This is a genomic window from Gordonia sp. ABSL11-1, assembly GCF_030315685.1.
Lineage (GTDB): Bacteria > Actinomycetota > Actinomycetes > Mycobacteriales > Mycobacteriaceae > Gordonia.
The window spans coordinates 57,672-115,342 of the sequence record NZ_JASXSI010000017.1 but is presented as its reverse complement, the minus strand read 5'-3'; the positions used below and the strand labels follow the sequence as shown (position 1 = coordinate 115,342).

Here is a 57,671-nt window from a genome sequence, read left to right as displayed (position 1 = left end):
TCCCGATATCCCGGCGGTCTTCCTGGTCGACCGGATCCGCGACGGCAGGTCCTTCACCACCCGTCGCGTCACCGGCATCCAGAAGGGCGAGGCGATCTTCACGATGTCCGCGTCGTTCCACGTGCGGACCGACCATGGCATCCAGCATCAGGACCGGATGCCCCCGGCTCCCGCGCCCGACGGCCTACCGGATCGGATGACCGATCTCCCCGAGGAGGCGAAGGCGGTGTTCAAGGAGTGGAAGAACTTCGACATCCGCGTCGTGCCACGGGAACTGCTCACCACGTCCGACTACTTCGCCGCCCAGCAGCGCGTCTGGTTCCGCTACCGACATCGCCTGCCCGACGATCAGGTCTTCCACGTCGGCACGCTGGCCTACATGAGTGACATGACGCTGCTCGGGTCGTCGAAGGTGCCGCACCCCGGTGTCGAGCCGCAGGCCGCGTCCCTCGACCACGCGATGTGGTTCATGCGTCCCTTCCGCGCCGACGAGTGGCTGCTTTACGACCAGACGTCGCCGTCGGCCGATGCGGGGCGCGCACTGACGCAGGGACGGATCTTCGACCGTGCGGGCCGGATGGTCGCGGCGGTCACGCAGGAGGGACTCAGCCGGACCGGGCGCGACCTGCCCGCCGATCAGCACGCGCGGCGGGACCGGTGAGCGCGCCGGCCCCGCGCGACGACACGGCCCCGCGCGACGACACAGCCCCGCGCGACGACACAGCTCCGCGCGACGACACAGCTCCGCTTGCCGGCCGCCGGCCGGTCGTCGGTGTCCTCGCCCTGCAGGGCGACGTCCGCGAGCACCTCGCCGCACTCACCGAGGCCGGGGCCCACGCGCGTCCTGTGCGTCGGCCCACCGAGCTCGACGACGTCGATGCGATCGTCATCCCGGGTGGGGAGTCGACCACGATGAGTCATCTGCTCACCGTGTTCGAGCTGTTCGACCCGTTGCGGGACCGACTCGCGGCCGGGATGCCTGCCTACGGTTCGTGCGCCGGGATGATCATGCTCGCCAGCACGATCCTCGATACCCGGCCGGATGCGCGGCATCTCGACGCCCTGGACATCACCGTGCGCCGCAACGCCTTCGGACGGCAGGTGGAGAGTTTCGAGACCGACCTGCGGTTCGACGGGATCACCGACGGTCACGAGGAGCCGTCGATGCGTGCCGTGTTCATCCGGGCTCCGTGGGTCGAGTCGATCGCGCCGGACGTCGAGGTCCTCGCCCGGGTACCCGACGGGCCGGCCAAGGACCGGATCGTCGCGGTCCGGCAGGGTCGGGTCCTCGCGACCTCCTTCCATCCCGAGGTCACCGGCGACCGGCGAGTCCACCGGTTCTTCGTGGACATGGTGCGGGCCGCGACCGGGTGATCGGATGCCCGGACCGGCGGGCGCGACGAGTCGGGACCGGCCCCTCGACGCGGACCGGTAAGATCTGGACGTTGGGCCTGCCGCCGCCGGGGCGTGCGCGCGCGGGCCACCATCGTTGTCGAGAAGGATGCGGGAGTCTCATGAGCGGCCATTCCAAATGGGCCACCACCAAGCACAAGAAGGCGGTCGTCGACGCCAAGCGCGGCAAGATGTTCGCCAAGCTGATCAAGAACATCGAGGTGGCGGCGCGTACCGGCGGTGGTGATCCGGCCGGCAACCCGACTCTGTACGACGCCATCCAGAAGGCCAAGAAGTCGTCGGTCCCCAACGACAACATCGAGCGGGCCCGCAAGCGCGGCGGTGGTGAAGAGGCGGGTGGCGCCGACTGGCAGACCATCATGTACGAGGGCTACGGCCCGAACGGTGTCGCCGTCCTGATCGAATGCCTCACCGACAACCGGAACCGTGCTGCGGGTGAGGTCCGTACGGCGATGACCCGCAACGGCGGCAACATGGCCGACCCGGGCTCGGTGTCCTACCTCTTCACCCGCAAGGGTGTGGTGACGCTGGACAAGAACGGGCAGTCCGAGGACGACGTCCTCCTCGCGGTTCTCGACGCCGGTGCCGAGGAGGTCAACGACCTCGGTGAGTCGTTCGAGGTCGTCAGCGAGCCCACCGATCTCGTCGCCGTGCGCACCGCGCTGCAGGACGCCGGGATCGACTACGACTCCGCGGAAGCGGACTTCCGTGCGTCCGTGGAGGTTCCGGTGGACGCCGACGGTGCGCGCAAGGTGTTCAAGCTGATCGACGCGCTGGAGGACTCCGACGACGTCCAGAACGTCTACAGCAACGTCGACGTGAGCGACGACGTCCTTGCCGAACTCGACGCCTGACGGGACGACCGCGCGGATCAGCTCAACCGGCGAGCCGCGGGCCGTTCGGGGTGGTCATAGCGCACCTCGATGTCCGGCGGCGGTGCGTCGCGGGCGTTCTCGAGCAGCGCCGGGATCGTCCACTGCTCGGTATCCGGGGTGCGTCGGCGCAGTGCGCCCTCGCTCATGACCAGCGCGACCGTCGCATCGACGGCCAGTCCGCTGCCGCGCAGCATCGGACCCGCGAGCACCAGGACCTGATCGGTGGCCGCGGCTCGCGGTGCGTCCCGGAACGACCGATCCCGGAGCGGATCCCACAGTCTCGGCAGCCACTGCCCGCTCGACCGCAGTGCGTCGACGACCTCGCGCCGCACCGCCGCGTGGTCGAACCAGATGGTCCGATAACTCTCGGTGTCGGCGTGACCGAACTCCAGTCGCAGTGACGCGGGACGGAGGAAATCGGCCATCGCGACGACCGATGCGGCTCGACCCGATGCCACCAGGCGGTCGGCGACCGCTGCGGCGAGGCTGACGGGTCTCGCGGCGTCGGCACCGTCGACCGCGACGATCCGTCGTCCCGGTCTGTCCGCGGCGAGGCCGGCGACGAGATCGACGAGGCCGTCGGGGGAGATGGGCTGCAGGTTCGGCATGGCACCCGCCATTGTCCCTGCCGCGGTCTGCCGGTCCGCGCGTGTTGCTCGCCTCGGTCGTCGGGGACAGCCGATAGAATCTCGAACAACTGTTCGGTTCGGCGAGACGGAGGATTGCGCGTGCGCGTGATGGGAGTGGACCCCGGACTGACGAGGTGCGGGATCGCGCTCGTCGAGTCTGGGAAAGGCCGAGCGGTCACCGCACTCGACGTCGACGTGGTGCGCACTCCCAGCGACATGGAACTCGCAGAACGGCTCCTGGCCATCCACAACGCCGCCGCCCACTGGCTCGACGTGCACCGACCCGACGTCGTCGCCATCGAGCGGGTCTTCGCCCAGAACCAGGTGTCGACGGCGATGGGCACCGCTCAGGCGGGCGGCGTCATCGCGCTCGCCGCCGGGCAGCGCGACATCCCCGTGCGATTCCACACGCCGTCCGAGGTCAAGGCCGCGGTGACCGGCAGTGGTCGCGCAGACAAGGCGCAGGTCACGATGATGGTGACGAAGATTCTCGGGATGCAGACGAAGCCGCGACCCGCCGACGCCGCCGACGCGCTCGCGCTGGCGATCTGTCACTGCTGGCGCGGCCCGATGACGGAGAAGATGATCGAGGCGCAGCGTACGGCCGAGGAACTCACGCGCCGTCACCGCGGGCGCGTCGCGCAGGCCGCGGCCGGCCGCACGACGCCGCGGCCACGAGCGAGCAAGGGGGGAGTGGCGTGATCGCATCCGTTCGAGGGCCGGTGATCGACATCGCGCTCGACCACGTCGTCGTCGACTGCGCGGGCGTCGGCTATCGCGTGCTCGTCACCCCCGCGACCGTGGCCTCCGTCCGACGCGGCGAGGAGGCGACCCTGCTCACCTCCATGATCGTGCGGGAGGACTCGATGACCCTCTACGGGTTCACCGAGCCGGATTCGCGGTCTCTGTTCACCCTGCTGCAGACCGTGACCGGAGTGGGCCCGCGCCTGGCCATGGCCACTCTCGCCGTCATCGAACCCGATGCATTGCGACGGGCGCTCGCCGATTCCGATGTGAAGGCCCTCACGGCGGTCCCGGGCGTCGGCAAGCGTGTCGCCGAGCGCCTCGTCGTCGAACTGCGGGACAAGGTCGACGCGCCCGCCACGCAGGGCGCGACCAGTCCGGTGTCCGGTGGGGGTGCGGTGCGCGATCAGGTGGCCGAGGCGCTCGTCGGGCTCGGGTTCACCACCGGTCCGGCGGACAAGGCGGTCGCCGCGGTGCTCGCCGATGTCCCTGACGCCGACGCGTCGACGGTCCTGCGCAAGTCGCTGGCGATGCTGGGGAAGAAGGCCTGATGAACGAACTCCCACCGGACCCCGACGAGCGCGACGTGAGTGCGGGAGAGTTGCACTCCGACGGCGACTTCGACGCCGGGCTGCGGCCACGGTCGCTGGCGGACTTCATCGGTCAGCCGCGGGTGTGCGAGCAGCTCGAGTTGGTCCTGCACGGTGCGAAGGGCCGTGGCGGCACACCCGACCACATCCTGCTGTCGGGGCCACCGGGACTCGGCAAGACATCGCTGGCGATGATCATCGCCGGCGAGATGGGTGCGGCGATCCGGGTCACCTCCGGCCCGGCGCTGGAACGGGCAGGCGATCTGGCCGCCATGCTGTCGAACCTCGTCGAGGGCGATGTGCTGTTCATCGACGAGATCCATCGCATCGCCCGCCCCGCAGAGGAGATGCTTTACCTCGCGATGGAGGACTTCCGCGTCGACGTCGTCGTCGGCAAGGGGCCGGGTGCGACGTCCATTCCGCTGGATGTCGCACCGTTCACACTCGTCGGCGCGACGACACGATCGGGTTCGCTCACCGGTCCGCTGCGCGACCGTTTCGGGTTCACCGCGCACATGGAGTTCTACGAGACCGACGAACTCATCCGGGTGCTGCGGCGGTCGGCGGGCATCCTCGGTATCCGGCTGCTCGACGACGCCTCGGCCGAGATCGCCCGCCGCTCGCGCGGAACGCCACGGATCGCGAATCGGCTCCTGCGCCGCGTCCGCGACTACGCAGAGGTCCGCGCCGACGGCATCATCACCGTCGAGATCGCCCGCGCCGCCCTGGCCGTCTACGACGTCGACGACCTGGGGTTCGACCGACTCGATCGGGCCGTGCTCAACGCCCTCGTCCGAGGCTTCGGCGGAGGCCCGGTCGGCGTGTCCACGCTGGCGGTCGCCGTCGGCGAGGAACCGACGACGGTCGAGGAGGTCTGCGAGCCGTTCCTGGTCCGGGCCGGGATGATGGCGCGCACGCCGCGTGGACGTGTCGCGACGGCCGCCGCCTGGCATCACCTCGGGTTGACGCCGCCGGCGGGCGCGATGAACGCGAGTTTCGGAGTGCGCTCCCGTGAGGACGCCACGGGGAGTCTCTTCGACGATCTGTAACCGCTCGGGTCACCCTCCTACGCGGGCATGGCACACTGGTGAGAGCCCGCCGGAGGAGTTGGTGCATCCGAGCGTGCCCTCGTGCGGCCGTCGGCTGACCCGCCGAATCCGACATACCACCCAGACACACCACGACCGAACCGACAAGGATTGTTGCTGTCACCATGGAGTCCCTCTTCTTCCCCCTCCTGCTCGCCCTGCTCGCGGGGTTCATGTTCCTGAGCATCCGCAAGCAGAAGAAGCGCATGTCCGAGATGCAGGAGATGCAGAACTCCGTCGCCACCGGCGCGCGGGTACAGCTCACCTCCGGGATGTTCGCGACCGTGGTGGACGACTCGGCGGCCGACTTCGTCGACCTGGAGATCTCCACCGGCGTCGTCAGCCGGTTCAACCGTCTCGCCGTGGTGCGGGTGGTGCCGACCGACGAGGCCGCGGCCACCTACCCGGGTGCGCTGACCGAGCGCCCCGAGCAGATCGAGCCCGAGTCGATCGATCACTCCCCGTCGACCGATCCGACCGACACCCCCGCCGACGACTCGATCATCGCGGACCGACCGGCGGACAAGCCGACCGACGACAAGTGATCGACACCGCGGACGGGTCACCCGTCCGCGGTGCACACCGCGCGGACACCGGGACCCGGGGGTTACCGCACAGTCAGTAGAGTGGGCGACCGACCGGATCGTCCGCGCGCATCGGGGGCCTGGCGCCTGAGCGTGCTTTCCTGAGGAGACCAGAGCAGCAGTGACCACACCTCGCCGGGCGTCGGCGAAGCGGTCGGGACTTCCCCGTGAGGTGCCGCCGTGGAGACCCCTGACCGCTTTCTTCGTGTTGTTGGCCGTCGTCTACGGACTGGTCTTCTTCACCGGTGGCGGATCGCCGACCCCGAAGCTGGGTATCGATCTGCAGGGCGGCACCCGTGTGACGCTGACCGCCCGCACACCTGACGGCAAGCCACCCTCACGGGAGCAGCTCGACCAGGCGAAGCAGATCATCGAGCAGCGTGTGAACGGTCTCGGTGTGTCCGGTTCGGAGGTCGTGGTCAACGGCAACAACCTGGTCATCACCGTTCCCGGCGACGACGGCAAGCAGGCCCGCACCCTCGGCCAGACCGCCCGCTTGTTCGTGCGGCCGGTGGAGAACGTGCAGCCGGCGACCCCACAGCCGAAGAAGGACGATCAGCCGGACGCCGAGGACGAGAACGGCGAGACGTCGGCGGCCGCGATCGACGAGCAGCGCAAGCTCCGGCAGGCACGGGCGGGGGCGAACCTCGATGCCCTCACCGCGCAGATGGCGAAGATGGACTGTTCGCCCGGCTCCAACGACCCGTTGCTCGGCAACGACCTGCCCGACCAGAACCTGGTCGCGTGTTCGCAGGACGGCACCGAGGTCTATCTGCTCGGACCCGAGATCATCGACGGCCGCGACATCAAGAACGCGACCGCAGGCACCACCCAGCAGGCCGGCTCATGGATCGTGCAGGTGGAGTTCAAGGGTGAGGCACAGAACTTCTGGCCGCAGTACACCGGGCAGAACGTCGGCAAGCAGACCGCGTTCACCTTGGACACCAAGGTCGTCTCCGCGCCCCAGATCCGCGGCGCGATCACCACGCCGCAGACCGAGATCAGCGGCAACTTCAGTCAGCAGGAGGCCAAGGACCTCGCCAACGTCCTGAAGTACGGTTCGTTGCCGCTCTCGTTCGAGGCTTCCGACGCCGAAACCGTCTCGGCGACACTGGGTCTCTCGTCGTTGAAGGCCGGTCTCATCGCCGGCGCGGTCGGCCTGATCGCGGTGTTGCTCTATGCACTGTTCTACTACCGCATGCTCGGCACCCTCACGGTGTTGTCGCTGCTGCTGTCGGGGCTGATGGTCTACGGCATCATCGTCCTGCTCGGCCGATGGATCGGCTTCACACTCGACCTCGCGGGAATCGCCGGTCTGATCATCGGTATCGGCATGACCGCGGACTCGTTCGTCGTCTACTTCGAACGAATCAAGGACGAGATGCGCGAGGGCCGAAGTTTCCGGTCCGCGGTCCCACGCGGCTGGGCGAGTGCGAGACGTACGATCTGGTCCGGCAATGCGGTCAGCTTCATCGCGGCGGCCGTCATCTACATCCTGGCCGTCGGCGAGGTCCGCGGGTTCGCGTTCACGCTTGGTTTGACCACTATCCTCGACGTCGTGGTGGTGTTCCTCGTGACGCACCCGTTGGTCGTCCTGGCCACCCGCTCGGAGTTCCTCTCCCAGCCGAACGTCAACGGCCTCGGCGCGGTCAGTGAGGTCGCTCGTCAGCGTCGCGTGGCGCAACGCTCGAAGGTCACCGCGTCGGAAGGATCGGCGAAATGAGCATGCAGACCCCCGGACCGCAGGGCCCGGCGCGACCGAACTCCGGACGCAGCGGCGGCGGCCGCACCGCCGCCAACCCGGATCTCGTCGTCGACGACAACGAGCCGGTGGAGACGTCCACAGCCGACGACGCGAACTTCGTCGCCGAGACGAACCGATCGTTCCTCTCCCGGCTCTACACCGGTACCGGCGCCTTCGACATCATCGCCGCCCGCCGCACCTGGTACATCGTCACCGCCGTCATCCTCGCGATCTGCATCGGATCGATCGCGATCCGTGGTTTCACCCTGGGGATCGAATTCGAGGGCGGTACCCAGGTGTCGGTGCCGGTGTCGGCCGGCGTCACCACGGACGCGGTCGAGGAGGTGTTCTCGCAGACGCTGGGGGATGCACCCGAGTCCGTGCAGACCGCAGGATCCGGATCCAGCGCGACGATCCAGGTGCGCACCGAGACGCTGAGCATCCAGCAGACCGAGCAGGTCACCCGGGCGCTCGCCGACAAGTTCTCCCCGGAACTGACTGCCGCAGAAGTCAGTTCGTCGGATGTCAGTTCCACTTGGGGTGGCGAGATCACCCAGAAGATGTTGATCGCGCTCGCGGTGTTCCTGGTGATCGTGTTCGTCTACATCGCGGTGCGGTTCGACCGCGAGATGTCCACGGCATCCCTCGCGTCGTTGTTCTTCGACATCATCGTGACCGCTGGCGTCTACTCGCTGGTGGGCTGGGAGGTCACGCCCGCCACGGTCATCGGTCTGCTGACCATTCTCGGTTTCTCCATCTACGACACCGTCGTGGTGTTCGACAAGGTCGCCGAGAACACGAGATCGGTGTTGCAGACGACGCGCCGCACCTACGGTGAGCAGGCCAACCTCGCGGTCAACCAGACCCTCATGCGTTCGATCAACACCACCGTCATCTCGGTGCTGCCGATCATCGCGCTGATGGTCATCGCGGTCTGGCTCCTCGGAGTCGGCACGCTGAAGGATCTCGCGCTGATCCAGCTTGTCGGTGTGGTGGTCGGCGCGTACTCGTCGATCTTCCTGGCGGCGCCCCTGCTGGTGACGCTGAAGGAGCGGCGCACGGACATCGCGCGCCACACGAAGCGAGTCCTCGATCGTCGTGCGCGCGTGGCGGCAGGCGACGACCTGTCCGATGCGCCGCGTCCGGTGCGGGGCCGGTCGTCGAGTGGTCGTGCGGCACGCCGCGACGACGCCGACGCACCGCAGAGCCCCACCGGGAAACGTCGTCGGTCGCGCTAACGTACGGGGCGTGAGGGAGCAGACGGGGCGCCGGGCCCGCCGACGACCCGGCCTGCCCGTGACGGTGACGGTGCTGGGAGCGGTGATCGTGACGCTCACGGGTCTGCTGACCGCGTGCGGCGACGACGGCCCGCCGACGATCGATTACGTGGTCGACGGACGCATCAGCAGCTATAACGCGAACACCGTCGACGGCAACGCAGACGGTGTGCTGATGGCCACGACCCGGTTGCTGCCCGGATTCAGCTATCTGGGAGCTCAGGGGCAGGTGGCGCCCGACCGTGACATCGGCACGGTCACAGCGGTTCCCGGGACGGGTCTGACGCTGCGGTACGACTTCGACCCGCAGGCCCGCTTCTCCGACGGGCAGGCGCTCGACTGTGACGACCTGGTTCTGGCCTGGGCGGCGATGAGCGGTCGGTTCCCCGGTTTTCGACCCGCGACCACCGCGGGATACCGCGACATCGATCGGGTCGACTGCGCGGCGGGCGATCGCTCGGCGACAGTCACCTTCGCCCAGGGACGCGATTACCGAGACTGGCTCTCGCTGTTCGGGGCCGGCACTCTGCTCCCAGCCCATGTCGTCGCGCGCGAAGCCGGTGTCGCCGGGGTGCTCGATCCGGTGCGGGCCGGAAATCGCGCGGTGACCGCGACGATCGCGAAGGCCTGGAACTCCGGCTTCGCGCTGACACCCGGATCAGTGGACGAGACCCGGTTCCCGTCCTCGGGTCCGTACCGGATCGACGGGTACTCGGAGTCGGGCGGACTGGTGCTGGTCCCCAATGACAAATGGTGGGGTGACGCCCCCCGGACACAGCGGATCGCCATCTGGGGCAGGGGCACCGACGGTGCCGGCAAGCTCTCCGACGGTTCGTTCGACATCGCCGACGTCACCGGTGGACTCATCGGCGAGGACGACATCCGTCCGTCCGGAGACGCTGCGGTGCAACCACTTCCGCAGCCGAATCGGGCACTCGCCGTCGAAGAGGTCATCCTCGCCCAGCGGGGCGTGCTCGGTTCGCTGCGGGCACGCCAGGCGCTGGCGTCCTGCATCCCGCGAGACGCCCTGGCGCGGCGGTTCGGGCAGGGTGCGCAGGTCTGGAACCTCCGAGTCCTGCCGCCGTCGGACAATCTCGCCGGACAACTGAACGGTTCGTTCGGCCGCGCGTACGCTCGCCCCGATCTGCAGCGGGCACGCGCGCTCGGCGGAGGTGGACAGTCGGAGGCGGGGTCCGCCCCGATGAGGGTCCGGGTCGGGTACCTCGCACCGACGACGCGGCGCCAACAGATGGTCGCCGCCATGGCCGAGTCCTGCCGGCCGGTGGGCATCGACGTGGTGGACGCCGGTGCGCCCGACATCACTCCCGGAGCCCTCGGTCGCAGCGTCGACGCTCTGATCGTCGCGAACGGGGCGGGTTTCGCCGCGGCCGGCGCCGCCAACCCGTCCCGTGACGCCTATCAGCTCCGCGGTGGCGATCCCCTGAACCTCGGCGGGTTCCGCAGTCCCGAGGTCACCGGCGCCGTCGACGCGCTCGTCACGTCCGACCTGGCTGCCGACCGGCTACAGCTGGTCCGGGCGATCGAGAACGCCGCGTGGTCGGCGCTCCCATCGATCCCGATGTTCGCGGCGCCACGGGTGCAGCGCTGGAATGGGCTGGTCGATAATGTGGTGGCCGGTCTGGGCCGCAACGGGACCGGATGGAACATGGATCGGTGGACGGTACGTGAGTGACGACGCAGGGATCGAGACCTCGACGACGCAGGAGCCGGGACTCGACGAGGTGACGACGCGGGCGCTCGACGACGCCCGTACCGCCGTCGACGAGCACGCCCGTACGGTTCCGGATTTCCCGGCGCCCGGCATCACCTTCAAGGACCTCACGCCGGTGCTGGCGGATCCGGCCGGACTCGCCGCGATCGTGACCGCCCTGACCCACCGCTGCCGCGACATCGACCTCGTCGCGGGGATCGACGCACGAGGATTCCTCCTCGGCGGTGCCGTGGCCCGTCAACTGCAGGTCGGTGTGCTCGCGGTGCGCAAGGGCGGCAAGCTGCCACCACCGGTCCACCGCATCGGCTACGCGCTCGAATACGGTTCGTCCAGCTTGGAGATACCCGCCAGCGGCATCGACATCACCGGTCAGCGGGTGCTGCTCGTCGACGACGTCCTCGCGACCGGCGGCACCGTCGTCGCGGCCGGTGACCTGCTGCGCAGGGCGGGTGCCGAGGTGGTCGGTGTCGCGGTGATCATGGAGCTCGACGGTCTCGGTGGACGTGCGACGATCGCCGACGGGCTCGGTGCGGACCTGTCGGTTCACGCGGTCACCACCGACTGAGACCGGCTCGCTCGGCGGACCCGGGCGACTCGGCGCCGCCGGTCGACGGCTCCGCGCGATACGGCCGGACTAGACTCGCCTCATCCGGCGTTCGGCAGGATGGCGGTGCACGATGTCGTCGGGTTCCGGATGGACACGACAGCTGACGATGCGCCCCGATGTTGCCGACGCGTACCGGCCGGAGAGGAGGTCCCGATGCACGACGACACCGACACCGACGCCCGTCACGGCGTCGGCGACGCGGCAGGTGCACCCGCCGCCGATGTGAAGCCCGCAAGTGATCGTCCCGCCGTCGACGCCGGCGGCCCATCGCGGCCGTCGACGCCCACCAACGGCGATTCCCTGGCCACGCCGTCGTCGTCGGCGTCCCGGAGGGTCCGTGCCCGACTCGCTCGCCGGATGACTGCCACCCGCAGCCCCGTCCGGCCGGTGCTGGAACCGCTCGTCACCCTGCATCGCGAGATCTACCCGAAGGCCGACGTCGCGCTGCTGCAGCACGCCTACGACGTCGCCGACGAGCGCCACGAGGGTCAGACGCGCAAGTCGGGTGACCCGTACATCACGCATCCGCTCGCGGTCGCCACCATCCTCGCCGACCTCGGCATGGACACGACGACGCTGGTGGCCGCGTTGTTGCACGACACGGTCGAGGACACCGGCTACTCCCTCGAACAGCTCGAGAAGGACTTCGGCGCAGAGGTCGCCCACCTCGTCGACGGTGTGACCAAGCTCGACAAGGTCGCCCTGGGCAGTGCAGCCGAGGCCGAGACCATCCGCAAGATGATCATCGCGATGGCCCGCGATCCGCGGGTCCTGGTGATCAAGGTCGCCGACCGGCTGCACAACATGCGCACCATGCGTTTCCTGCCGCCGGAGAAGCAGGCGCGCAAGGCGCGGGAGACGCTCGAGGTCATCGCCCCCTTGGCTCATCGTCTCGGTATGGCGACGGTCAAGTGGGAGCTCGAAGACCTCTCGTTCGCGATCCTGCACCCCAAGCGGTACGAGGAGATCGTCCGGTTGGTCGCCGATCGTGCGCCGTCGCGGGACACCTACCTGGCCCGGGTGCGCGCGGATGTGAACAATGCGCTGGGCGCGGCGCGGATCTCGGCGACCGTCGAGGGCCGGCCCAAGCACTATTGGTCGATCTATCAGAAGATGATCGTCAAGGGCCGCGACTTCGACGACATCCACGACCTGGTCGGGATCCGCATCCTGTGCGACGAGGTCCGGGACTGCTATGCCGCTGTCGGCGTGGTGCATTCGCTGTGGCAGCCGATGGCCGGACGGTTCAAGGACTACATCGCGCAGCCCCGGTTCGGGGTGTATCAGTCGTTGCACACGACGGTGATCGGTCCCGAGGGCAAACCCCTCGAGGTGCAGATCCGCACCGACGAGATGCACCGCACCGCGGAGTTCGGTATCGCCGCGCACTGGCGCTACAAGGAGAGCGGCTACCGCAAGGGCAAGAACCCGAAGCGGTCCGACGCCGCCGAGATCGACGACATGGCGTGGATGCGTCAACTCCTCGACTGGCAGCGTGAGGCCGCCGACCCCGGTGAGTTCCTGGAATCGCTGCGCTACGACCTCGCCGTACAGGAGATCTTCGTCTTCACGCCGAAGGGGGACGTGATCACGCTCCCGGCCGGATCGACCCCCGTCGATTTCGCCTACGCGGTGCACACCGAGGTCGGCCATCGATGTATCGGCGCCCGGGTCAACGGCCGCCTGGTCGCCCTCGAACGGACCCTCGAGAACGGTGAGGTCGTCGAGGTGTTCACCTCGAAGGCCCCCAACGCCGGCCCGTCGAAGGACTGGCAGAACTTCGTCGTGTCACCGCGCGCCAAGGCCAAGATCCGGCAGTGGTTCGCCAAGGAACGTCGCGAGGAAGCACTCGAGACCGGCAAGGAAGCCATCGCCAAGGAGGTTCGTCGGGGAGGACTTCCGTTGCAGCGCTTGATGAGTGCCGAGTCGTTGGCCTCGATCGCGAAAGAACTGCGCTATGCCGACGTGACCGCGCTCTACACCGCGGTGGGGGAGAACCACGTCTCCGCCCGGCACGTGGTCAGCCGTCTGGTCGCGTCCCTCGGCGGACTCGACGACGCCGTCGACGAGATCGCCGAACGCTCGACGCCGTCGACCCTGCCGACCCGCACCCGACAGGGCGGGGACGCCGGTGTCGTCGTCGAGGGCCTCGACAACGTGATGGCCAAACTGGCCAAGTGCTGCACGCCGGTTCCCGGCGACGAGATCATGGGCTTCGTCACCCGCGGCGGCGGTATCAGCGTGCACCGCACCGACTGCACGAACGCACAGTCGCTGCGGGAGCAGTCGGAACGGATCATCGAGGTCTCGTGGGCGCCGTCGCCCTCGTCGATCTTCCTGGTCGCCATCCAGGTCGAGGCGCTGGATCGCCATCGCCTGCTGTCGGATGTGACGAAGGTGCTCGCCGACGAGCGGGTCAACATCCTCTCGGCGTCGGTGACCACCAGCCGTGACCGGGTCGCGATCAGCAAGTTCACCTTCGAGATGGGTGACCCGAAGCATCTCGGCCACGTGCTCAACGTCGTCCGGAACGTCGAGGGCGTCTACGACGTGTACCGGGTGACCTCGGCGGCCTGAGGCCGCCGAGGCCGTTGGGTTCTCAGTCCTGCGAGGCGCCGCTCACGGTTGCGGTGGTGATGTCCACCGGCTGCTTGGGACGACCGTCCTGCGCGTTGCCGTTGGGTCCCGGCACCAGACCGTTGGCCGCGATCTTGTCGAGTACCGTCAGGCCGGCCGGATCGACCGTGCCGACCACCGAGTAGTTCGGCGCCAACTGGCTGTCCTGCATCACCAGGAAGAACTGGCTCGAGCCGGTGTTCGACTGTCCGGTCTGCGGATTGTTGCTGTTGGCGATGGCGACGGTGCCCCGCGGGTAGATGACCGGCGCGGTACCGGACATGGGGTCCGGCTGACCGGCGGGCTTGAGGTCCGTCGGCAGTTCGTCGGGACTCGACCATCCCGGCCCACCGGCGCCGGTTCCGGTCGGATCGCCGCACTGCAGGACCTTGAGTGTGTCGCTGGCGGTGAGTCGGTGACAGGGCGAATTGTCGTAGAACTTGTTCTCCGCCAGCGAGATCATCGCGGCGGTGTTGCAGGGTGCGCCGGTGCGTTCGAGTGTGATCGGCACCGCGCCCTGGTTGGTGTTCAGCGTGAGGTCGGCAGTGCCTTCCTTCAGTTCCTTCTCCGCGGGCTTCGGCGACGTGCGCTGCTTGGACTCACCGGCCTTCATCTCGTCGAGATAGGCCTGCGCCTGGGCGCGCTGATCGGCAGGCACCTCGGCGGGCACCTCCTTGGGGAGCTGATCGAACCGACTCGGCTGATCCTCGAACGCACAGGAGGTCCAGCGCGCCGCCTCACGATCGTCGAGGACCTTCTTGACGATCAGCGTGGTCGCCGTCGCCACGATCGCGACCACCACCACCGTCGACACGGAGGCGATGATGATCTTGCGTCGGCGCTTCTCCTGCCGCTCCCGCTCGAGACGTTCCTCGAGCTTGCGCTTGGCTGCTTCGCGACGCTCCTCGTTCGTGGACACGCGGTTGGACCCTCCTGAACTGGTGTGCCGTAGCTGGTTCCCCCGGGGGATGGCATGCCGCCGGCCACGGCCGGGCATGCGATCGGCGCTGATGCTACATCGAGTGGCCAGTGTGCCAGTCGAACCTGAGAGTTCGATGGCCGGGTGAGTCATACGTCACGACGTGCACCGACATCTGCACCATGATCTCCACCGCGTCCGATCGCCCAGGCCGGGCTGTCGGTACGGGGTGCGGACGGCGTTTGCCACAATGGACGGATGCTGATCACCGGATTCGCGGCTGGGATGTTCCAGACGAACTGCTACATCCTCGCCGCCGAGGCAGGGGCGGAGGCGGTCATCGTCGACCCGGGGCAGGACGCGGCGCCGCGGGTCCGGGAGTTGCTGGCCGAGCACGACCTGACGCCGGTGGCCGTGCTGCTGACCCACGGTCACCTCGACCACACCTGGAATGCGGCCGAACTCTGTGACGAGTTCTCCATCCCCGCCTACATCCATCCGGACGACCGCCCGATGCTCGCCGACCCCGGGATGGGGCTCGGCCGTGCGCTGGGCGACATGATCGGCTCGCTCGAGTTCCGGGAGCCGGAGAAGGTGATCGACTTCGTCGACGGCGAGGACCTCGATGTCGCCGGCATCCGGATCTCGGTGGATCTCGCGCCTGGTCACACACAGGGTTCGGTCCTCCTCGGCATCGAGGTGCCCGTCGGGGTCGACCCCGCCGAGGTGGATCCGGCCGGTCGGAACCCGGAGGTCCCGACCGTCGTACCCGTCTGCTTCTCCGGTGACGTGTTGTTCGCCGGGTCGATCGGCCGTACCGACCTCCCTGGCGGCAACCATCAGCAGCTGCTCGACTCGATCGCGGTGAAGTTGTTACCGCTTCCCGATCACACCCAGGTCCTGCCCGGGCACGGACCACAGACATCCATCGGTGCCGAGCGTGCGGGCAACCCGTTCCTGGCCGATCTCTCGGCCTCCGGCACCGTCAAGAAGGGACGATACGGACTGTGAGCGCCGAGTTCGCCGCGCCGCGAGGCATTCCCGACTACTTCCCGCCGACATCGGCGGACTTCCGCCGGGTCCGCGACACCCTGACGGAGGCCGCCCGCCTCGCCGGCTACGGACACATCGAACTGCCGATCTTCGAGGACACCGGGCTGTTCGCCCGTGGCGTCGGCGAGTCGACCGATGTCGTGAGCAAGGAGATGTACACCTTCGCCGACCGGGGGGATCGGTCGGTGACGCTCCGTCCCGAAGGAACAGCGGGGGTGATGCGCGCGGTCATTCAGCACGGCCTCGATCGTGGGCAACTCCCCGTCAAGCTCTGCTACGCGGGACCGTTCTTCCGGTACGAGAAGCCCCAGACCGGACGTTATCGACAGCTCCAGCAGGTCGGTGTCGAGGCGATCGGCGCCGACGACCCGGCTCTCGACGCCGAGGTCATCGCGATCGCCGACGAGGGCTACCGTCGCCTCGGTCTCTCCGGCTTCCGACTCGAGATCACCTCACTCGGTGATGCCGAGAGCCGGGGCCCGTATCGAGAGGCGTTGCAGCAGTTCCTCTTCGGACTCGACCTGGATGAGCCGACCCGCCGGCGCGCCGATATCAACCCGCTGCGCGTGCTCGACGACAAGCGGCCGGAGGTGAAGGCTGCCACCGCGGACGCACCCCTGCTCGTCGACTATCTGAGCGACGATGCCCGCACCCATTTCGATCTCGTGCTGACACACCTCAAGCGCCTGGGCGTGCCGTACGAACTGAACCCGCGACTGGTGCGTGGCCTCGACTATTACACCAAGACCACCTTCGAGTTCGTCCACGACGGACTCGGCGCACAATCGGGCATCGGTGGCGGAGGCCGCTACGACGGACTGATGCGCCAGATCGGCGGGAAGCAGGACCTCTCCGGCATCGGATTCGGACTCGGCGTCGATCGGACGATGCTGGCGATGGAGGCGGAGGGTGTCGCGCACGCCGACGTTGCGCGCTGTCAGGTGTTCGGGGTGCCGCTGGGGTCCGACGCGAAAGCCGAGTTGGTCGGTGTCGCAGGGCGGCTCCGGGCGGTCGGGGTCAGCGTCGACCTGGCCTACGGGGACCGTGGGCTGAAGGGCGCGATGAAGGCGGCCGACCGTTCGGGTGCACGACTGGCGCTGGTGCTGGGTGACCGCGAGCTCGAGGAGCGTCGGATCGAGGTGAAAGACCTCGCGAACGGGGAGCAGCACCAGGTGGCGCTCGACGACATCCTGGTCGAGGTGCGACGACTGCTCGGCTGACCGCGCTGACCTAACCGGCCGTCAGCTCGTCGGCCAGCACATCCAGCGACACCCCTCCGAACGCCAGGGCTCGGGTGTGGAAGTCGCGCAGGGACCAGTCAGGGTGTGAACGCAGCGCCGCCGCGCGGGTCTGTTCCCAGACCCGTTGTCCCAGTGCGTACGACGGTGCCTGACCGGGCCATCCCAGGTAGCGATGGAGTTCGAAGCGCAGCACGGCGTGATCCATCGCGACCGATCCCGTGAGGAAGCGCCACGCCTTGTCGGCGTCCCAGATCCCGCCGCCGAGCGCGGCGGGTACGGGCAGGCGACAGTGCACACCGATGTCGACGACGACCCGCGCCGCCCGCAGTCGCTGCGAGTCGAGCATGCCCATCCGGTCGCCGGGATCGTCGAGCCAGCCCAGCTCGCCCATCAGTCTCTCCGCATACAGGGCCCAGCCCTCGCCGTGCCCGGATGTGAACGACGCGAGCTTGCGCCACGCGTTGAGGTCGTCGGAGACGATAGCCGAGCCGAGCTGCAGATGATGGCCCGGCACGCCCTCGTGGAAGACCGTGGTGGTCTCCTGCCACGTGTGGAACACGGTCTGCGCGGGTGGGACCGACCACCACATGCGGCCGGGTCGGGTCAGGTCCGCGCTCGGCTGGGTGTAGTAGATGATCCCCGTCTGCGACGGGGCGAGCCGACATTCGAGTCTCGTCAGTCGGGGCGGCAGATCGACCTGAATCCCGGCCAGACCGTCCACGGCGCGGTCGGACAGGTCCTGCATCCACTCGATGAACGCATGTCGATCATGAATTGCATACTGCGGCAACGTGTTCAGATGTGATATCGCTTCGCGCACCCCGCCGCCGGGGACGATCTCGGCGGCCAGCACGGACTGTTCGTCGACGATGGCGGCGAGGTGATCCAGGCCCCACGCGTAGGCCTCGTCCGGGTCGACGTCGGCGCCGAGGTACGCGGGCAGAAACCGGAGATAACGCTCGCGTCCCACCGCGTCGTCGGTGATCGCGGCCGGCGCGACCTCGTTCCGCAGCACCGCCGCCAGCGTGGCGAATGCCGATCCCGCACGGTCGAGCGCCCGGGTCGTCGCGTCGGCGAGGCGGGCGTCGGCGGCGAGTGCTCCGGTGCCGGCGGCGATCCCAGCGACCGCCGCGTCGGACTGCTCGGCGACGAGTGCGGCCTGCCGCCGAGATTGCGGCGGTCCGTGCGCGATCCGATACCGGAGCCCGTCGATGATGCCGTCGACGCACGCGGGAATGCCGGACAGGCGGGCCAGGAAGACCTCCCGGGCCTCCGCGGTGCCGGTGGGCATCAGGTCGAACACGTCGCGCAGAGCTTGCAGCGGTGAGGCGATGACGTTGCAGTCGCCGACCCGCTCGCCCGCATCGGCCAGCGCGATCTCGCGGTGCAGCGACGCGGTCATCGTCGCCACGGTGACCCGGTCGACGTCGTCGGCGACCGGCGCCGACGCGAGCGATCCGACGGCGGCCCGAGCAGCAGCGGCACGTGCGGTGCAGGCGCCGGGGGAGAAGTCGGTGAGGCGGTCGTCGTGGCCGGGCACACCGATCTCGGTCGCGAAGAACGGGTCCAGCCGCGCCTGATCGGCGAGATGACGCTCCGCGAGCCGATCGACGGTGGACGGGGCACGGGGTGTGCCCGGCGACGCTGAGGTCACAGATCGTTGGTGGCGAAGGTGTCGCACTGGCGCGGATCGCCGGACTTGTACCCGATACCGAACCACCGGACACGCTGCTGTGCCGAACCGTGCGTCCAGCCCTCCGGGTTCGAGTTGGCGCCCTGGATCGTGTCGTCCCCGATCGCCTTCGCGGTCTGCACGACGGTGGCGATCTGGTCCTGGGTCAGCGGTTCGAGCATCGCATCGGGGCCCTTGTCCGCGTGATACGCCCAGACGCCGGCGAGACAGTCGGCCTGGAGTTCTACACGAACCGAACCGGACAGCGGGCCCTGTGAACCCATCCGGTTGCCCTTCTGGAGGGCGCCGGTCAGGTTCTGCACGTGATGGCCGTACTCGTGGGCGACGACGTACTCCTGGGCGAGCGGACCATCGCTGCCGCCCATTTGTTTCAGCTGGGCGAAGAACGTCGGATCGAAGTACGCCGTGCTGTCGGCCGGGCAGTAGAACGGCCCGGTCGCCGACGTCGCCGCACCGCACCCCGTGTTCACCGACCCGGAGAAGATCTTCGTGTCCGGCGGGGTGTACCCGCGCATCTGCTCCGACCAGACCTGGTCGAGGCTGTTCGTGGTCGCGACGATCCGGCAGATGTCGTCGGTGTTGGCCTTCTCGATGGTGCACGAGCGGATCTGCGCATCGATTTCCGACGAGTTCTGGCTGTTCGGCGACGTCCCGGTACCCGCGCCACCGGTGATCGATCCGGGGTCGATACCGAAGAACAATGCGATGAGCGTGATCACGAGTCCGGCGCCGCCGCCGAGCGCGATCCGTCCCACGCCACCGCCACCACCGCCGCCCGACACGTTGCCGGTGTCGAGTGGGCCACCACCCTGAAATGTCATGTGAGCTCCTCGGTCCGGCGGGCACCGCGTCCGGCTCCCGGGCGGGAGACGTCCGGGACGGCAGGATCGAGCATATTCGCCGCCGGTGTCGTGGTGAGGTGATCGATGGCACACCAGGGCGTGTCGGAACCCGCCGCGCGTCGCGCAGGACCGTGGGACGGCCGGGTGCGGGCAGGTCAACGGTGCGAAAGTAGGATGACCCGAGATCCATCTCGTACCCCCTTGGAAGGACTTTGAGTGCTCCGCACGCATCTGGCCGGCTCGCTTCGCAGCGCCGACGCTTCGCAGACCGTCACCGTCGCCGGCTGGGTTGCCCGTCGTCGTGATCACGGGGGCGTGGTCTTCATCGATCTGCGGGACAGCTCGGGCCTGGTCCAGGTCGTCTTCCGTGACGAGTCGGTCGCCGAGGCCGCCCATCGCCTGCGCGCCGAGTTCTGCGTGGCGGTGACCGGTGTCGTCGAGGTGCGTCCAGAGGGCAGCGAGAACCCGAACCTCCCGTCCGGGGCCATCGAGATCAACGCCACGTCACTCGAGGTGCTGAACGCGTCGGCACCGCTTCCGTTCCAGCTGGACGACGCGCCGGGTGAGGAGGCGCGCCTGCGCCATCGCTACCTCGACCTGCGTCGCGACAAGCCCGCGCACGCACTCCGCCTGCGGTCGAAGGTGAACGCGGCAGCCCGCGGTGTGCTCGCCGATCACGACTTCGTCGAGATCGAGACCCCGACGCTAACCCGCTCGACCCCGGAAGGCGCTCGCGACTTCCTGGTGCCGGCGCGTCTGCAGCCGGGCACCTTCTATGCGTTGCCGCAGAGCCCGCAGCTGTTCAAACAGCTGCTCATGGTGGCCGGGATGGAACGGTACTACCAGATCGCCCGGTGCTATCGCGACGAGGACTTCCGCGCGGACCGCCAGCCTGAGTTCACCCAGCTGGACCTCGAGATGAGCTTCGTCGACCAGGACGACGTCATCGCGCTCGCCGAGGAGATCCTGGTCGCACTGTGGAAGCTGATCGGGGTCGAGATCACGACACCGATCCCGCGCATCACCTACGCCGACGCGATGCGGCGCTTCGGCAGCGACAAACCGGATCTGCGTTTCGGTCTCGAGCTCGTGGAGTGCACCGACTTCTTCGCCGACACCCCCTTCCGGGTCTTCCAGGCGCCGTACGTGGGCGCCGTCGTCATGCCGGGCGGGGCCTCTCAGCCCCGACGCCAGCTCGATGCCTGGCAGGAGTGGGCCAAGCAGCGTGGCGCCAAGGGGCTCGCCTATGTCCTCGTCGGCGAGGACGGGGAACTCGGCGGTCCCGTCGCCAAGAACCTGTCCGACGCGGAGCGCGCCGGACTGGTCGCACACGTGGATGCCGCACCCGGCGACTGTGTCTTCTTCGCGGCCGGACCGGTCAAGGCGCAGCGCGCACTGCTCGGCGCCGCCCGGGGCGAGATCGCGTCTCGCCTCGGTCTGATCAACGACGACGCCTGGGCATTCACCTGGGTCGTGGACGCGCCCCTGTTCGAGCCGGCCGACGACGCCACGGCCTCCGGCGACATCGCCGTCGGGTCCGGGGCCTGGACCGCGGTGCACCATGCGTTCACCGCTCCGAAGCCGGAATCGCTGGCCACCCTCGACACCGATCCCGGTGCCGCACTCGCCTATGCCTACGACATCGTGTGCAACGGCAACGAGATCGGCGGCGGCTCGATCCGTATCCACCAGCGCGATGTGCAGGAGCGGGTCTTCGAGATCATGGGCATCGGCCACGACGAGGCCCAGGAGAAGTTCGGCTTCCTGCTCGACGCCTTCGCCTACGGAGCGCCCCCGCACGGCGGTATCGCGTTCGGGTGGGATCGGATCACCGCACTGCTGGCCGGGGAGAGCTCGATCCGCGAGGTGATCGCGTTCCCGAAGTCGGGTGGCGGTGTCGACCCGTTGACCGACGCTCCCGCGCCGATCACCCCGCAACAGCGCGCGGAGTCCGGGATCGACGCGAAGCCGGTGCCGCGCCACCGTCCGGGCGCCGGCGATGCCGAGCCGGCCGATGCCGAGGCCTGACCCACGTCAGCGTGACGCCGGTGTGCGGGTCGGTGATCCGGCCCGCATATCCGGCACCGGGTCGGCATCTGTGATGTGATTTCTGACCATGACGATCAAGGTGGCCCTCGAGCATCGCACGAGCTACGCATTCGATCGCCCGGTCAAGATCTTCCCGCACGTGGTGCGGCTGCGCCCGGCGCCGCACTCACGGACACCGATCGAGGCGTATTCGCTGAAAGTCGAACCGGCGGACCACTTCCTGAACTGGCAACAGGACGCCTTCAGCAACTACATGGCGCGTCTGGTCTTCGGAGAACCGTCGTCGACCCTGTCGGTCACCGTCAGCCTCATCGCCGACCTCACCGCGATCAACCCGTTCGATTTCTTCATCGAGGACTGGGCCGAGGACTACGGCTTCGACTATCCCGAGGAGCTGTCCGACGACCTCGAGATCTTCCTGCGCCCGGTCGGGGTCACCGAGGGTGAGTTCGCGGGCGCACCGGTACACCCCGCGATCGCCGAGTTCGCCGCCGAGCACCGGCCCACCGGACATGTGCGGATCATCGATTTCCTGGTCGCGCTGAACCGTGCCGTGCAGCAGGCCGTCGGCTACACCGTGCGTCTCGAGGCCGGAGTGCAGACCCCCGAGCACACCCTTGCCAGCGGGATCGGATCCTGTCGCGACTCCGCCTGGCTGCTCGTCGCCATCCTGCGGGAGCTCGGCCTTGCCGCGCGGTTCGTCTCCGGCTACCTGGTCCAGCTGACCTCCGACGTCAAGTCGATCGACGGCCCGTCCGGCCCCGACGCCGATTTCACCGACCTGCACGCGTGGACCGAGGTGTACCTGCCCGGTGCAGGGTGGGTCGGTATGGATCCGACCTCCGGCCTGTTCGCCGGCGAGGGACACATCCCGCTGGCCGCGACCCCCAATCCCGGTGGTGCCGCACCGATCACCGGAGCGACCGGACCGTGTCACGCCACACTCGACTTCTCCAACACGGTGACCCGGTTCCACGAGGACCCGCGGGTGACGCTGCCGTACACCCCGTCACAGTGGGAGCGCGTGCAGGAACTTGGTGCCGACCTCGACGCGACGATGGAACGCAATGACGTCCGGCTGACGATGGGTGGCGAACCGACATTCGTCTCGATCGACAACCAGACCGATCCCGAATGGACCACCGCCGCCGACGGCGCGCACAAGCGGCAATTGGCCTCCGACCTCGCGGGCCGCCTGCAGGCGGCGTACGCGCCGGCCGGGCTCGTGCAACGCAGCCAGGGCAAGTGGTATCCCGGGGAACCGTTGCCGCGCTGGCAGATCGCGCTGATGTGGCGTGCGGACGGCCTGGCGATCTGGCGCCGGCCGGAATTGCTCGCCGATCCCTGGTCGGATCGTGCGGCCGCCGAGGCGAGCATCCAGACCGAGACGCACGGCGGGGCGTCCGACGCATCGGTGTCCTCCGGCGTCGCGGAGAAACTGCTGATCGCGTTCGCGTCCCGCCTCGGACTCCCGCTGTCGCAGGTGATGCCCGCGTTCGAGGACCCGTTGGTACGGATGCGCGAGCTGTCCACCCTGCCGCCGGGGGATCCGGCCGACGACCCCACCCTACGCACGATGCGCGCGACGCAACTGGCCGAGGCGGCCGCTGAGGCCGAAGAACTCGAGGAGGACCTCGAACCCGCCGACGACTCCACCGCTGCCCGCCAGGCACTGTTGCGGCGACTCGACGGCTCGGTGGCCGGGCCGACCGCCTTCGTCCTGCCGCTCAGCCGCAGCGACGACGATTCGGCGTGGCAGTCCGCACGCTGGACGACCCGCCGCGGCCGGCTCGTGCTGACCCCGGGCACCTCGCCGGCGGGACTCCGACTGCCGCTGAACTCGCTGTCCTGGGGGCAGGCGCCGACCGTCTTCGAGGTCGACCCGTCCGTGCGCCCCGACGCCCTGCCCGACGATCCGGCGGAGGCGCTCGGGTGGACGGTGACAGAGGTGGACCCGTCCGCGTTCGTGCCGCGGACCGCCATCGTCGCCGAGGTGCGCAACGATGTCCTGCACGCGTTCCTCCCGCCGACCGCCGCGCTGGAGGAGTTCCTCGCGATCGTCGAGATGCTGGAGGAGGCGGCCGCGGCGATCGACACGCCGATCGTCGTCGAGGGCTACGGACCACCCGCGGACGGACGCCTCACCACACTCACTGTGACACCGGATCCCGGTGTGATCGAGGTGAACATCCAGCCGACGCACAGTTTCGGTGAGCAGTCCGACCTTCTCGAATCGCTCTACGAGCACGCCCGTCGTGCACGGCTCGGCACGGAGACGTTCGACCTGGACGGAAGCCATGGCGGCACCGGTGGCGGCAACCACATCACCCTCGGCGGACGTACTCCGGCCGACTCGCCGATGCTGCGTCGGCCGGACCTGCTCGTGTCGATGCTGACCTACTGGCAGCGCCACCCATCGCTGTCCTATCTGTTCTCCGGCCGTTTCGTCGGGACGACCTCGCAGGCCCCCCGCGTGGACGAGGGCCGCGAGTCGTCGTTGTACGAGCTGGAGATCGCCTTCGCCGAGATCGACCGCCTCGCGGTCAAGGCGGCCGGCGGTGTGACGGCCGACGCTCCACCGAACCCGTGGGTGACCGACCGGGCGCTGCGACACCTGCTGACCGACATCACCGGGAACACCCACCGCGCCGAGTTCTGCATCGACAAGCTCTACAGTCCGGACTCGTCGCGAGGCCGCCTCGGCCTGTTGGAGCTGCGGGCGTTCGAGATGCCGCCGCACCACCAGATGGCCATGGTGCAGTCGTTGCTGGTGCGGTCGCTCGTTTCCTGGTTCTGGGAGCAGCCTTACCGTGGCCGGTTGATCCGGCACGGCGCCGACCTGCACGGCAAGTACTTGCTGCCGCATCACCTCATCGCCGACATAGCACTCGTCGCCGAAGAACTGCGCGAGGCGGGTTACCCGTTCGACACAGCATGGCTGGACCCGTTCACCGAATTCCGCTTTCCTCGGCTCGGTACGGTCCAGATCCGCGATCACGAGGTCGAACTGCGGGGTGCGATCGAGCCGTGGAACACCCTCGGGGAGGAGTCGACCGGGACCGGCACGGCCCGGTACGTGGATTCGTCCGTCGAGCGGGTGCAGGTGCGCGTTCTCGGCGGTGAGGATGATCGATTCCTGTTGACCTGCAACGGTTTCCCGATCCCGTTACGGCCGACGGGCCGTACCGGGGAGCGAGTCGCGGGCATCCGCTTCCGGGCGTGGCAGCCGCCGAGCGCCCTGCACCCGACGATCACCATCGACACGCCGCTCACGTTCGACCTCATCGACACCGTCAGCGAACGGTCCGTCGGCGGAGCGACGTATCACGTCGTGCACCCGGGCGGACGGGCCTACGATCGCCCGCCGGTCAACGCGGTCGAGGCGGAGTCCCGGCGCAACGGACGATTCGAGTCGACCGGGCACACCACCGGTGCCGTCGACGTCGGCCTCCTGCGTGAACGTCACGCCCGGCTGGCCACCGATTCCGGGGTCCCGGCCATCCTCGACCTGCGTCGGGCACGTACAGTTCTCCGGTGACTGTTTCGTCGGGCAGCCCGATCGGCGGTGTTCTGCCCGAGGTCTTCGACCGGTATCGGCCGGATGGCTCCGCACTCTTCGAGATCGACCGCCTGGCCCCCGTCGCGGGGTCGTCGTCGGCGGCCCCCTTCGACGAGATGCTCGACAGTGCAGGCCGCACGCGGACCGCGTGGACCGATCTCGTCGACGGATACGCCGCCCGGGGCGAGGTTCGCCTGCGTGCGGCCGCCGCGCGGCTGGCCGGCGCCGTCAGCGACGAGGGGGTCGTCTACAACCAGTTCGACGGCGTCGCCACCGTCGCCCGGGACTGGCAGATCGACCCGGTCCCGCTGATCATCGACGGCAGCGAGTGGTCGGAGCTGGAGAAGGCCATCACCCAACGGTCGATGCTGCTCGATCTGCTGTTGCGCGACCTCTACCGCGACCAGAAGACCATCACCTCCGGACTGATCCCGCCCGAGATGGTGTTCGGCCACCCGGGATACATCCGCAAGGCGGCGCGGCTCGAGGTGCCCGGCCCGCACGGCCTGTTCCTGCATGCGCTCGATCTCGTCCGATCACCGGACGGCCGGTTCGAGGTCTACGCGGACCGGACCCAGGCGCCGTCGGGCATCGGCTTCGCGATCGTCGACCGTCGCCTGCTGTCCCGAACGTTCCCGCAACTGTTCCAACGGTGTGCGCCGCGGGCGATGACGAGCTTCGCCGGCACGCTGCGCCTGGCACTGTTCGACTACGCGCCGCCGGGGGTCGACGATCCGACGGTGGCGGTCCTGAGTCCCGGCAGCATGTCCGAGACCGCGTTCGACCAGGCCTACCTCGCCTCGGTGCTCGGCCTCCCGCTGGTCGAGGGCACCGATCTCACCGTGCGCGACGGCGTCGTCTACATGCGGTCGCTCGGCAAGTTCAAACGGGTCGACGTGCTGCTGCGTCGGATCGACGCCGACTACGCGGACCCGCTCGACCTGCGCACCGACTCCCGGCTCGGCGTGGCCGGTCTCGTCGAGGCGATCTCGCGCGGGACCGTGACCGTGGTCAACACGCTGGGCAGCGGCGTGCTGGAGAACCCGGCGCTGCACACCGTCCTCGAGCTGCTCGCGCCGGTCCTGCTCGACGAGGAGTTGACGCTGCCGTCGGTGCCGACGCTGTGGGCGGGTGACGATCTGCAGCGTGGCAAGATCCTCGCCGATCTGGACGATCTGGTCATCACCGACATCCGGAGCGGTGACGAGTATGTGATGCCGCTGACCGATTCCGCCACCCGCGCCCGCCTGCGTGATCGCATCGTGTCGCAGACATGGCCGTGGGTCGCACGCACGCTGCAGCCCCCGTCCATGGCGCCGTCGATGATCCCGGGGCGCGACGGGACCGGCGGCGTCGGCACCGCCACCGTGGTGCGTGCGGCCCCCGTCGGCGTGCGCGCCTTCAGCGTCGCGCAGGGACCGACCTACGCCGTCCTGCCGGGTGGGCTCGGATCGGTCCTCGCCGACGGCCCGGCCGGATCGGCGCAGCATGTCGTGGCGGCCAAGGACGTGTGGGTGACCAGCGCCGACGTCGGCGGGCATGTCTCGCGCAAGTCGACGACACGCGCCGCTCCCGACGACGACGTCCTCGCGGTACCCGCACCCGGGCGTCCGGCACGGACCGGGTACTCCGACATCGCCGCGGCGGCCAGTCCGCGCGTTCTGTCGGACCTGTTCTGGTTCGGACGTTACGGGGAGCGCGTCGAGTCGACGACGCGGCTGGCCAAGGTCGCCCGCGAGCGCTATCAGGAGGTCCAGTACCGACCGTGGATGAGCGGCCCCGCCGCCGTGCCGATGATCCTGCACGCGACCGCGACCATCACCGGGACCGCCCGCTATCTCGACAGTGCTGCCCTGCTTGCGGACGGCGCCGAGGCGGCACCGACCCCGGACCGGGTCGACGAGGCGATCGCCACGATCACCGATCTGACCGTGGCGCGGTCGGTCCCCGGCACCATCGCGCATTCCGTCGAGCGGCTCGTGTCGTCGGCGCGGGCGGTCCGAGACCAGATGTCGACGAGCACATGGATGGTGCTCACCCCCGTCGAGCGGGCCATCGACCGCCTCGGCGCCCAGGTGCGTGCCGACCGTCTCGCCGCCGGTGACGACACGACCGACGAGCGCGCCTCCGACGACCGGTCCACCGACACCGGCCTCGATCCCGGATCGGAACTGCGGCTCGCCCATGACGAGGTGTTGCACGGCGTGCTTGCCCTCGCCGGTCTGCAGGCGGAGTCGATGGTCCACGACGCCGGGTGGTTGTTCATGGACATCGGGCGCCGTATCGAACGGGCCCTGACGCTCGCCGACCTCACGAGGGCCTTGTTCGTCGCCCCTCACGACCGTGAGGTCGAGCAGGCGCTGCTGGAGTCCTACCTCGTCGCGAACGAGTCGTCGGTCATCTACCGCAGGCGCAATCGAGGGCTCTACCAGTTCGGGACCGTTGCCGGCCTGCTGTTCTTCGACGAGTCCAACCCGCGGTCGTTGATCTACCAGCTGACCCTGACGAGAGCAGACCTCGCCGCGCTGCCCGACGAACTGCGTTCGGCGGCGGCCGAACGCATCGTCGAGGATCTCATCGCCGAACTCCGACGATCCGATCCCGATGATCTCGCCACCGCGGACACGGACGGTCGTCGCAGCGACCTCGCCGACCTGATGTCGACCATCGGCACCGGACTGCGCGACTTGTCCGACGTCCTGGGTCGGACGAAGTTCGCGCCACCGCGCCAGGCCCAGCCGATCTGGGGCGGCGGAGGCGAGGACACGCCGTGACCACTCCCGACGCCTCCTCGACGACCGGGTCCTCCGGTCCGGACACCGACGTGACCGATCGTCCCGGCGCCACCGACGTTCCGGTTCACACCCGCCGCTATCGGGTGATGCACCGGACCCGCTACACCTATGACGACGTCGTGTCGTCGTCGTACGGGCGGTGCTATCTGACCCCTCGTGAGCTCCCGCAGCAGCGTGTCCGGTCGGCCGAGGTGGTCATCGAACCCGAGCCCGACGACGTGTCGACCGGTGTCGACGTCTACGGGAACAGCGACTCCTACTTCCACGTGCGCACCAACCACGACTCGCTCGTGGTGACGGCCACCTCGATCGTGGAGGTCGATCCGCCCGACGCAGGACTGCGGCTGTCACCCGCCGCGCTCGGACCATGGGAGCAGGCGCGTCCGGCCGCGGCGGGGACCGCGGGTGCCGGCGCCACGGAGTTCGTGCTCGATCTCCACCCGCCGGAGATCACCCCGGCGGTCGCCGACTACGCGAACCAGGTCTTCACCCCCGGTCGGCCGCTCATCGAGGCGGTGACCGATCTCACCTCACGAATCTTCCGGGACTTCACCTACAAGTCGGGCTCCACGGCGATCAGTACCCGCGTGGACACGGTGATGGAGCGCCGGATGGGCGTGTGCCAGGACTTCGCCCGCGTCGCCATCGCCTGCCTCCGGTCGGTCGGCCTCGCCGCCCGCTACGAGTCCGGATACCTGGCCACCGACCCGCCGCCGGGCACCATGCGGATCTTCGGCGCCGACGCCAGCCACGCGTGGGCCGCCGTCTGGCTGCCGGGGGACCGGTGGCTCGCGTTCGACCCGACCAACGACAAACTGGTCGACGAACGGCACGTCACCGTGGCCTGGGGTCGCGACTACGACGACGTGCCCCCGCTGCGAGGCGTGATCTACACCGAGTCGAAGAAGAGCCGGATCGACGTCTCCGTCGACGTCAGCCCGCTGGGGCCGGACGAGGGGGAGCGCCCGCCGGCTGCGACGGAGACCTCCGGCTGAGGACGGGGCTTCCGCCCCATCGCGTCCGTGTCGCTTGATCGACCGACACCACCGCCGCCCGGTTCGGGTCACGTGTGCTCTGAGCGATCACTGTTGTGCGAGTTCAGATCTGAGGTTTGTCGGTGTTTGCCAGTAGTAAGTGGGTTGCAGATGAGTGAAGAGTCGTGACGGTCTGTCGGACGATTGGGTAGGTTGGTTGATGACATGACGGTAATCACTGAGAGTCGCATCGCTGGTGTGGTGCGCGCGGCCGAGGCGGTTCTCTCGCATCGAGCCGGTTCCCCCGTCACCCTCGCCGACCCGGAAGACCTCGGTGGCAGTGGCCGCACCGTGGTGGTGCGGGCGCGGGTGATGGCCAATCCGCTGTCGATGGATCGCACCCTGGTCATCAAGGCGCTGCCCGACGACGAGGACCCGCGAGCGTTCCACCGGGAGTTGGCGTCCTACAAGTACGCGACCGCACTCCCCACCGAGTCGCGGCCTGGTCCTCAGCTGATCGCGTCCGATCCCGACGTGCGGGTGCTGGTGCTCACCGATCTGGGGCACGGACGGTCGATGTCGTCCCTGCTGTCGGGCACCGATCCCGTCGAGACCTCGCACGCGGTGAGCGCGTGGGGTCAGGCGCTCGGCCGCATGCACGCCGCCACCGCCGGTGGTGAGATCGACTTTCGGGCGATCCTTCGCCGCGGCGCCCCCGGGGCCGAGGACGAGGACGTCCTGGGCGACTCCGCGGTTCGAGCCGCTGCCGACGCGCCCGCACTCCTCGCACGACTCGATGTCGACTTCCCCGACGAGGTCCGCGATCGCCTGACCGGCGCCTGCAGCCTGTTCGCCGACGGCGATCACCGCGCCTTCAGCCCCTCCGACGTCGGACCCGAGAACATCCTGCTGAACGATGAGGGTGTCCAGTTCATGGACTACGAGTGGGGCGGTTTCCGCGACGCGACCCTCGACATCGCCTACGCGGTGGTGACCTGCGGCGCGCAGCTGTCACCGTCGAACGTCGGCAAACGCACCGACCTCGAGATCTCGATGGTCGACGCGTGGCGCTCGGAGGTGTACTCGATCTGGCCATCGCTCGGCCACGACGGCGAATGCTCGCGCAAGATCACCACCGCGCGGCTGCTGTGGACGTGGCTGTCGACGATGTGGATGCTGCCGCCCGAGGACGGCCTCGCAGGCGTCGAGGCGACGCACATCAGCCCATCCGGCTACTCGCACGACTGGGCTCTGCACAGCAACGACCCCCGCATCGTGGTGGCGCGCTGGGCAGATCTGTCGGCCGCTGCCGCGCGTGCAGGCGAGTCGACGATCGCCGAGTTCGCCGCGCATCTCGGAACCGCGCTGCAGCGGACCTGGCTCACCTGACCGCGCCGGGCATGGACGGGCTCTTCGACCCACCGTCAGCCGGCCCGGTCGCCGGACCCGGTGCCGGGGCACTGACCTCACCTCCGCAGGCGAACGCGCCGCTGGCGGTGCGGATGCGACCGCAATCGCTCGACGAGATCGTCGGACAGCAACACCTGCTCGGCCAGGGTTCGCCCCTGCGGCGCCTGATCAACGGCTCGGGCGCCGCCTCGGTGATGTTGTACGGTCCGCCCGGGACCGGCAAGACGACGATGGCGGCGCTGATCTCGCGCGCCACCGGCGGTCGCTTCGAAGCGCTCTCGGCGCTGTCGGCCGGCGTCAAGGAGGTGCGCGCCGTCATCGACGTCGCGCGCCGTCGACTGATCGACGGCCAGCAGACCGTCCTGTTCATCGACGAGGTGCATCGCTTCTCGAAGACCCAGCAGGACGCGCTGCTGGACGCCGTCGAGAACCGGATCGTACTGCTGGTCGCGGCCACCACGGAGAACCCGTCCTTCTCGGTGGTCTCGCCGCTGCTGTCCCGCTCGCTGGTCCTGCAGCTGCGCTCGCTGTCCGACGACGACATCCGCGAGGTGCTGCGGCGGGCGGTCACCGACCCCCGTGGTCTCGACGGGAGGGTGGCGATCAGCGAGGACGCGCTCGGTCACCTCGTCGCCGTCGCCGGGGGCGACGCACGTCGAGCGCTGACCGCGCTGGAGGCCAGCGCCGACGCAGCCGTGCAGGTCGAGGACGAGGGCGAGGCCACACCCGTCCTGGAGGTCGCCGACGTGGAGGCGGCGATCGATCGCGCGGCGGTCCGCTACGACCGGGACGGCGATCAGCACTATGACGTCACCAGCGCGTTCATCAAGTCCATCCGTGGTTCCGACGTCGACGCCGCGCTGCACTACCTGGCACGGATGATCGCCGCAGGGGAGGATCCCCGGTTCATCGCGCGCCGACTGATGATCCATGCCAGCGAGGACATCGGGATGGCCGATCCGATGGCCCTGCAGACCGCGGTCGCCGCCGCACAGGTCGTCGCCCTCGTCGGCATGCCGGAGGCGAGACTCGCGCTGACGCAGGCCACCATCCACCTCGCGACAGCACCGAAGTCGGCGGGGGTCGTGTCCGCGATCGGCGCCGCCCTCGCCGATGTGGAGGCGGGAAAATCGGGTGCGGTTCCGTCCCACCTGCGGGACAGCCACTATGCGGGGGCCAAGGGACTCGGCAGCGGGATCGGGTACCGCTACCCCCACGACGACCCGGACGGTGTCGTCGCCCAGCAGTACGCACCGGACGAACTCGTGGGTGTCGACTACTACCACCCGACCGATCACGGGAACGAACGCGAGATCGGTGCCCGCCTCGGGCGGTTGCGATCCATCGTGCGTGGTGTCACCGGGCGGGGCCGCCGACGGTAGTCTGGTAGGTCGACCAGCCCGGACGGCCCCGACCTCCGCCCGCCGACCACGACCCCCGAGGACGAACTCAGTGCAGACGCATGACATCCGGCAGCGCTTCCTGGATCACTTCATCAAGGCGGGCCACACCGAGGTCCCCAGCGCCTCGCTGATCCTCGACGATCCGAACCTGCTGTTCGTCAACGCCGGGATGGTGCCGTTCAAGCCGTACTTCCTCGGCGAGCAGACCCCGCCGTTCGACCGCGCCACGAGCGTGCAGAAGTGCGTGCGCACCCTCGACATCGACGAGGTCGGCATCACCACCCGGCACAACACCTTCTTCCAGATGGCCGGCAACTTCTCGTTCGGTGACTACTTCAAACGTGAGGCCATCAACTTCGCGTGGACCCTGCTCACCAACAGCGTCGACGACGGCGGATACGGCATCGCCCCCGACAAACTCTGGCCGACGGTCTACCTCGACGACGACGAGGCCGAGGCCATCTGGCGCGACGAGATCGGGGTCCCCGCCGAACGCATCCAACGGCGCGGGCTCAAGGACAACTACTGGTCGATGGGCGTGCCAGGCCCGTGCGGCCCGTGCTCGGAGATCTTCTACGACCGCGGACCGGCCTACGGGGTCGAGGGTGGCCCCGAGACCGACGAGGACCGCTACATCGAGATCTGGAACCTCGTGTTCATGCAGAACGTGCGTGGCCCCGGTGGCGGCAAGGACGGGTACGAGATCCTGGGTCCGCTGCCGAAGAAGAACATCGACACCGGCATGGGCATCGAACGAGTCGCCTGCATCCTGCAAGGCGTCGACAACGTCTACGAGACGGACCTCTGCAAGCCCATCATCGATCTCGCCGCCCGCCTGACCGGACGGGCCTACGGCGCCGGCAACCACGACGACGACGTCCGGTTCCGGGTGATCGCCGACCACGCCCGAACTGCCACGCTGCTGATCGGTGACGGTGTGCTCCCGGGCAACGACGGCCGCGGGTATGTGTTGCGGCGGCTGCTCCGGCGGGTCGTGCGGTCGGTCCGTCTGCTGACCGCCGGGAGTGAAGCGGGCGCGGTTGGTTCCGTCGGTGCGGATCAGCCGACGATGGGCGACTTCATCGATCTGGTCGTCGATACCATGTCCCCGTCGTATCCGAATCTGGCGGAGCAGCGCACCCACATCGTGGATGTCGCGGTCGGCGAGGAGGCCTCGTTCAGCAAGACCCTGGCCGCGGGATCGACCCTGTTCGCCGATGCCGCCGCGGCGACGAAGGCCGCGCAGCGCACGACGATCAGCGGGGACGCGGCGTTCACCCTGCACGACACCTACGGTTTCCCCATCGACCTCACCCTCGAGATGGCCGCCGAGGCCGGTCTCTCGGTCGATCAGCAGGGCTTCACCGCCCTCATGGCCGAGCAGAAGCAACGCGCGAAGGCTGATGCGACGGCGCGCAAAACCGGTCACGCCGACCTGTCGGTGTACCGCGAGTTCCTCGATCGGGGACCGACCACGTTCACCGGATTCGACGAACTCGTCTCCGAGGCGAGGGTCCTCGGTCTGGTGTCCGACGGGTCGCGGGTGCGCACCGCGGCGCCCGGCCAGGAGCTCGTCGTGGTGCTCGACCGCAGCCCCCTCTACGCCGAATCCGGCGGCCAGATGGCCGACGTCGGGACCATCACCACCGGTGACGGGGTACGTCTGCGGGTCACCGACGTGCAGAAGGCGGGCAAGTCGGTCTGGCTGCACAAGGTGACCGTCGACGAGGGGGAGATCGCCGAGGGCGACGAGGTCATCGCAGCCGTCGACCAGGCGTGGCGACACGGTGCCACACAAGGACATTCGGGAACCCACATGGTTCACGCCGCGCTGCGTCAGGTACTCGGCCCGACCGCCACCCAAGCCGGCTCACTCAACCGTCCCGGCTATCTCCGGTTCGACTTCCATTCCGGAAAACCGTTGTCGGAGAGCCAACGTCGCGAGATCGAGGAGATCAGCAACGCGGCTGTCGAGGCCAACTATCCGGTCAACACCTTCGAGACCGGGCTGACCGAGGCGAAGCAGATGGGCGCGGTCGCCCTGTTCGGCGAGAACTACGGCGACGTCGTCCGCGTCGTCGAGATCGGCGGCCCGTTCTCCATGGAGCTCTGCGGCGGCACCCATGTCGCGGCATCCGCGCAGATCGGCCCGGTCACCGTGATCGGCGAGTCGTCGGTCGGGTCCGGGGTCCGACGGGTGGAGGCCTACGTCGGCATGGACTCGTTCCGCTACCTGTCGAAGGAGCGGGCGCTCATCGCCGGTCTCGCGTCGTCGTTGAAGGTGCCGTCCGAGGAGGTGCCCGGCCGGGTCGAGCAACTCGTCACCCGTCTGCGTGACGCCGAGAAGGAGATCGAACGGATGCGGGCCGAGTCGGCGCGCTCGGCCGCCGGGGGACTGATCGACGCCGCGACAACCTCCGGGGACACCCTGGTCGTGGGTGGCCGGCTGCCCGACGGACTCGACGGCAACGGCCTGCGCGGCCTCGCGACCGATCTGCGCGGCAAGGTGGCCGATCGCCAGGCCGTGATCGCGTTGTTCTCCGCCGACGGTGACGGCACGAAGGTGCCGTTCGTGATCGCCACCACCGATGCGGCTCGCTCGCACGGGGTGAAGGCCGGCGACATCGTCAAGGAGATCGCGCCCCTGGTCGGTGGACGCGGCGGCGGCAAGCCCGACCTCGCCCAGGGATCGGGATCCGATCCCGACGGCATCGAGTCCGCCATGACCCGTGTCCGCGACCTCGTCCGGGATCGATGACCTGGACGCGGGGACGGCGCCTCGGCATCGACGTCGGTTCGGTGCGCATCGGCGTCGCGGTCTGTGATCCCGACGGCATCCTCGCCACCCCGGTGGAGACCGTACAGCGCACACCCAACGGTGACGGCGACATCCGGCGAATCGCCGCGCTCGTCGACGAGTACGACGTGACCGAGGTGATCGTCGGATTGCCCAAGACCCTGCGCAACGAGACCGGTACCGCCGCCGGACTCGCCCGTGAGTTCGGCGACCGCCTCGGCGCCCGGATCGCGCCCGTGGGCGTCGAGTATCACGACGAGCGTCTGACCACCGTCACAGCCACCCACGCGCTGCGGGCGAGCGGCGTGAAGGCGAAGTCGTCGCGCGCCGTGATTGATCAGGCGGCCGCGGTCGCTATTCTGCAGGGGTGGCTGGACACCCGACGATGAACTCTGCTCGCGTCCGGCCCCACATCACAACGCAATTCGTGATCGCGAACCACGTCTGTCGCGCCCTCGAATCTCGCGGGAACCTGAGAGGAACCACTCGGTGACCGACGAACGCCATCGACCTCGGCGGCACGATCTCTCCGAACAGCCCACCGAACAGCTCGATCTCGAACGGCTGCGCTACTTCACCCAGCCTGCGGAGGGGAAGCCGTCCACCCGTCATCGTCGGCGCCGTGAAGGAGCCGACGGGTCGCAGCCCACCCGCCGTGCCGCGCGCACCCCGGTTCCTCCGCCGCCGCCGACGACGGGACCCCAGCCGAGGGCTCCCCGCCCGATGACGCCTCCGGACACCGTGCCCCCGTCTGGCGCACAGCCCGCTGTTGCACAACCCGCTGATGCACAACCCGACGCCCGCGGTCGCGTTCCTGAGCCGCCCCGCCCGACCCAGCGACGTCCCGACGCGGACCCGACCGAGACCGTCCCGCACACCCGACCGAAGCCGGAACGTGCTGTCCCCAAACGCATCCCGCCCGGCGGCGTCGACGGCGATCGTCCGCTGGCGGTCTCGTCCGGCGAATACGCCGATCCGTTGCGCAGCGCCGTCCCGCATCGTGCGCGCCGGCGCCCCGTGCAGACCCCCGCGCACAGCCCCGTGCCGACGGAGCAGGTCGTCGCGACCGAGCGGTCCTCAGTGCTCGACGAACTTGAGTTCGACGATCACCGCGATCTCGATCACCGCGAGCTCGAACTCGGCGATCGGGGAGTCCTCGACAGCGCCGACGACGCCGCCGACGGCACGCGACGCCGCCGACGACAACGCACAGGGCGCGACAGACGCCGCGGCGCCGTACGCCCCCGCGGAGGGGACACCGGGGCGGCACCCGGGCGCACCAGGCGCCGGGTGGTGCTCGGGGTGGTCCTGGTCTGCATGCTCGCGCTCGTCGTCGGCGTCGGCTTCGTCGGACTACGGTCGTTCGGGGTGTTCGAGAACCGCAAGGACTACACCAACACCGCCGGCACTTCCGACGTCATCGTCGACATCCCGCAGAACTCCACGCTGATGGATTTCGGCCGCATCCTCGAGGACAACGACGTGGTCGGCAGCGTCCGTGCGTTCGTCAACGCCGCCGACGGACAGGCGATGTCGGGTGGATATTACAAACTCCGCACCCAGATCCCGGCGGCCACCGCGGTCCAGATGATGACCGACGGCAACGAGTACCGGGTCGGACGCATGGTGGTGCCCGAGGGGTTGCAGCTCGACAACAAGGAGGGCGTCGACGGGAAGACGACGCCCGGCATCTTCCAGATGATCTCGAACGCGACCGCGGTGACGGTCAACGGACAACGCGTCGGCGCCGACGTCGGCCAACTCGAGAAGGCGGCCGCCGACGCCACCCCCGACCAACTCGGTGTCCCGGAATGGGCCCGGCCGACGGTCGAGCAGCTCGCGGGGGACCATCGACGCATCGATGGTCTCATCGCTCCCGGGACATGGGAGACGATCGACCCCGATCACTCACCGACGCAGATCCTGCACGACCTCATCGTCGCCAGCGCGCTGCGGTTCGAGCAGTGGGGTCTGCTCGAGACCCATGACTCCGGACTCTCGCCGTATCAGACCCTCGTCGCCGCATCGGTCGTGGAGCGGGAGGTGGCCAGCCCCGAGGACTTCCCCAAGGTGGCCAGGGTGATCCTCAACCGGCTGCGGGACGGCCAGCGGCTCGAGATGGACTCCACCGCCAACTACACCGCGACCGTCACGAACATCGATGTCTACGGCGACGCCTACAAGGCCGACAACAAGTGGAACACCTACCGGATCACCGGGCTGCCGGTGACGCCCATCGGTGCGGTCGGGGAGCGGGCCCTCACCGCGGTCGAACATCCGACCCCCGGCCGCTGGCTCTACTTCGTCACCATCGACCGCAACGGCACGACATTGTTCGCGAACACTTTCGACGAGCACAAGCAGAATCGCGAGAAGGCTTGCCAGAACAAGCTTCTGACCACCGGGTGTAGCTGACACCATGTCGTCGTCGTCGCCGCGTCGCGCGGCCGTGCTCGGATCACCCGTCGGCCACTCCCGATCACCCGATCTGCACCGCGCCGCCTATCAGGCCCTCGGTCTCACCGGCTGGACCTACGACCGCATCGAATGCACGGCGGAGCAACTGCCCGATCTCGTGTCCGGGCTGGGACCCGAGTACGTCGGACTGTCGGTGACGATGCCGGCCAAACTGGCGGCCCTGGCCTTCGCCGACGTGCGCACCGACCGCGCCGAGCTCGTCGGGTCGGCCAACACCCTCGTCCGTACCGACGACGGGTGGCGCGCCGACTGCACCGACATCGACGGGATGGCGGGCGCATTGCGTGAGGTCGGCGCGGACGCCGCCGACAATCCGTCCGCCGTCGTCGTCGGCGCGGGGGGCACCGCTCTGCCCACGGTCGCGGCGCTCGCCGACGCCGGCATCACGGAGCTGACCGTTGTGGCCCGCGACGCCGGTCGCGCGGTGCCCGTCGTCGAGGTGGCCCGCCGCCTCGGCATGTCCTCGATCGTCCTGCCGTTCGAGGACGGCACCGAGCTTGCCCACCGGTGCCGCGTCAGCGCCGTCGCGGTGTCGACGGTCCCGGCCGACGCGGTGACGCCGATCGTCGGGTCGGTGGCGCAGGCACCGGCGGTGGTCGACGTGATCTATCACCCGTGGCCGACCCCACTGGCCGCCGCGGTGGACGCCGCGGGCGGCCGGATCGTCGGCGGTCTGGTCATGCTCCTCAACCAGGCGTTCAGCCAGGTGGAGCAATTCACCGGCCGCCCCGCCCCGCGCGAGGCGATGGCGGCGGCACTGCAGCACCACGCCTGACCCCCGACGCCCCCGGGGACCTGGTCGTCCACAGGACCCGATTGATCCACAGATCGACCCACGGCCGGTGGCATCGGGGCCGGCGCCCGGCAGGCTCGACGGATGGCATGGTGGCTCGTCCTGGTCTGGTCCGGTGTGATCGCGCTCGGCGACGCGCGAACGGGACGCATCCCGAACCCGATCGTGTGGCCGGGGGTGGTGGCGCCGGTCGCCATCGGCCTCGATCACCCGGTGGTCCTGATCTCCGCCCTCGTGACGGTGCTGCCCTATCTCGTCGCCTCGATGGCCGGTCGATGCGGTGGTGGCGATGTGAAACTCGCGTTCGCCGTCGGTGCACTGGTGGCGGACCCCGCGATCGGGCCGGCGGTGGTCCTGGTGGCCGCGGTGGTCGGACTCGCCGGACATCTGCGTGCCGGTGTGCCCGGTCCCCGGCCCCACGGACCCGCGCTGGTCGGTGCGACGGTCGGTGCACTGCTGCTGACATGAGCGCCGCGACCAGGTGGGGTGGTCGGGATGGTGAGGCGCCATGGAACAATCGGGAACTGTGTTGCGCTGGATAACTGCCGGAGAATCCCATGGCCCGGCCCTGGTCGCCATCGTCGAGGGGATGGTGGCCGGAGTGGAGATCACCTCGTCCGACATCGCCGAGCAGCTCGCCCGCCGCCGGCTCGGCTACGGGCGTGGCGCGCGGATGAAGTTCGAGGCCGACAAGATCACCCTCGTCGGTGGCCTTCGGCACGGCCGGACGATGGGTGGCCCCGTCGCGGTCGAGATCGGGAACACCGAATGGCCGAAGTGGGAGACGGTGATGTCGGCGGACCCCGTGGACGCCGCCGAGCTGGAGGGCAGCGCACGCAACGCGCCGCTGACCCGCCCGCGCCCGGGCCACGCCGACTACTCCGGGATGCTCAAGTACGGCTTCGACGACGCCCGCCCGATCCTCGAGCGTGCCAGTGCCCGCGAGACCGCCGCACGGGTCGCGGCCGCGACGGTCGCGCGTAACTTCCTGCGCCAGGTCTTCGGGATCGAGGTGCTCTCGCACGTCATCTCGATCGGTGCCAGCGAACCGTACGACGGTCCCGCACCGCGTGTCACCGATCTCGGGGCGATCGACGAGAGTCCCGTGCGCGCGTTCGACGCCGACGCCGAGAAGTCGATGATCGCCGAGATCGAGGCGGCCAAGAAGGACGGCGACACCCTCGGTGGTGTCGTCGAGGTGGTCGCGACCGGTGTGCCCGTTGGACTCGGATCGCACGTCAGCGGCGAGACCCGTCTGGACGCGAGACTGGCCGGTGCCTTGATGGGCATCCAGGCGATCAAGGGCGTCGAGGTCGGCGACGGCTTCACCACCGCCCGCCGCCGCGGCAGCCAGGCGCACGACGAGATGATCCCCGGGCCTGACGGGGTGCTCCGGTCGACGAACCGGGCCGGAGGGCTCGAGGGCGGCATGACCAACGGCGAGGACGTCCGGGTTCGGGTCGCGATGAAACCGATCTCGACGGTGCCGCGTGCGTTGTCGACCGTGGACATGTCGACCGGTGACGAGGCCGTCGCCATCCACCAGCGTTCCGACGTGTGTGCGGTGCCCGCAGCCGGCGTCGTCGCCGAGGCGATGGTCGCGCTGGTCCTGGCGCAGGCGGCCCTGGAGAAGTTCGGCGGCGACTCGGTGGCCGAGACCGCGGAGAATCTCGCCGGCTACCTGAAGCTCATCGACTCCCGTCCGCCGCGCTCATGAGCCCGGCGGCTCCGCAGCGTCGGCCGGTGGCGGTCCTGATCGGGTTCATGGGGGCGGGCAAGTCGACAGTCGGTCGCATTCTCGCCGACCGTCTCGGCGTCGACTTCGTCGACACCGACGCCGAGATCGTGCGGATCAGTGGGCGGGAGATCCCCGAGATCTTCACCGCCGAGGGCCCGGCGCGATTCCGCGAGATCGAACGCGACGTCGTGCTGGATGTGTTGCGGTCGCACGGTGGGGTGGTCGCGCTCGGCGGCGGCGCCGTCATGACCCCCGCTGTCGCCGACGGACTGCAGGGTCATCGCGTCGTCTATCTTCGGGTGACCGCCGACGACGGCTTCGCCCGGGTCCGCGACAGCGATCGACCGCTCATCGCCGGCGACGACCCGCAGCGGCGCTATCGCGAACTGCTCGACGGGCGTCACGAGACCTACACCCGCACCGGCACATTCGCCGTCGATGCCGCAGCCGGCGCACCGGGCGACGTCGCCGACGCCATCCTCGCCGAGTTGGCGCGAACACTGGTACCAGAAAGGGCTTCGACCACATGACCGAGCCAGTGGCCATCGCGGTCAACGCCGGGGCACCCTACGACGTCATCATCGGGCGCGGACTGCTCGACGACGTCGCGGTGGCCGCGACCGGTGCCGACCGCATCGCGATCCTGTACCAGCCGACGTTGGCCCAGACCGCCGAACAGATCCGGGAGTATCTGGTGGGCAGGGGATTCGACGCGCATCGCGTGGAGATCCCGGATGCCGAGGCGGGTAAGGACCTGTCGGTGGCGGCGTTCTGCTGGGACGTCTTCGGGCGGATAGGGCTCAAGCGCAACGACAAGGTGATCAGTCTCGGCGGGGGGGCGGCGACCGATCTGGCGGGCTTCGTCGCGGCGACCTGGATGCGCGGCATCGGCGTGATCCACATCCCGACGACATTGCTGGCGATGGTCGACGCCGCGGTCGGCGGCAAGACCGGGATCAACACCGACGCGGGCAAGAACCTGGTCGGGTCCTTCCATGAGCCCGACGCCGTCCTGATCGACACCGCCACCTTGGAGACCGTCCCGCGCAACGAGGTCGTCGCGGGTCTGGCCGAGGTCATCAAGACCGGGTTCATCGCCGACCCGGTCATCCTCGACATCATCGAGGCCGATCCCGACGCCGCGATCGATCCGGCGGGATCGGTTCTGCCCGAACTGATCCGACGTTCAGTCCAGGTGAAGGCCGATGTCGTGTCCGCGGACCTGAAGGAGTCGTCGCTGCGCGAGATCCTCAATTACGGTCACACGCTCGGGCACGCGATCGAACGGCGTGAGCGGTACCGCTGGCGTCACGGAGCGGCGGTGTCGGTGGGTCTGGTGTTCGCCGCCGAACTCGCCCGTCTGGCCGGCCGCCTCGACGACTCGACCGCCGACCGCCATCGGACGGTTCTCGACCTGGTCGGGCTGCCGACGAGCTACGATCCCGACGCGCTTCCCGATCTGCTGGAGACGATGGCCGGCGACAAGAAGAACCGGTCCGGCGTGCTGCGGTTCGTCGTACTCGACGGCCTCGCACGCCCAGGGCGGTTGGAAGGACCGGATCCGGGTCTCATCGCGGCCGCGTACTCGGCGGTGGCGGGTACGGCACCGTCATCCGGCGGTGGCGTGCTGCTCTGAGCGCACTCGTACCGAGCATCACGAACTACAGACGAACTCCCATCGACGTCGAGCCCCGAAGGGCCGCGCGGTGGGAGTTCTGCGCTGCGCGAGTCCTGCGCTGCGCGAGTTCTATGTTGTCGGCGGAAGGTCAACCGGCGACGTGTTCGCCGTCCCGGTCGGGATGCACCGACCAGTCGTCGTCGGCCTCGGCCTTGCGCTGGTCGCGCCGGACGAGCCAGCGGCCGATGGCCGCACCGAGGAAGGCGGGCGCGAAGATCAGCAGTGCGGTGAACGAGCCGCCCGCGATGAGCTCGACGAACAGGTTTGCCTCGCCGATCCCGGCGAAGACGAACCGGCCCAGGGCCCATCCGATGATGCCTGCGAGGACACCCGCGAGCAGGCCGGCCTGCAGCCAGCGCACGGTCAGATCCGCGTAGTCGTCCGGATCGGGGTTCGCGCGGGCGTCGGCGGTGCCGTCGATCCCGCCCCAGATCAGCGCGACCAGCACGACGGCGGCGATGGCGATCGTCTTCCACACGGTCGAGTGCAGCGGTGCGTTGACCACGGCGACACCGAGAAGGACGCGGGCGATGACGTGCACTGCGGTCATGGCAAGACCGCGCAGTAACCACGAGGACATAGCGGACAGGGTACGCAACTGCGAACGTGTTCCAAAACACATCCCCCGCTCAGTGGGGCGCCGCGCTGTGCGTGGACGGCTGCGGGGCACCGGCCGGTAGCGTGGACACATGCCTTCCGATGTCATGACCAGCGACTACCGCTCCCGACGTGACCGCGTCCGGGTGGCGTTGGCACAGGCTGGTGGCGAGACCGTCGCCGACGCCGTCGTCATCAGCGACCTGATCAACGTCCGCTACCTCACCGGGTTCACCGGGTCCAACGGCGCGGTCCTGATCTGGTCCGACGACGCATCGGCCGATCGGATCTGCACCGACGGCCGCTACCTCACGCAGGTGGCCGAGCAGGCCGGCGATCTCGACGCGGTGATCGCCCGGGACTGTCTGACCGAGCTGGCCGTGCACGCAGCCGGTAAGGGCGCACGGGCCGTCGGCTTCGAATCGGACGCGGTGACCGTCGCGGCGCACCGTGGCCTGGCGGACCGGATGGGTGAGCTGGACTCCGCCGCCGCCGAACTCGTCCCGCTGCAGGGACTCGTCCAAGGGCTGCGCCTGGTGAAGGACGCCGGCGAGGTCGACGCACTGCGTCGGGCATGCGCGGTCGGCGACTCGGCGTTGGCCACCCTCGTCGAGCGCGGCGTGATCCGGCCCGGCGCCACCGAGCGTGAGGTGGCCCGCGCCCTGGAGTGGGAGATGTTCGCGCTCGGCGCCGATGCCGTGGCGTTCGAGACGATCGTCGCGGCCGGCGCCAACTCCGCGGTGCCGCATCACCGCCCGACCGACGCAGTGCTGGCCGACGGTGACCTGGTGAAGATCGATTTCGGTGCGGTCGTGGAGGGTTATCACTCGGACATGACGCGTACCTACGTCCTGGGCCGGGCGGCCGACTGGCAACGCGAGATCTACGACCTCGTCGCGGCGGCGCAGGCCGCGGGACGCGCGGCACTGCACCCGGGCGCCGAGCTGCGCGGAGTGGACGCCGCGGCCCGGTCGGTCATCGCCGCCGCGGGGCACGGAGAGCACTACGTCCACGGCCTCGGTCACGGCGTGGGACTGGAGATCCACGAAGCGCCCGGAATCGGTGCACTGGCGACGGGTACACTGCCTTGCGGCGCGGCGGTGACCGTGGAACCCGGCGTCTACCTCCCCGGCCGGGGTGGCGTCAGGATCGAAGACACCCTGGTCGTCACCGACGGCCCACCGGAGCTGCTGACCGCCACCGACAAGACATTCACCGTCATCTGACGGACGACCCGGACCCGAGGGAAGAGAACACACATGGCGACCACCGCCGATTTCAAGAACGGCCTCGTGCTGCGCATGGACGACCAGCTCTGGCAGATCCAGGAGTTCCAGCACGTCAAGCCCGGCAAGGGCCCGGCCTTCGTGCGTACCAAGATCAAGAACGTGCTGTCGGGCAAGATCGTCGACAAGACCTTCAACGCGGGCGTGAAGGTGGAGACCGCGACTGTCGACCGTCGCGACATGACCTACCTCTACAACGACGGCACCGACTACGTCTTCATGGATGTCAAGGACTACGAACAGTTCTCGATCGCACCGGACACCGTCGGCGATGGCGCGCGGTTCCTACTGGAGAGCATGACCGTGCAGGTCTCGCTGAACGAGGGCGTCCCGCTGTTCGTGGAGCTGCCCGTCACCGTCGAGCTGGTGGTCGAGCACACCGATCCCGGCCTGCAGGGTGACCGTTCCACCGGCGGCACGAAGCCGGCCAAGCTCGAGACGGGCGCCGAGATCGCGGTCCCGCTGTTCATCAACACCGGGGACAAGCTGAAGGTCGACTCGCGCGACGGCAGCTACCTCGGTCGCGTCAACTCCTGATCGCCGCACCCGTGAAACAGCCCGGTACCCGGCACAAGGCCCGTCGTCGCGCCGTCGATCTCCTCTTCGAGGCGGAGGCGAAGCGGGTCAGCCCGACGCAGCTGGTCGCCGAACGACGTGAGTACGTCCGCGACGACGAGAGCGTCGGCACCATCCACGACTACACCGCGACCGTCATCGACGGTCTCGGCTCGGATCTCGACCAGGTCGACGCCGTGGTGTCCTCGCACCTGCGGGGATGGACGCTCGAGCGGCTCCCGGCGGTGGACCGTGCGATCCTGCGGCTGGCCACCTGGGAGCTGTTCCATGCCGTCGATGTCGACCCCATCGTCATCGTGGACGAGGCGGTCGAACTGGCCAAGGAACTGTCGACCGACGACTCACCGGCGTTCGTCAACGGTGTCCTCGCGCAGATCGCGGAGTTGGCGCCGCAGGTCCGCGCTGCGGCGGCCGCCGGGAGCGGAGCGAGCGGGGCCGATGTTGCGGCCGCCGGGAGCGACGCCGACGACGACGGGGCCTGACCCTCGTCTCATGGAGTACGCCCCACCGGCGGGTTGACCAAGCGCACACCTCGTCGGCTCGGTTTCCGGGTGGCCCGGCGTGTAGAGTTCTCCGCGACAGACATCCTTTAACGATCCGTCCAGAGAGGCGGAGAAGGAGGTCGGCTCGGCCATGCCAACCGACGGTGCCCCGCCTACCGATGGCTCCGCTGCTTCTCCGGCAGCCCCGGCACCCGCGGGTCGGGTGTTGCTCGACGCGTCGGACGTCGCACGCACCATCGCCCGCGTCGCCCATGAGGTGATCGAGAAGACGGCTCTCGGCTCTCCCGGCGCCCCTCGCGTGGTCATCATCGGAATCCCCACTCGCGGTACGTATCTCGCGACGCGGCTGGCCGAGAAGATCGACGAGTTCACGGATGTCGGCGTGCCGGTCGGTTACCTCGACATCACCCTGTACCGCGACGATCTGCGCGCCAAGCCGCATCGGCCGCTCGAACGCACGGTGGTGCCGGCCGGTGGCGTCGACAACGCGGTCGTGGTCCTCGTCGACGATGTCCTCTTCTCCGGGCGGACCGTCCGTGCCGCGCTCGACGCGCTGCGCGATCTCGGCCGGCCGTCGGCGGTCCAACTCGCGGTGCTGGTCGACCGTGGTCACCGTGAGCTGCCGTTGCGCGCCGACTATGTCGGCAAGAACATCCCGACGTCCCGCGACGAGAACGTCTCGGTACACCTCGTCGAACAAGACGGTGTGGACGAGGTCGTGCTGAGTCCGGCCCCGCCGCGTGCCTCGACCGGTCCGGCGGAGGCGTGATGCACCACCTGCTGTCGACCGCCGACCTGTCCGCCGACGAGGCGACCGAACTGCTCGACGAGGCCGAACGATTCGAGCAGGCGCTGACGGGCCGCGAGGTCCGCAAGCTGCCCACGCTGCGTGGCCGCACGGTGATGACCGTCTTCTACGAGAACTCCACCCGCACCCGCGTGTCGTTCGAGGTCGCCGGCAAGTGGATGAGCGCCGACGTCATCAACGTCAGCGCGTCCAGCAGTTCGGCGGGCAAGGGCGAGTCCCTGCGTGACACGGCGAAGACCCTGCATGCGGCGGGTGCCGATGCCCTCATCGTGCGTCACCCGGCGTCCGGTGCGGCCCATCAGATCGCCGGCTGGACCTCTGACGCGGACGGGCACGGACCGTCGGTCATCAATGCCGGCGACGGCACGCACGAGCATCCGACCCAGGCTCTGCTCGACGCGCTGACGCTGCGTCAGCGCCTCGGCGATCTCGCCGGCCGGCGTATCGCGATCGTCGGGGACGTCCTGCATTCGCGCGTTGCCCGCTCGAACGCGCAGCTGCTCTCGACGCTGGGCGCCGAGGTGGTCCTCGTCGCCCCCGAGACGTTGCTGCCGGTCGGTGTCGACGAGTGGCCGGTCGCCACGTCGAACGACCTCGACGCCGAGTTGCCGGCCGCCGATGCCGTGATGATGCTGCGCGTCCAGGCCGAGCGGATGAACGGCGGGTTCTTCCCGAGTGCCCGCGAGTACTCGGTGCGGTTCGGTCTGAACGATCGCCGTATGGCCTTGCTCGACGACCACGCGGTGGTGCTGCATCCGGGTCCGATGTTGCGCGGCATGGAGATCGGCTACTCGGTGGCCGATTCGCCCCGCGCCACCGTCCTCGAACAGGTTCGCAACGGTGTCCACGTCCGCATGGCGGTCCTGTTCCGCCTGCTCGTCGGCACCGACAGTGCCGCGCTGCCATGACGCCCGTCCCGATGAGAGAAGTCCCAGCGAACAACCCAGGAGCCCAGCGAGTGGAGATGCCGAAGTGAGTGCTCCGACAACCGGATCGGTCCTGATCACCGACGTCCGTCCCTACGGTGAGGGCGAGCCGGTGGACGTCCTCGTCGTCGACGGTCACATCGCGGAGATCGGGTCGTCGGTCGCGGCCCCGGACGACGCAGAGCACATCGAGGGTCGCGGCGCGATTCTGCTGCCCGGTTTCGTCGATCTGCACACCCATCTGCGGGAGCCGGGACGGGAGGACACCGAGACCATCCGGACCGGATCGGCGGCCGCCGCGCTCGGCGGTTACACCGCGGTGTTCGCCATGGCCAACACCGATCCGGTCGCCGACAACTCGACGATCACCGACAACGTCTGGCGCACCGGCCGGGACATCGGGCTGGTCGACGTCCATCCCGTGGGTGCGGTCACCGTCGGGCTCGCGGGGAAGCAGCTCGCCGAGATGGGCATGATGGCCGCGGGTGTGGCCGGGGTGCGGATGTTCAGCGACGACGGGAAGTGCGTCGACGACCCGTTGCTGATGCGGCGCGCACTCGAGTACGCGAAGAGCCTCGACGTGCTGATCGCCCAGCATGCCGAGGAGCCGCGGCTGACCGTCGGCGCGATAGCGCACGAGGGCCCCACCGCCGCTCGACTCGGATTGACCGGCTGGCCGCGTGCCGCCGAGGAGTCGATCGTCATCCGCGACGCCCTGCTGGCACGCGACGCGGGTACCCGTGTGCACATCTGCCACGCGTCGACCGAGGGCACGGTGGAGCTGCTGCGGTGGGCGCGACAGCAGGGGATATCCATCAGCGCAGAGGTCACCCCTCACCATCTGCTGCTCGACGACTCACGGCTCGAGACCTACGACCCGGTCAACAAGGTGAACCCTCCGCTGCGCGAGACGCCTGACACCGAAGCGCTTCGACAGGCCCTGTCCGACGGTGTGATCGATTGCGTGGCAACTGATCACGCCCCGCATGCGGCCCAGGAGAAGGCCTGCGAGTTCGCGCAGGCGCGCCCCGGCATGCTCGGCCTGCAGACCGCGCTGCCGATCGTCATCGAGACGATGGTGACACCGGGGCTGCTCGACTGGCGGGGCGTGGCGCGGGTCATGAGCGAACGTCCCGCACAGATCGTCGGTCTCACCGATCAGGGTCGTCCGATCGAGGTGGGGGAGCCGGGGAACCTGACCCTCGTCGATCCGGACACCTCGTGGGTGGTCCACGCCGACGGCTTGGCAAGCCTGTCGCGGAACACGCCGTACGAGTCCATGACGATGCCGGCGACCGTCACCGCCACCGTGCTGCGCGGTGTCGTGACCGCGCGCGCAGGCGAGGTCCTCCGATGAGCGGGTTCGACATCGTCATCGTGGTTGTCGTGATCCTGGTATGGCTGGGCCTCGTCGCGCTGGCGCTGCGTGGCTGGCGCAATCGGGGGCGTCGGCAGGCGGACATCATCGGCACTCCACCCGCGGTACCCGCCGATCTGCCGGCACCGACGCGCGGCCCCGACACCGGGCTCTACGTCGGCAGCACGATCGCACCGAGCTGGCAGAACCGGGTGGCCGTCGGCGACCTGGGAGATCGTGCGGCCGCGGCGATCTCGTCCTATCCGGACGGGATCCTCATCGAACGGCAGGGTGCGTCGCGAATATGGATCCCACGGTCGTCGATCACCGCCGTGCGCACCGAGCGTGGACTCGCCGGCAAGGTGATGACCGCCGACGGCGTCCTGGTGATCCGCTGGGTGCTGCCGAGTGGCACGGAGATCGACTCCGGTCTGCGCGCCGACGACAAGGGCATCTACCCGGGCTGGGTGACCGAGGAGATCGGTCCCGGAACCGGCACCGGCATCGACGTGAACGGGCCGGGACCCGAGCAATCCGAACAGGGGAAAGAGCAATGAGCACAGCAGTTCTGGTGCTGGAGAACGGCCAGGTCTTCCGGGGGAGTGCCTACGGCGCGGTCGGGGAGACGCTCGGTGAGGCGGTGTTCTGCACCGCCATGACCGGCTACCAGGAGACACTGACCGACCCCAGCTATCACCGACAGATCGTCGTCGCGACGGCACCGCAGATCGGTAACACCGGCTGGAACGACGAGGACGGCGAGAGTACCGGGAGTGCCGGCAGCGACTCGTCGACCGGTGACTCGGGCAAGATCTGGGTAGCCGGTTACGCGATCCGCAATCCCACTCGGCGCGTGTCGAATTGGCGGGCCACCACCTCACTCGAGGACGAACTGCGGCGTCAGGGCGTCGTCGGCATCGCCGGGATCGACACGCGGGCCGTCGTACACGTCCTGCGTGATCACGGGTCGATGCGGGCGGGGATCTTCAGCGGCGCGGCCGCCGCCTCCGACGACGAGCTGATCGCCCGCGTGCGCAACCAGCCGGAGATGACGGGCGCGGACCTCGCCGGCGAGGTCACCACCGACGGCACGTACACGGTCGAGCCCGACGGCGACGTCCGCTTCACCGTCGCCGCGCTCGACCTCGGTATCAAGACCAACACCCCGCGAATGTTCGCCCAGCGCGGTGTGCGGGTGCACGTCCTGCCGTCGACCGCCGGGCTCGACGCCGTCACCGATATGGCGCCGGACGGGGTCTTCCTGTCGAACGGTCCCGGTGACCCGGCGACCGCCGACGCCGTCGTCGAGCTGACCCGGGGGGTGCTCGACACCGGGCTACCGCTGTTCGGCATCTGCTTCGGCAATCAGATCCTGGGCCGCGCCCTGGGTCGTGCCACCTACAAGATGAAGTTCGGGCACCGCGGCATCAACATCCCGGTCATCGACCACGTCACCGGCACGGTGTCGATCACCGCGCAGAACCACGGCTTCGCCCTCGAGGGGGAGGCCGGCGAGGAGTTCGACACCGATTTCGGTCGCGCACGGGTCAGCCACGTGTGCGCGAACGACGGCACCGTCGAAGGTGTCGAACTGCTGTCCGGACAGGCGTTCTCCGTCCAGTACCACCCGGAGGCGGCGGCCGGTCCGCACGACGCCGCTTCCCTGTTCGACAAGTTCGTCACCCTGCTCGAGGGTGACCGTGCGCAAGGAACGAGGGCCTGATGCCGCGCCGTACAGACATCTCCCACGTCCTGGTGATCGGCTCCGGTCCGATCGTGATCGGCCAGGCATGTGAGTTCGACTACTCGGGCACCCAGGCGTGTCGCGTCCTGAAGGCCGAGGGCCTGCGGGTGAGCCTGGTGAACTCCAACCCGGCAACCATCATGACCGACCCGGAGTTCGCCGACGCCACCTACATCGAGCCGATCACGGCCGAGTACGTCGAGAAGGTGATCGAGGCCGAGCGTGACGCAGGGCACCCGATCGACGCGGTACTGGCCACCCTCGGTGGTCAGACGGCGCTGAACACTGCTGTCGCGCTGCATGATCGAGGTTCACTCGAGAAGTACGGCATCGAACTCATCGGTGCCGACTTCGACGCCATCCAGCGCGGCGAGGACCGGCAGAAGTTCAAGGACATCGTCGCCGACGTCGGCGGTGAGAGTGCCCGGTCCCGGGTCTGCCACACGATGGACGAGGTCCGCGACACCGTCGCCGAACTCGGATACCCGGTGGTCGTGCGACCCTCGTTCACGATGGGCGGACTCGGCTCCGGCATGGCCTACGACGAGAACGACCTCGAACGCATTGCCGGCGGGGGACTGGCCGCGTCGCCGACCGCCAATGTGCTGATCGAGGAGTCGATCCTGGGCTGGAAGGAGTACGAGCTCGAGCTGATGCGCGACAACCGCGACAACGTCGTGGTCGTCTGCTCCATCGAGAACCTCGATCCGGTCGGCGTGCACACCGGCGACTCGGTCACGGTGGCGCCCGCGATGACCTTGACGGACCGCGAATACCAGATCATGCGCGATCTCTCGATCGCGATCCTGCGCGAGGTCGGCGTCGACACGGGTGGCTGCAACATCCAGTTCGCCCAGGACCCGGCCGACGGTCGCCTCGTCGTCATCGAGATGAACCCACGTGTGTCGCGGTCGTCGGCGCTGGCGTCGAAGGCCACCGGCTTCCCGATCGCGAAGATCGCCGCGAAACTCGCCATCGGCTACAGCCTCGACGAGATCGTCAACGACATCACCAAGGAGACGCCGGCCTGCTTCGAGCCGACACTCGACTACGTCGTCGTGAAGGCTCCGCGTTTCGCGTTCGAGAAGTTCCCCGGCGCCGACGACACGCTCACCACCACGATGAAGTCGGTGGGCGAGGCGATGTCGCTGGGACGCAGTTTCGCCGAGGCCCTGGGCAAGGTGATGCGTTCGCTGGAGACGAAGGCGGCCGGATTCTGGACCGAGCCGAACCGGCCCGATCCGGCCTCACTCGACCTCGATGCGCTGCTCGAGTCGCTGCGCACGCCGAAGGACGGCCGGTTGTACGGACTGATGCTGGCGTTCGAGGCGGGTGCCAGTGTCGAGCAGCTCTATGAGGCGACCGCCATCGACCCGTGGTTCCTCGCCGAGATCGGCGGCATCGCCGCACTCGGCGCCGACATCCGCGATGCGGACACGCTCGATGAGGCGTTGCTGCGCGAGGCGAAGTCGACGGGGTTCTCCGACCGCCAGATCGCCGCGCTGCGAGCCGATTTCGCCGATGAGGCCGCGGTCCGTGCGTTCCGCGTCGGGCTCGGCGTGCATCCGGTCTACAAGACGGTCGACACGTGTGCGGCGGAGTTCGAGGCCAAGACCCCGTATCACTACTCCAGTTACGAGCTCGACCCCGGCGCGACGAGTGAGGTGGCACCGCAGCCCGATCGGCCGAAGGTGCTGATCCTCGGATCGGGCCCGAACCGGATCGGGCAGGGCATCGAGTTCGACTACTCGTGTGTGCATGCGGCACTGACGTTGTCGGAGGCCGGCTACGAGACCGTGATGGTCAATTGCAACCCGGAGACGGTCTCCACCGACTACGACACCGCCGACCGTCTCTACTTCGAGCCACTCACCTTCGAGGACGTCCTCGAGGTCTACCGTGCCGAGTCCGAGTCCGGCACGGTGGCCGGTGTCATCGTCCAGCTCGGTGGTCAGACGCCGCTGGGACTGGCCGATCGTCTCGAGTCGGCGGGTGTGCCGATCGTCGGGACCAGCCCGGCGGCCATCGACCTGGCCGAGGACCGTGGCGAGTTCGGCAAGGTGCTCACCGCGGCCGGGCTGCCCGCGCCCGCATTCGGCACCGCGACGAGCTTCGCCGAGGCACGCGACACCGCTGCCCGTATCGGCTATCCGGTCCTCGTCCGACCGTCTTACGTGCTGGGCGGGCGCGGCATGGAGATCGTCTACGACGAGACGTCGCTGGAGGATTACATCTCCCGCGCCACGGAGCTGACCGAAGACCATCCGGTGCTCGTCGACCGATTCCTCGAGGACGCGGTGGAGATCGACGTCGATGCCCTCTGCGACGGCGACGAGGTCTACATCGGCGGGGTCATGGAGCACATCGAGGAGGCCGGTATCCACTCCGGTGACTCGGCGTGCGCGCTGCCCCCGGTGACCCTGGGGCGTTCGGATCTGGAGATGGTCCGCGCGTCCACCGAGGCACTGGCCAAGGGGATCGGCGTCCGCGGGCTGCTCAACGTGCAGTACGCACTCAAGGACGACGTCCTCTACGTCCTGGAGGCCAACCCGCGGGCCAGTCGCACGGTGCCGTTCGTCTCCAAGGCGACCGCCGTGTCGCTCGCCAAGGCCTGCGCCCGGGTGATGCTGGGCGAGTCGATCGCCGAGCTGCGCCGCCAGGGCCTGCTGGAGGCCGAGGGCGACGGCGGTGAGTCCCCGGCGCACGCTCCGATCTCGGTCAAGGAGGCGGTGCTGCCGTTCAACCGGTTCCGTCGTCATGACGGAATGGGTGTCGACTCGCTGCTCAGTCCGGAGATGAAGTCCACCGGCGAGGTGATGGGCATCGACGCCGACTTCGGCCGTGCCTTCGCCAAGTCGCAGACGGCTGCCTACGGATCGCTGCCGACGTCGGGGGCGATCTTCGTGTCCGTCGCGAACAAGGACAAGCGCGCCCTGCTGTTCCCGGTCAAACACCTAGCGGACCTAGGATTCGAGATCCTGGCCACTGTCGGTACAGCGGACGTGTTGCGCCGCAACGGTATCGAGTGTCGGACCGTGCGCAAGCACTTCGAGGCAGCCGACGGTGAGCCGACGATCGTCGACATCATTCGGGCCGGAGAGGTCGCCATGGTGATCAACACGCCGTACGGCAACTCGGGACCGCGCGTGGACGGCTACGAGATCCGTAGTGCCGCCGTGTCGGTGAACATCCCATGCATCACCACCGTGCAGGGGGCCAGCGCCGCCGTGCAGGGCATCGAGGCCGCGATGAACGGTCAGATGGAGGTCCAGTCGCTACAACGGCGTCACGCGGTGCTGGTGAACCGCCGATGACCGCGCCGCCGTCGTCCGGGTTCGCGCCGCGCTACCGAGAGGTCATCGCAGAGCGGGGACGTCTGTGCGCCGGCATCGACCCGCACGCAGCACTGCTGGAGGAGTGGGGCTTACCGGTCTCCGTAGACGGGTTGTCGAGGTTCGCCGACATCTGCGTCGAGGCGCTGGGCCCCACGGCGGCGGTGATCAAGCCGCAGGTCGCCTTCTTCGAGGTGTTCGGCTCGGGCGGATTCGCCGTTCTCGAGAAGGTGATCCGCGGTTGCCAGGCCGCGGGAGCGCTCGTGCTCGCCGACGCCAAGCGCGGAGACATCGGTTCGACGATGCAGGCCTACGCGACCGCCTGGCTCGGCGACGCCTCACCGCTGTGCTCGGACGCGGTCACCCTCTCGCCCTACCTCGGGTTCGGGTCGCTCGCGCCCGCCGTCGAGGCGGCCCGTGCGACCGAGCGGGGGGTCTTCGTGCTCGCCCGCACCTCGAACCCCGAGGGCGTGCGGATACAACTCGCCGACGCTGACGGCCGACCGGTCGGGCAGACCGTCGTCGACGCCGCGGCCGAGGAGAACGCCGACGGCTCGTCGACTGTCGGACTTGTCGTCGGCGCCACGCGGGCCCACGGTCTCGACCTCGCCGGCCTGCGGGGGCCGATCCTGGCGCCCGGCCTGGGCGCGCAAGGGGCCACCCCGGCCGATCTCGCCGAGGTGTTCGCCGGTGCCGATGCCACGTGGTTGCTGCCCGCGAGCAGTCGGGGGGTGTTGCGGAGCGGACCGGCGATCGGCGACCTCCGCGCTGCCTGCGAACGCACGCGCGACGAGGTCGAGTCGGCGCTGGGCTGAGCTCGGCGCCCGGCGGCCCGGTGCTCCGCACGGGGCCTCGTGGCCGTGTGCGCGCGGCGACAGCGCCACTGCGGGACAGATGACGTGGAGCGTCACGCTGGCCCGTACGTTCGACGTCATCTGCGGTCACGCCTCCGCCGGCGACGCGCGTCAGACGTGTGTCGACCTCGGGGTCCGCGACACGCGCGACACAGCATCCGATCGCAGGGAAATTCCTGGTCACCACTCCTGTCACACGCGTATCAGTGCAGGCAGGGGGCGATTTGCCGCCGGTATCCGGCGTGCGGCTGACCGTGCTGGGTAGCGTCATCGATGACCTGCGGTTTTCCGCCGAACGCCGTCGTCAGGGCGTCGCGATGCCCGATGTCGGGTCGATGGTCTACGGTTCAGGGACGCCGGACGCTACAGCACCGGATCCACCCGGGTTTTCCGGGGGTGGCACTCGCAAATGCCTGCTCACGTGGGTACGGTCGCTTTCGCCGCACATTGCGCGGCGGAGGCATGATCGCTCATCGCGATCGCCGCGGTCGCGCCGGCGACCAACCGCCACCAGACGCCGTCAGGCGACTGGTGACAGTCCAACCGAAGACACGAAAGACGGAGGAACCCCGTGGCCCTTCCCCAGTTGACAGACGAGCAGCGCGCTGCCGCGTTGGAGAAGGCAGCTGCCGCTCGGCGGGCCCGCGCCGAGCTCAAGGAGCGCCTGAAGCGCGGCGGCACCGACCTCAAGCAGGTCCTCAAGGATGCCGAGAACGACGAGATCCTGGGCAAGATGAAGGTCTCCGCACTGCTCGAGGCCCTGCCCAAGGTCGGCAAGGTCAAGGCGCAGGAGATCATGACCGAGCTGGAGATCGCCCCGACCCGCCGTCTGCGCGGTCTCGGCGACCGTCAGCGCAAGGCTCTGCTCGAGAAGTTCAGCTCCTGATCGAGCAGGACACCAGCGTGACAACGGCACAGGTTCGGCGGTGACAACGCCGCCGCAGCAGCCGCGATCCACACGCACGAGGGGCCGACTGATCGTTCTGGTCGGCCCCTCGGCCGTGGGGAAATCCACTGTGGTCGCCAAGGTGCGGGAACTCGTCCCGCAGATGCACTTCAGCGTGTCGGCGACGACACGATCACCGCGGCCGGGTGAGATCGACGGCCGCGACTATCACTTCGTGAGCCCCGACGAGTTCGACCAGATGATCGCCGACGACCAGCTCCTCGAGTGGGCCGAGATCCACGGGGGGCTACAGCGCTCGGGCACCCCGCTCGCACCCGTCGTCGAGGCCCTCGAGCAGGGCAGGCCCGTTCTCGTCGAGGTGGACCTGGTCGGTGCCCGCAACGTCGTGCGACGTCTGCCGGAGGCGATCAGCGTGTTCCTGGCGCCACCGAGCTGGGACGAACTGGTCGCCCGGCTGACCGGTCGTGGCACCGAGACCGCCGATGCGGTGGCCCGACGACTCGACACCGCGCGGACCGAGATGGCCGCCCAACACGAGTTCGACCACGTGCTGGTCAACCACGAAGTCGACCAGGTGGCCTCCGAGTTGGTATCCTTGCTGGTCGGGTCCGATGAATCGTCCTCGCAGCCGACGGCCACCCGACAGTCGACCTCAGACGTCTAGACCTTGTCGTCAGGGAAGACCGATGTCCTGCGCTTTCGCAGGCCGTCACCGAGCACAGCCACCAGGGCACAGCACAGAGCAGCACAGCGATGCAGGAGTTTGCGTGAGCACCCAGACCAATTTCGACGTGACCGAGATCGCCGACGCACCGGCCTATGAGACCCCGCTGGGAATCACGAATCCGCCGATCGACGACCTCCTCGAGCGTGCGTCGTCGAAGTACGCGCTGGTCATCTACGCGGCCAAGCGCGCGCGCCAGATCAACGACTACTACAACCAGCTCGGCGACGGCATCCTCGAGTACGTCGGCCCGCTCGTCGAGCCGGGGCTGCAGGAGAAGCCGCTGTCGATCGCGATGCGCGAGATCCACTCCGACCTCCTCGAGCACACCGAAGGCGAATAGAACCGCGGGCGCGGGGCATGGCGACAGCGGGAACGAGTACACCGGGCACGCACCGCCGCCGGATCCTCGTGGGTGTCGGTGGCGGCATAGCGGCCTACAAGGTCTGCTCCGTGATCCGGCACTTCACCGAGGCCGGGCACGACGTCCGGGTGGTCCCCACGAGATCGGCCCTGAAGTTCATCGGCGCGGCGACCTTCGAGGCGCTGTCGGGCAATCCGGTCAGTACCGAGGTCTTCGATGACGTCGACCAGGTCGCACACGTCCGTCTCGGTCAGGGGGCCGACCTCGTCGTCATCGCACCGGCCACCGCCGACCTGATGGCGCGTGCTGCGTCCGGCCGCGCCGATGACCTGTTGACCGCGTCCCTGCTGACCGTCCGATGTCCCGTCCTGTTCGTGCCGGCGATGCACACCGAGATGTGGGAGCACCCCGCAACGCAGGCCAACGTGACGACCTTGCGGGAGCACGGCTCCACTGTGATGACACCGGCATCGGGTCGGCTGACCGGCACAGACAGCGGTCCGGGCCGGCTGCCCGATCCGCAGGAGATCGCCATGATCGGCGAACTGCTGCTCGAACGCGCCGACGCCCTGCCCTATGACCTGTCCGGACGTCGGGTCGTGGTCAGCGCGGGCGGCACCCGCGAACCACTCGACCCGGTCCGTTATCTCGGCAACCACAGTTCCGGCAAACAGGGCTTCGCGCTCGCCCGCGCGGCGGCTCAGCGCGGTGCCACCGTCACCGTCGTCGCCGGGTCCACTGCCGACCCGGGCGATCCGGCCGGCGTCGACATCGTCCGCGTGGCCAGCGCCCAGGAATTGTCCGACGAGATGACCAAACGCGCTGCCGAGGCGGACGTCGTCATCATGGCGGCCGCCGTCGCCGACTTCCGACCCATCTCGGTCGCGGAGTCGAAGATCAAGAAGGGCGAGGCCGGTCCCGCCCCCATCGAACTCACCACCAATCCCGACATCCTCCGCGGTCTCGTGGAGAGCCGCGAGGCCGGACGCATCCCCCGCGACACCGTCATCGTCGGGTTCGCCGCGGAGACCGGGGACGAGCGCGGCGGCGTCCTCGACCACGGTCGCGCCAAGCTGCGCCGCAAGGGGTGCGATCTGCTTGTCGTGAACGCCGTCGGCGACGGCAAGGCGTTCGGCACCGAGGACAACACCGGCTGGCTGCTCTCCGCCACGGGCACCGAGACGGCACTGCCGCTCGGCTCGAAAACGCTCATGTCGAGCAGAATCCTTGACGAAGTCCGCGCGCTGGTGCCAGATGAACGGGTCGCCGACTGACCACACACCGCGGGTCGGCGGCGCAACGGCCCGCGTCCGCATCGTCGGGGGCGGTGTGTACTTTGGAACGCGTTCACCGGGGGCGATCCCGGGGTGCGAGACAATCCACCACCAGAGACAATCAACGGCACACGCTGCCACCGCCCGCACGGGCCCGGAAAGAGCCTGAGAGGATCAGATGTCCACCTCTGCGTCACGCCTGTTCACCAGCGAATCCGTCACCGAGGGACACCCCGACAAGATCTGTGACGCGATCAGTGACTCGATCCTCGACGCGATGCTCGCCGATGACCCGAAGGCCCGCGTGGCCGTGGAGACCCTCGTGACGACCGGGCAGGTCCACGTCGCCGGTGAGGTCACCACCACCGCCTACGTCGACATCCCCGGCATCGTCCGCGCCAAGATCCTCGACATCGGCTACGACTCGTCGACCAAGGGCTTCGACGGCGCATCGTGCGGCGTCAACGTGGCGATCGGAGCGCAGTCGCCCGACATCGCCGGCGGCGTGTTCACCTCCCACGAGAGCCGCAGCGGCATCTCCGAGGACGAGATCGACAGCCAGGGCGCCGGCGACCAGGGCCTCATGTTCGGATACGCGACAGACGAGACCCCGGAGCTCATGCCGGTCCCGATCGCCCTGGCGCACCGCCTGTCTCGCCGCCTCACCGAGGTCCGCAAGTCCGGCGTCCTGCCGTACCTGCGTCCCGACGGCAAGACGCAGGTCACCATCGAGTACGACGGCGACAAGCCGGTCCGGCTCGACACCGTCGTCGTCTCCACCCAGCATGCCGCCGACATCGACCTCGACAACATGCTCACCCCCGACATCCGGAGCAAGGTGCTGGAGTCGGTGCTGGCCGAGTTGTCGCTGCCCACCCTGGACACGTCCGATGTGCGCCTGCTCGTGAACCCGACCGGCAAGTTCGTCCTCGGCGGCCCGATGGGCGATGCAGGTCTGACCGGCCGCAAGATCATCGTCGACACCTACGGCGGCATGGCCCGCCACGGTGGTGGCGCGTTCTCCGGCAAGGACCCGTCGAAGGTCGACCGCAGCGCGGCCTACGCGATGCGCTGGGTGGCGAAGAACGCGGTGGCCGC

The 57,671-nt window shown here is 69.0% G+C and carries 48 protein-coding genes (2 of these 48 cut by a window edge); 43 read left to right on the top strand and 5 right to left on the bottom strand.

From position 1 onward, the window contains the following. From QSJ19_RS18575 to QSJ19_RS18565, 3 genes are all read left to right on the top strand, one after another. Window positions 1-661 carry the 3' portion of an acyl-CoA thioesterase gene (locus QSJ19_RS18575; protein WP_286322453.1) on the top strand. 194 nt of this gene lie to the left of the window's left edge, so only the last 661 of its 855 coding nucleotides appear in the window; the start codon falls outside the window, past its left edge; the stop codon is at window positions 659-661. After that, window positions 658-1,374, top strand: coding sequence for a pyridoxal 5'-phosphate synthase glutaminase subunit PdxT (gene pdxT / locus QSJ19_RS18570; RefSeq protein ID WP_502876240.1), 717 nt, complete (start codon window positions 658-660; stop codon window positions 1,372-1,374). Before QSJ19_RS18575 ends, pdxT begins: the two co-directional genes overlap by 4 nt. Window positions 1,375-1,514: 140 nt before the next feature. Continuing rightward, window positions 1,515-2,267, top strand: a complete 753-nt coding sequence (locus tag QSJ19_RS18565) for a YebC/PmpR family DNA-binding transcriptional regulator (protein WP_187582230.1) — start codon at window positions 1,515-1,517, stop codon at window positions 2,265-2,267. A 17-nt stretch (window positions 2,268-2,284) separates the two neighbouring features. Here QSJ19_RS18565 and QSJ19_RS18560 read toward each other — a convergent pair whose 3' ends face one another. Continuing rightward, on the bottom strand, window positions 2,285-2,896 hold the full coding sequence (locus QSJ19_RS18560) for a nucleoside/nucleotide kinase family protein (protein WP_286322452.1): 612 nt from the start codon (window positions 2,894-2,896) through the stop codon (window positions 2,285-2,287). Between the two features lie 120 nt (window positions 2,897-3,016). Here QSJ19_RS18560 and ruvC point away from each other — a divergent pair, with 120 nt between their 5' ends. From ruvC to QSJ19_RS18515, 9 genes are all read left to right on the top strand, one after another. Next, the gene (gene ruvC, locus QSJ19_RS18555) at window positions 3,017-3,619 is read left to right on the top strand and encodes a crossover junction endodeoxyribonuclease RuvC (RefSeq protein ID WP_286322451.1); all 603 of its coding nucleotides are present in this window, start codon (window positions 3,017-3,019) and stop codon (window positions 3,617-3,619) included. Then, window positions 3,616-4,212 (top strand): Holliday junction branch migration protein RuvA, encoded by a 597-nt coding sequence (gene ruvA, locus QSJ19_RS18550; RefSeq protein ID WP_286322450.1) that lies wholly within the window; start codon window positions 3,616-3,618, stop codon window positions 4,210-4,212. Before ruvC ends, ruvA begins: the two co-directional genes overlap by 4 nt. Continuing rightward, window positions 4,212-5,300: a Holliday junction branch migration DNA helicase RuvB gene (gene ruvB / locus QSJ19_RS18545; RefSeq protein ID WP_286322449.1), complete on the top strand. Its 1,089-nt coding sequence runs from the start codon at window positions 4,212-4,214 to the stop codon at window positions 5,298-5,300. Before ruvA ends, ruvB begins: the two co-directional genes overlap by 1 nt. A gap of 164 nt (window positions 5,301-5,464) precedes the next feature. Then, window positions 5,465-5,884: a preprotein translocase subunit YajC gene (yajC, locus tag QSJ19_RS18540; protein ID WP_286322447.1), complete on the top strand. Its 420-nt coding sequence runs from the start codon at window positions 5,465-5,467 to the stop codon at window positions 5,882-5,884. A 160-nt stretch (window positions 5,885-6,044) separates the two neighbouring features. Continuing rightward, on the top strand, window positions 6,045-7,646 hold the full coding sequence (gene secD / locus QSJ19_RS18535) for a protein translocase subunit SecD (RefSeq protein WP_286322445.1): 1,602 nt from the start codon (window positions 6,045-6,047) through the stop codon (window positions 7,644-7,646). Beyond that, a complete protein-coding gene (gene secF / locus QSJ19_RS18530) occupies window positions 7,643-8,905 on the top strand; it encodes a protein translocase subunit SecF (RefSeq protein WP_286322444.1) in 1,263 nt (420 codons plus the stop codon). The genes secD and secF overlap by 4 nt, the downstream gene beginning before the upstream one ends. Window positions 8,906-8,915: 10 nt before the next feature. Then, window positions 8,916-10,637: an ABC transporter substrate-binding protein gene (locus QSJ19_RS18525; protein WP_286322443.1), complete on the top strand. Its 1,722-nt coding sequence runs from the start codon at window positions 8,916-8,918 to the stop codon at window positions 10,635-10,637. Further along, window positions 10,630-11,241 (top strand): adenine phosphoribosyltransferase, encoded by a 612-nt coding sequence (locus QSJ19_RS18520; RefSeq protein WP_502876239.1) that lies wholly within the window; start codon window positions 10,630-10,632, stop codon window positions 11,239-11,241. The genes QSJ19_RS18525 and QSJ19_RS18520 overlap by 8 nt, the downstream gene beginning before the upstream one ends. Window positions 11,242-11,436: 195 nt before the next feature. Then, window positions 11,437-13,860 carry a RelA/SpoT family protein gene (locus QSJ19_RS18515; protein WP_286322442.1) on the top strand — a complete coding sequence of 808 codons (2,424 nt, stop codon included), beginning with the start codon at window positions 11,437-11,439 and terminating at the stop codon, window positions 13,858-13,860. Window positions 13,861-13,882: 22 nt separating this feature from the next. Here the strand turns inward: QSJ19_RS18515 and QSJ19_RS18510 are convergent, their stop codons facing one another. Beyond that, entirely contained in the window at window positions 13,883-14,818 is a 936-nt protein-coding gene (locus QSJ19_RS18510; protein ID WP_286322441.1) for a peptidylprolyl isomerase, read from the bottom strand. Between the two features lie 258 nt (window positions 14,819-15,076). Here QSJ19_RS18510 and QSJ19_RS18505 point away from each other — a divergent pair, with 258 nt between their 5' ends. Both QSJ19_RS18505 and hisS read left to right on the top strand, forming a co-directional pair. Beyond that, window positions 15,077-15,829, top strand: coding sequence for an MBL fold metallo-hydrolase (locus tag QSJ19_RS18505; RefSeq protein WP_286322439.1), 753 nt, complete (start codon window positions 15,077-15,079; stop codon window positions 15,827-15,829). Continuing rightward, on the top strand, window positions 15,826-17,091 hold the full coding sequence (gene hisS / locus QSJ19_RS18500) for a histidine--tRNA ligase (RefSeq protein WP_286322438.1): 1,266 nt from the start codon (window positions 15,826-15,828) through the stop codon (window positions 17,089-17,091). Before QSJ19_RS18505 ends, hisS begins: the two co-directional genes overlap by 4 nt. 10 nt (window positions 17,092-17,101) lie before the next feature. Here hisS and QSJ19_RS18495 read toward each other — a convergent pair whose 3' ends face one another. Then, window positions 17,102-18,766, bottom strand: coding sequence for a DUF885 domain-containing protein (locus tag QSJ19_RS18495; RefSeq protein WP_286322436.1), 1,665 nt, complete (start codon window positions 18,764-18,766; stop codon window positions 17,102-17,104). Next, window positions 18,763-19,626: a KPN_02809 family neutral zinc metallopeptidase gene (gene ypfJ, locus QSJ19_RS18490; RefSeq protein ID WP_286322435.1), complete on the bottom strand. Its 864-nt coding sequence runs from the start codon at window positions 19,624-19,626 to the stop codon at window positions 18,763-18,765. The genes QSJ19_RS18495 and ypfJ overlap by 4 nt, the downstream gene beginning before the upstream one ends. A gap of 237 nt (window positions 19,627-19,863) precedes the next feature. Between ypfJ and aspS the strand changes: the two genes are divergently transcribed. From aspS to aroB, 14 genes are all read left to right on the top strand, one after another. Then, window positions 19,864-21,675, top strand: a complete 1,812-nt coding sequence (gene aspS, locus QSJ19_RS18485) for an aspartate--tRNA ligase (protein WP_286322434.1) — start codon at window positions 19,864-19,866, stop codon at window positions 21,673-21,675. 88 nt (window positions 21,676-21,763) lie between these two features. After that, on the top strand, window positions 21,764-25,234 hold the full coding sequence (locus QSJ19_RS18480) for a transglutaminase family protein (protein ID WP_286322433.1): 3,471 nt from the start codon (window positions 21,764-21,766) through the stop codon (window positions 25,232-25,234). Continuing rightward, entirely contained in the window at window positions 25,231-28,029 is a 2,799-nt protein-coding gene (locus QSJ19_RS18475) for a circularly permuted type 2 ATP-grasp protein (RefSeq protein ID WP_286322432.1), read from the top strand. Before QSJ19_RS18480 ends, QSJ19_RS18475 begins: the two co-directional genes overlap by 4 nt. Window positions 28,030-28,136: 107 nt before the next feature. After that, window positions 28,137-29,045: a transglutaminase family protein gene (locus QSJ19_RS18470; protein ID WP_286322482.1), complete on the top strand. Its 909-nt coding sequence runs from the start codon at window positions 28,137-28,139 to the stop codon at window positions 29,043-29,045. Between the two features lie 204 nt (window positions 29,046-29,249). Next, window positions 29,250-30,413 (top strand): phosphotransferase, encoded by a 1,164-nt coding sequence (locus QSJ19_RS18465; protein ID WP_286322431.1) that lies wholly within the window; start codon window positions 29,250-29,252, stop codon window positions 30,411-30,413. An 11-nt stretch (window positions 30,414-30,424) separates the two neighbouring features. Beyond that, window positions 30,425-31,816: a replication-associated recombination protein A gene (locus QSJ19_RS18460; protein ID WP_286322429.1), complete on the top strand. Its 1,392-nt coding sequence runs from the start codon at window positions 30,425-30,427 to the stop codon at window positions 31,814-31,816. 70 nt (window positions 31,817-31,886) lie between these two features. After that, window positions 31,887-34,595, top strand: a complete 2,709-nt coding sequence (gene alaS / locus QSJ19_RS18455; RefSeq protein ID WP_286322428.1) for an alanine--tRNA ligase — start codon at window positions 31,887-31,889, stop codon at window positions 34,593-34,595. After that, window positions 34,592-35,023 (top strand): Holliday junction resolvase RuvX, encoded by a 432-nt coding sequence (ruvX, locus tag QSJ19_RS18450; protein ID WP_286322427.1) that lies wholly within the window; start codon window positions 34,592-34,594, stop codon window positions 35,021-35,023. Before alaS ends, ruvX begins: the two co-directional genes overlap by 4 nt. 100 nt (window positions 35,024-35,123) lie before the next feature. Next, a complete protein-coding gene (gene mltG / locus QSJ19_RS18445) occupies window positions 35,124-37,049 on the top strand; it encodes an endolytic transglycosylase MltG (protein WP_286322426.1) in 1,926 nt (641 codons plus the stop codon). Window positions 37,050-37,053: 4 nt separating this feature from the next. Beyond that, window positions 37,054-37,887 (top strand): shikimate dehydrogenase, encoded by an 834-nt coding sequence (locus tag QSJ19_RS18440; protein ID WP_286322424.1) that lies wholly within the window; start codon window positions 37,054-37,056, stop codon window positions 37,885-37,887. Window positions 37,888-37,989: 102 nt separating this feature from the next. After that, complete coding sequence (locus QSJ19_RS18435) at window positions 37,990-38,373, top strand: prepilin peptidase (RefSeq protein WP_286322423.1); 384 nt, start codon at window positions 37,990-37,992, stop codon at window positions 38,371-38,373. 40 nt (window positions 38,374-38,413) lie between these two features. Continuing rightward, window positions 38,414-39,622: a chorismate synthase gene (gene aroC, locus QSJ19_RS18430; RefSeq protein ID WP_286322422.1), complete on the top strand. Its 1,209-nt coding sequence runs from the start codon at window positions 38,414-38,416 to the stop codon at window positions 39,620-39,622. After that, window positions 39,619-40,173 carry a shikimate kinase gene (locus QSJ19_RS18425; protein ID WP_286322421.1) on the top strand — a complete coding sequence of 185 codons (555 nt, stop codon included), beginning with the start codon at window positions 39,619-39,621 and terminating at the stop codon, window positions 40,171-40,173. Before aroC ends, QSJ19_RS18425 begins: the two co-directional genes overlap by 4 nt. Beyond that, a complete protein-coding gene (gene aroB, locus QSJ19_RS18420) occupies window positions 40,170-41,279 on the top strand; it encodes a 3-dehydroquinate synthase (protein ID WP_286322420.1) in 1,110 nt (369 codons plus the stop codon). Before QSJ19_RS18425 ends, aroB begins: the two co-directional genes overlap by 4 nt. Before the next feature lie 130 nt (window positions 41,280-41,409). On the opposite strand, the gene QSJ19_RS18415 is transcribed toward aroB, so the two are convergent. Continuing rightward, window positions 41,410-41,901 (bottom strand): B-4DMT family transporter, encoded by a 492-nt coding sequence (locus QSJ19_RS18415; protein ID WP_286322419.1) that lies wholly within the window; start codon window positions 41,899-41,901, stop codon window positions 41,410-41,412. Between the two features lie 109 nt (window positions 41,902-42,010). Between QSJ19_RS18415 and QSJ19_RS18410 the strand changes: the two genes are divergently transcribed. The 15 genes from QSJ19_RS18410 to metK form a co-directional block, all read left to right on the top strand. Next, the gene (locus QSJ19_RS18410) at window positions 42,011-43,144 is read left to right on the top strand and encodes a M24 family metallopeptidase (RefSeq protein WP_286322418.1); all 1,134 of its coding nucleotides are present in this window, start codon (window positions 42,011-42,013) and stop codon (window positions 43,142-43,144) included. Between the two features lie 33 nt (window positions 43,145-43,177). After that, on the top strand, window positions 43,178-43,741 hold the full coding sequence (efp, locus tag QSJ19_RS18405) for an elongation factor P (RefSeq protein WP_286322416.1): 564 nt from the start codon (window positions 43,178-43,180) through the stop codon (window positions 43,739-43,741). Window positions 43,742-43,752: 11 nt separating this feature from the next. Continuing rightward, a complete protein-coding gene (gene nusB, locus QSJ19_RS18400; RefSeq protein ID WP_286322415.1) occupies window positions 43,753-44,262 on the top strand; it encodes a transcription antitermination factor NusB in 510 nt (169 codons plus the stop codon). A 151-nt stretch (window positions 44,263-44,413) separates the two neighbouring features. After that, window positions 44,414-45,052, top strand: a complete 639-nt coding sequence (gene pyrR, locus QSJ19_RS18395; RefSeq protein ID WP_286322414.1) for a bifunctional pyr operon transcriptional regulator/uracil phosphoribosyltransferase PyrR — start codon at window positions 44,414-44,416, stop codon at window positions 45,050-45,052. Next, window positions 45,052-45,999: an aspartate carbamoyltransferase catalytic subunit gene (locus QSJ19_RS18390; protein ID WP_286322413.1), complete on the top strand. Its 948-nt coding sequence runs from the start codon at window positions 45,052-45,054 to the stop codon at window positions 45,997-45,999. The genes pyrR and QSJ19_RS18390 overlap by 1 nt, the downstream gene beginning before the upstream one ends. A 64-nt stretch (window positions 46,000-46,063) precedes the next feature. Further along, window positions 46,064-47,374 carry a dihydroorotase gene (locus QSJ19_RS18385; protein WP_286322412.1) on the top strand — a complete coding sequence of 437 codons (1,311 nt, stop codon included), beginning with the start codon at window positions 46,064-46,066 and terminating at the stop codon, window positions 47,372-47,374. Beyond that, window positions 47,371-47,931: a PH-like domain-containing protein gene (locus QSJ19_RS18380; RefSeq protein ID WP_286322411.1), complete on the top strand. Its 561-nt coding sequence runs from the start codon at window positions 47,371-47,373 to the stop codon at window positions 47,929-47,931. The genes QSJ19_RS18385 and QSJ19_RS18380 overlap by 4 nt, the downstream gene beginning before the upstream one ends. Next, a complete protein-coding gene (carA, locus tag QSJ19_RS18375; protein WP_286322410.1) occupies window positions 47,928-49,097 on the top strand; it encodes a glutamine-hydrolyzing carbamoyl-phosphate synthase small subunit in 1,170 nt (389 codons plus the stop codon). Before QSJ19_RS18380 ends, carA begins: the two co-directional genes overlap by 4 nt. Then, window positions 49,097-52,432: a carbamoyl-phosphate synthase large subunit gene (carB, locus tag QSJ19_RS18370; protein WP_286322409.1), complete on the top strand. Its 3,336-nt coding sequence runs from the start codon at window positions 49,097-49,099 to the stop codon at window positions 52,430-52,432. Before carA ends, carB begins: the two co-directional genes overlap by 1 nt. Further along, window positions 52,429-53,265 carry an orotidine-5'-phosphate decarboxylase gene (gene pyrF, locus QSJ19_RS18365; protein ID WP_286322408.1) on the top strand — a complete coding sequence of 279 codons (837 nt, stop codon included), beginning with the start codon at window positions 52,429-52,431 and terminating at the stop codon, window positions 53,263-53,265. Before carB ends, pyrF begins: the two co-directional genes overlap by 4 nt. 610 nt (window positions 53,266-53,875) lie before the next feature. Further along, window positions 53,876-54,190, top strand: coding sequence for an integration host factor, actinobacterial type (gene mihF, locus QSJ19_RS18360; RefSeq protein ID WP_012834141.1), 315 nt, complete (start codon window positions 53,876-53,878; stop codon window positions 54,188-54,190). 40 nt (window positions 54,191-54,230) lie between these two features. Continuing rightward, complete coding sequence (gene gmk, locus QSJ19_RS18355) at window positions 54,231-54,875, top strand: guanylate kinase (RefSeq protein WP_286322407.1); 645 nt, start codon at window positions 54,231-54,233, stop codon at window positions 54,873-54,875. Window positions 54,876-54,978: 103 nt separating this feature from the next. Continuing rightward, window positions 54,979-55,278 (top strand): DNA-directed RNA polymerase subunit omega, encoded by a 300-nt coding sequence (gene rpoZ / locus QSJ19_RS18350; RefSeq protein ID WP_187582302.1) that lies wholly within the window; start codon window positions 54,979-54,981, stop codon window positions 55,276-55,278. A 17-nt stretch (window positions 55,279-55,295) separates the two neighbouring features. Beyond that, window positions 55,296-56,573, top strand: a complete 1,278-nt coding sequence (gene coaBC, locus QSJ19_RS18345) for a bifunctional phosphopantothenoylcysteine decarboxylase/phosphopantothenate--cysteine ligase CoaBC (RefSeq protein WP_286322406.1) — start codon at window positions 55,296-55,298, stop codon at window positions 56,571-56,573. Between the two features lie 178 nt (window positions 56,574-56,751). Continuing rightward, window positions 56,752-57,671, top strand: the 5' portion of a protein-coding gene (gene metK / locus QSJ19_RS18340; protein ID WP_286322405.1) for a methionine adenosyltransferase. The gene runs 292 nt beyond the window's last position; only the first 920 of its 1,212 coding nucleotides appear in the window; it begins with the start codon at window positions 56,752-56,754; the stop codon falls past the right edge of the window.

Coding starts and splice junctions, on each gene's coding strand:
- secF (WP_286322444.1), top strand. CDS start 7,643: ATGAGCATGCAGACCCCCGGACCGCAGGGCCCGGCGCGACCGAACTCC.
- carA (WP_286322410.1), top strand. CDS start 47,928: ATGAGCACAGCAGTTCTGGTGCTGGAGAACGGCCAGGTCTTCCGGGGG.
- QSJ19_RS18460 (WP_286322429.1), top strand. CDS start 30,425: ATGGACGGGCTCTTCGACCCACCGTCAGCCGGCCCGGTCGCCGGACCC.
- QSJ19_RS18480 (WP_286322433.1), top strand. CDS start 21,764: ATGACGATCAAGGTGGCCCTCGAGCATCGCACGAGCTACGCATTCGAT.
- QSJ19_RS18415 (WP_286322419.1), bottom strand. CDS start 41,901: ATGTCCTCGTGGTTACTGCGCGGTCTTGCCATGACCGCAGTGCACGTC.
- QSJ19_RS18435 (WP_286322423.1), top strand. CDS start 37,990: ATGGCATGGTGGCTCGTCCTGGTCTGGTCCGGTGTGATCGCGCTCGGC.
- QSJ19_RS18560 (WP_286322452.1), bottom strand. CDS start 2,896: ATGCCGAACCTGCAGCCCATCTCCCCCGACGGCCTCGTCGATCTCGTC.
- QSJ19_RS18410 (WP_286322418.1), top strand. CDS start 42,011: ATGCCTTCCGATGTCATGACCAGCGACTACCGCTCCCGACGTGACCGC.
- yajC (WP_286322447.1), top strand. CDS start 5,465: ATGGAGTCCCTCTTCTTCCCCCTCCTGCTCGCCCTGCTCGCGGGGTTC.
- ypfJ (WP_286322435.1), bottom strand. CDS start 19,626: ATGACATTTCAGGGTGGTGGCCCACTCGACACCGGCAACGTGTCGGGC.
- QSJ19_RS18470 (WP_286322482.1), top strand. CDS start 28,137: ATGCACCGGACCCGCTACACCTATGACGACGTCGTGTCGTCGTCGTAC.
- QSJ19_RS18390 (WP_286322413.1), top strand. CDS start 45,052: ATGCACCACCTGCTGTCGACCGCCGACCTGTCCGCCGACGAGGCGACC.
- pyrR (WP_286322414.1), top strand. CDS start 44,414: ATGCCAACCGACGGTGCCCCGCCTACCGATGGCTCCGCTGCTTCTCCG.
- ruvX (WP_286322427.1), top strand. CDS start 34,592: ATGACCTGGACGCGGGGACGGCGCCTCGGCATCGACGTCGGTTCGGTG.
- ruvB (WP_286322449.1), top strand. CDS start 4,212: ATGAACGAACTCCCACCGGACCCCGACGAGCGCGACGTGAGTGCGGGA.
- QSJ19_RS18380 (WP_286322411.1), top strand. CDS start 47,371: ATGAGCGGGTTCGACATCGTCATCGTGGTTGTCGTGATCCTGGTATGG.
- aroB (WP_286322420.1), top strand. CDS start 40,170: ATGACCGAGCCAGTGGCCATCGCGGTCAACGCCGGGGCACCCTACGAC.
- QSJ19_RS18565 (WP_187582230.1), top strand. CDS start 1,515: ATGAGCGGCCATTCCAAATGGGCCACCACCAAGCACAAGAAGGCGGTC.
- aroC (WP_286322422.1), top strand. CDS start 38,414: ATGGAACAATCGGGAACTGTGTTGCGCTGGATAACTGCCGGAGAATCC.
- QSJ19_RS18515 (WP_286322442.1), top strand. CDS start 11,437: ATGCACGACGACACCGACACCGACGCCCGTCACGGCGTCGGCGACGCG.
- QSJ19_RS18505 (WP_286322439.1), top strand. CDS start 15,077: ATGCTGATCACCGGATTCGCGGCTGGGATGTTCCAGACGAACTGCTAC.
- QSJ19_RS18465 (WP_286322431.1), top strand. CDS start 29,250: ATGACGGTAATCACTGAGAGTCGCATCGCTGGTGTGGTGCGCGCGGCC.
- efp (WP_286322416.1), top strand. CDS start 43,178: ATGGCGACCACCGCCGATTTCAAGAACGGCCTCGTGCTGCGCATGGAC.
- QSJ19_RS18440 (WP_286322424.1), top strand. CDS start 37,054: ATGTCGTCGTCGTCGCCGCGTCGCGCGGCCGTGCTCGGATCACCCGTC.
- QSJ19_RS18425 (WP_286322421.1), top strand. CDS start 39,619: ATGAGCCCGGCGGCTCCGCAGCGTCGGCCGGTGGCGGTCCTGATCGGG.
- carB (WP_286322409.1), top strand. CDS start 49,097: ATGCCGCGCCGTACAGACATCTCCCACGTCCTGGTGATCGGCTCCGGT.
- coaBC (WP_286322406.1), top strand. CDS start 55,296: ATGGCGACAGCGGGAACGAGTACACCGGGCACGCACCGCCGCCGGATC.
- pyrF (WP_286322408.1), top strand. CDS start 52,429: ATGACCGCGCCGCCGTCGTCCGGGTTCGCGCCGCGCTACCGAGAGGTC.